Source organism: Paenibacillus sp. FSL R5-0928 (assembly GCF_037970385.1).
Taxonomy (GTDB): Bacteria; Bacillota; Bacilli; order Paenibacillales; family Paenibacillaceae; genus Paenibacillus_AQ; species Paenibacillus_AQ odorifer.
Genome location: NZ_CP150225.1, coordinates 5421118 through 5478788 on the forward strand (window position 1 = coordinate 5421118; position 57671 = coordinate 5478788).

46 protein-coding genes and 1 other RNA gene (2 of these 47 only partly in view) are annotated in these 57671 nt (G+C 46.8%); 5 read left to right on the forward strand and 42 right to left on the reverse strand.

All coding sequences use genetic code 11. The annotated features are described in order from the left end of the window. The 6 genes from thiI to MKZ16_RS24560 all read right to left on the reverse strand — a co-directional run. Positions 1 to 510, reverse strand: partial view of a tRNA uracil 4-sulfurtransferase ThiI gene (gene thiI, locus MKZ16_RS24535; protein ID WP_235219500.1) — the beginning only. The gene continues 771 nt to the left of window position 1, outside the view; 510 of the gene's 1281 nt are visible here — the first part of the coding sequence; it begins with the start codon at positions 508 to 510; the stop codon falls past the left edge of the window. 9 nt (positions 511 to 519) lie between these two features. Then, complete coding sequence (locus tag MKZ16_RS24540) at positions 520 to 1671, reverse strand: cysteine desulfurase family protein (RefSeq protein ID WP_076103777.1); 1152 nt, start codon at positions 1669 to 1671, stop codon at positions 520 to 522. A gap of 82 nt (positions 1672 to 1753) precedes the next feature. Then, positions 1754 to 2458 carry a lytic transglycosylase domain-containing protein gene (locus MKZ16_RS24545; RefSeq protein WP_076103776.1) on the reverse strand — a complete coding sequence of 235 codons (705 nt, stop codon included), beginning with the start codon at positions 2456 to 2458 and terminating at the stop codon, positions 1754 to 1756. A gap of 187 nt (positions 2459 to 2645) precedes the next feature. Further along, on the reverse strand, positions 2646 to 3056 hold the full coding sequence (locus MKZ16_RS24550) for a hypothetical protein (protein ID WP_038572882.1): 411 nt from the start codon (positions 3054 to 3056) through the stop codon (positions 2646 to 2648). A 12-nt stretch (positions 3057 to 3068) separates the two neighbouring features. Beyond that, positions 3069 to 3290, reverse strand: a complete 222-nt coding sequence (locus MKZ16_RS24555) for a DUF1540 domain-containing protein (protein ID WP_036683762.1) — start codon at positions 3288 to 3290, stop codon at positions 3069 to 3071. A 165-nt stretch (positions 3291 to 3455) separates the two neighbouring features. Then, the gene (locus MKZ16_RS24560) at positions 3456 to 3953 is read right to left on the reverse strand and encodes a YpuI family protein (protein WP_036683764.1); all 498 of its coding nucleotides are present in this window, start codon (positions 3951 to 3953) and stop codon (positions 3456 to 3458) included. Positions 3954 to 4269: 316 nt separating this feature from the next. Here MKZ16_RS24560 and MKZ16_RS24565 point away from each other — a divergent pair, with 316 nt between their 5' ends. After that, the gene (locus tag MKZ16_RS24565) at positions 4270 to 6204 is read left to right on the forward strand and encodes a S8 family peptidase (RefSeq protein WP_076103774.1); all 1935 of its coding nucleotides are present in this window, start codon (positions 4270 to 4272) and stop codon (positions 6202 to 6204) included. Positions 6205 to 6209: 5 nt separating this feature from the next. Here the strand turns inward: MKZ16_RS24565 and MKZ16_RS24570 are convergent, their stop codons facing one another. Then, positions 6210 to 7640, reverse strand: coding sequence for a PLP-dependent aminotransferase family protein (locus tag MKZ16_RS24570; protein WP_076103772.1), 1431 nt, complete (start codon positions 7638 to 7640; stop codon positions 6210 to 6212). 93 nt (positions 7641 to 7733) lie between these two features. On the opposite strand from MKZ16_RS24570, the gene MKZ16_RS24575 reads away from it, so the two are divergent. Further along, positions 7734 to 8954: a PLP-dependent aminotransferase family protein gene (locus MKZ16_RS24575; RefSeq protein WP_076103770.1), complete on the forward strand. Its 1221-nt coding sequence runs from the start codon at positions 7734 to 7736 to the stop codon at positions 8952 to 8954. 1234 nt (positions 8955 to 10188) lie between these two features. On the opposite strand, the gene rnpB is transcribed toward MKZ16_RS24575, so the two are convergent. The 30 genes from rnpB to MKZ16_RS24725 all read right to left on the reverse strand — a co-directional run bounded on the left by rnpB (position 10189) and on the right by MKZ16_RS24725 (position 48664). After that, an RNA gene (gene rnpB, locus MKZ16_RS24580) (RNase P RNA component class A) lies at positions 10189 to 10591 on the reverse strand. A 64-nt stretch (positions 10592 to 10655) separates the two neighbouring features. Further along, positions 10656 to 11771 (reverse strand): Nif3-like dinuclear metal center hexameric protein, encoded by a 1116-nt coding sequence (locus tag MKZ16_RS24585; protein ID WP_076103768.1) that lies wholly within the window; start codon positions 11769 to 11771, stop codon positions 10656 to 10658. Then, positions 11747 to 12517, reverse strand: coding sequence for a class I SAM-dependent methyltransferase (locus MKZ16_RS24590; RefSeq protein WP_076098591.1), 771 nt, complete (start codon positions 12515 to 12517; stop codon positions 11747 to 11749). Before MKZ16_RS24590 ends, MKZ16_RS24585 begins: the two co-directional genes overlap by 25 nt. Before the next feature lie 5 nt (positions 12518 to 12522). Beyond that, a complete protein-coding gene (locus tag MKZ16_RS24595; RefSeq protein ID WP_036683797.1) occupies positions 12523 to 13347 on the reverse strand; it encodes a hypothetical protein in 825 nt (274 codons plus the stop codon). A gap of 110 nt (positions 13348 to 13457) precedes the next feature. Further along, positions 13458 to 14591, reverse strand: coding sequence for an RNA polymerase sigma factor RpoD (gene rpoD, locus MKZ16_RS24600; protein ID WP_036683799.1), 1134 nt, complete (start codon positions 14589 to 14591; stop codon positions 13458 to 13460). 40 nt (positions 14592 to 14631) lie between these two features. Further along, positions 14632 to 16467 (reverse strand): DNA primase, encoded by a 1836-nt coding sequence (gene dnaG / locus MKZ16_RS24605; protein WP_339814826.1) that lies wholly within the window; start codon positions 16465 to 16467, stop codon positions 14632 to 14634. Positions 16468 to 16491: 24 nt separating this feature from the next. Beyond that, on the reverse strand, positions 16492 to 16971 hold the full coding sequence (locus MKZ16_RS24610; RefSeq protein WP_076103766.1) for a DUF188 domain-containing protein: 480 nt from the start codon (positions 16969 to 16971) through the stop codon (positions 16492 to 16494). 162 nt (positions 16972 to 17133) lie between these two features. Beyond that, positions 17134 to 19209, reverse strand: a complete 2076-nt coding sequence (glyS, locus tag MKZ16_RS24615; protein WP_076103764.1) for a glycine--tRNA ligase subunit beta — start codon at positions 19207 to 19209, stop codon at positions 17134 to 17136. Continuing rightward, the gene (gene glyQ, locus MKZ16_RS24620) at positions 19202 to 20089 is read right to left on the reverse strand and encodes a glycine--tRNA ligase subunit alpha (protein ID WP_036683820.1); all 888 of its coding nucleotides are present in this window, start codon (positions 20087 to 20089) and stop codon (positions 19202 to 19204) included. The genes glyS and glyQ overlap by 8 nt, the downstream gene beginning before the upstream one ends. A 420-nt stretch (positions 20090 to 20509) precedes the next feature. Next, entirely contained in the window at positions 20510 to 21265 is a 756-nt protein-coding gene (gene recO / locus MKZ16_RS24625; RefSeq protein WP_036683821.1) for a DNA repair protein RecO, read from the reverse strand. Between the two features lie 36 nt (positions 21266 to 21301). Beyond that, complete coding sequence (locus MKZ16_RS24630; RefSeq protein ID WP_076098533.1) at positions 21302 to 21445, reverse strand: YqzL family protein; 144 nt, start codon at positions 21443 to 21445, stop codon at positions 21302 to 21304. 113 nt (positions 21446 to 21558) lie between these two features. Continuing rightward, positions 21559 to 22452 (reverse strand): GTPase Era, encoded by an 894-nt coding sequence (era, locus tag MKZ16_RS24635; protein WP_036683823.1) that lies wholly within the window; start codon positions 22450 to 22452, stop codon positions 21559 to 21561. Positions 22453 to 23126: 674 nt separating this feature from the next. Further along, the gene (locus MKZ16_RS24640; RefSeq protein ID WP_036683825.1) at positions 23127 to 23546 is read right to left on the reverse strand and encodes a cytidine deaminase; all 420 of its coding nucleotides are present in this window, start codon (positions 23544 to 23546) and stop codon (positions 23127 to 23129) included. Positions 23547 to 23851: 305 nt separating this feature from the next. Continuing rightward, positions 23852 to 24247: a diacylglycerol kinase family protein gene (locus MKZ16_RS24645; protein ID WP_036683827.1), complete on the reverse strand. Its 396-nt coding sequence runs from the start codon at positions 24245 to 24247 to the stop codon at positions 23852 to 23854. After that, a complete protein-coding gene (gene ybeY / locus MKZ16_RS24650; protein ID WP_076103762.1) occupies positions 24247 to 24744 on the reverse strand; it encodes an rRNA maturation RNase YbeY in 498 nt (165 codons plus the stop codon). The genes MKZ16_RS24645 and ybeY overlap by 1 nt, the downstream gene beginning before the upstream one ends. Next, positions 24741 to 26996, reverse strand: a complete 2256-nt coding sequence (locus MKZ16_RS24655; RefSeq protein ID WP_036683831.1) for an HDIG domain-containing metalloprotein — start codon at positions 26994 to 26996, stop codon at positions 24741 to 24743. Before MKZ16_RS24655 ends, ybeY begins: the two co-directional genes overlap by 4 nt. Positions 26997 to 27010: 14 nt before the next feature. Continuing rightward, positions 27011 to 27982, reverse strand: coding sequence for a PhoH family protein (locus tag MKZ16_RS24660; protein ID WP_036683834.1), 972 nt, complete (start codon positions 27980 to 27982; stop codon positions 27011 to 27013). Positions 27983 to 27997: 15 nt separating this feature from the next. Continuing rightward, complete coding sequence (gene yqfD / locus MKZ16_RS24665) at positions 27998 to 29179, reverse strand: sporulation protein YqfD (RefSeq protein WP_036683842.1); 1182 nt, start codon at positions 29177 to 29179, stop codon at positions 27998 to 28000. Continuing rightward, positions 29176 to 29469, reverse strand: coding sequence for a sporulation protein YqfC (yqfC, locus tag MKZ16_RS24670; protein ID WP_076098530.1), 294 nt, complete (start codon positions 29467 to 29469; stop codon positions 29176 to 29178). Before yqfC ends, yqfD begins: the two co-directional genes overlap by 4 nt. A gap of 172 nt (positions 29470 to 29641) precedes the next feature. Next, positions 29642 to 30220 carry a hypothetical protein gene (locus MKZ16_RS24675; RefSeq protein WP_076098529.1) on the reverse strand — a complete coding sequence of 193 codons (579 nt, stop codon included), beginning with the start codon at positions 30218 to 30220 and terminating at the stop codon, positions 29642 to 29644. Positions 30221 to 30238: 18 nt separating this feature from the next. Beyond that, entirely contained in the window at positions 30239 to 31243 is a 1005-nt protein-coding gene (floA, locus tag MKZ16_RS24680; RefSeq protein ID WP_036683849.1) for a flotillin-like protein FloA, read from the reverse strand. A 55-nt stretch (positions 31244 to 31298) separates the two neighbouring features. After that, positions 31299 to 32684, reverse strand: a complete 1386-nt coding sequence (locus MKZ16_RS24685) for an NfeD family protein (protein WP_076103760.1) — start codon at positions 32682 to 32684, stop codon at positions 31299 to 31301. A 118-nt stretch (positions 32685 to 32802) separates the two neighbouring features. Beyond that, complete coding sequence (locus MKZ16_RS24690) at positions 32803 to 33246, reverse strand: GatB/YqeY domain-containing protein (protein ID WP_036683862.1); 444 nt, start codon at positions 33244 to 33246, stop codon at positions 32803 to 32805. Between the two features lie 15 nt (positions 33247 to 33261). Beyond that, the gene (gene rpsU / locus MKZ16_RS24695) at positions 33262 to 33435 is read right to left on the reverse strand and encodes a 30S ribosomal protein S21 (RefSeq protein ID WP_036657994.1); all 174 of its coding nucleotides are present in this window, start codon (positions 33433 to 33435) and stop codon (positions 33262 to 33264) included. Positions 33436 to 33574: 139 nt separating this feature from the next. Beyond that, on the reverse strand, positions 33575 to 33934 hold the full coding sequence (locus tag MKZ16_RS24700; RefSeq protein ID WP_036683863.1) for a histidine triad nucleotide-binding protein: 360 nt from the start codon (positions 33932 to 33934) through the stop codon (positions 33575 to 33577). 354 nt (positions 33935 to 34288) lie between these two features. Beyond that, on the reverse strand, positions 34289 to 37705 hold the full coding sequence (locus MKZ16_RS24705) for an AAA family ATPase (RefSeq protein WP_339814830.1): 3417 nt from the start codon (positions 37703 to 37705) through the stop codon (positions 34289 to 34291). Position 37706: 1 nt separating this feature from the next. Further along, entirely contained in the window at positions 37707 to 38888 is a 1182-nt protein-coding gene (locus MKZ16_RS24710) for an exonuclease SbcCD subunit D (protein ID WP_076103757.1), read from the reverse strand. A 40-nt stretch (positions 38889 to 38928) separates the two neighbouring features. Then, the gene (addA, locus tag MKZ16_RS24715) at positions 38929 to 42972 is read right to left on the reverse strand and encodes a helicase-exonuclease AddAB subunit AddA (protein ID WP_076103817.1); all 4044 of its coding nucleotides are present in this window, start codon (positions 42970 to 42972) and stop codon (positions 38929 to 38931) included. Positions 42973 to 42974: 2 nt separating this feature from the next. Beyond that, positions 42975 to 46487 (reverse strand): helicase-exonuclease AddAB subunit AddB, encoded by a 3513-nt coding sequence (addB, locus tag MKZ16_RS24720; protein ID WP_076103755.1) that lies wholly within the window; start codon positions 46485 to 46487, stop codon positions 42975 to 42977. A 752-nt stretch (positions 46488 to 47239) separates the two neighbouring features. Further along, entirely contained in the window at positions 47240 to 48664 is a 1425-nt protein-coding gene (locus MKZ16_RS24725) for a class I SAM-dependent rRNA methyltransferase (protein ID WP_076103753.1), read from the reverse strand. A 99-nt stretch (positions 48665 to 48763) separates the two neighbouring features. Here MKZ16_RS24725 and MKZ16_RS24730 point away from each other — a divergent pair, with 99 nt between their 5' ends. After that, on the forward strand, positions 48764 to 49750 hold the full coding sequence (locus tag MKZ16_RS24730; protein ID WP_038572907.1) for a Na/Pi symporter: 987 nt from the start codon (positions 48764 to 48766) through the stop codon (positions 49748 to 49750). 54 nt (positions 49751 to 49804) lie between these two features. Here the strand turns inward: MKZ16_RS24730 and MKZ16_RS24735 are convergent, their stop codons facing one another. From MKZ16_RS24735 to MKZ16_RS24750, 4 genes are all read right to left on the reverse strand, one after another. Beyond that, positions 49805 to 50635 carry an energy-coupling factor transporter transmembrane component T gene (locus MKZ16_RS24735; RefSeq protein WP_038572909.1) on the reverse strand — a complete coding sequence of 277 codons (831 nt, stop codon included), beginning with the start codon at positions 50633 to 50635 and terminating at the stop codon, positions 49805 to 49807. Beyond that, positions 50632 to 52338 (reverse strand): ABC transporter ATP-binding protein, encoded by a 1707-nt coding sequence (locus MKZ16_RS24740; protein WP_038572911.1) that lies wholly within the window; start codon positions 52336 to 52338, stop codon positions 50632 to 50634. The genes MKZ16_RS24735 and MKZ16_RS24740 overlap by 4 nt, the downstream gene beginning before the upstream one ends. Before the next feature lie 82 nt (positions 52339 to 52420). Continuing rightward, the gene (locus tag MKZ16_RS24745) at positions 52421 to 52981 is read right to left on the reverse strand and encodes an ECF-type riboflavin transporter substrate-binding protein (protein WP_036683889.1); all 561 of its coding nucleotides are present in this window, start codon (positions 52979 to 52981) and stop codon (positions 52421 to 52423) included. A 151-nt stretch (positions 52982 to 53132) separates the two neighbouring features. Continuing rightward, complete coding sequence (locus MKZ16_RS24750) at positions 53133 to 55340, reverse strand: hypothetical protein (RefSeq protein ID WP_249267745.1); 2208 nt, start codon at positions 55338 to 55340, stop codon at positions 53133 to 53135. A gap of 227 nt (positions 55341 to 55567) precedes the next feature. Between MKZ16_RS24750 and MKZ16_RS24755 the strand changes: the two genes are divergently transcribed. Continuing rightward, positions 55568 to 56302, forward strand: a complete 735-nt coding sequence (locus MKZ16_RS24755) for an AzlC family ABC transporter permease (RefSeq protein WP_036683898.1) — start codon at positions 55568 to 55570, stop codon at positions 56300 to 56302. After that, positions 56293 to 56619 carry an AzlD domain-containing protein gene (locus tag MKZ16_RS24760; RefSeq protein WP_036683900.1) on the forward strand — a complete coding sequence of 109 codons (327 nt, stop codon included), beginning with the start codon at positions 56293 to 56295 and terminating at the stop codon, positions 56617 to 56619. Before MKZ16_RS24755 ends, MKZ16_RS24760 begins: the two co-directional genes overlap by 10 nt. A 340-nt stretch (positions 56620 to 56959) precedes the next feature. On the opposite strand, the gene mtaB is transcribed toward MKZ16_RS24760, so the two are convergent. Next, a protein-coding gene (gene mtaB / locus MKZ16_RS24765; RefSeq protein ID WP_038572916.1) for a tRNA (N(6)-L-threonylcarbamoyladenosine(37)-C(2))-methylthiotransferase MtaB crosses the window boundary here: on the reverse strand, positions 56960 to 57671 show its 3' portion. The gene runs 632 nt beyond the window's last position; the window shows 712 of its 1344 coding nt (coding positions 633-1344); its start codon lies off the right edge, out of view; its stop codon occupies positions 56960 to 56962.

Here is a 57671-nt window from a genome sequence, read left to right on the forward strand (position 1 = left end):
ACGAATTTCGACCCTCAGCTCTAATTCAGGCGATTTAACGTCTACGGTGAGGCCAGGATATCCTTGCAATAGTGGTGTCGCGATCAGTTTATTCATCTCAATGGAGCCGTAAGGGAACTCTTTCCATACCCGCCGAGCATTAACCTTAAATCTGGTGCCCGGAGCAGGCGCGATTATCTCCAAAAATTGACGGCTTACCGCTACAATATCCTCAAGCTCTGACTTAGAAACCTTCACTGGACTGACAGAAGCAATGCCAAAGACATTCTTCAGTGCTTGTACCAATTCAATCGCAGATTCCCCGTTCAGTTCCACGTAAATTCTTCCGAATTCCTTGCTCAGAACTACGTTTGGATAAGGCTTAATCAATTCCTTCACATGACGCAGTACGGTTTTTTCAAATCGGGTACGATTTTTGCCCTTTAAAGTAAACTCCCCAAAACGCAGGAGCAGCATATCAGCGTATTCTATACTATGGGCTCTGCCTTCTGCAGATTCCTTGTTCATCATGCTCATTTGTTACTTCATTCCTCCTTCAGCAATCTTTAAAGCTTGTACCGCAGTGGTTAATGCTTGCTCAAGCGCAGAGACATCCTCATTTGTATGACTGTCGCCAAGGCTAATACGAATCCCACCTAAAGCACTGGAGACATCTTTACCCATAGACAATAACACACGACTAGGCTCAGCCAGTCGTGAGGAGCAGGCCGAGCGGGTGGAGACTACCATCCCCAGTTCCTCCAGCTTGCGGGCGAATACCTCTCCCTTCATGCCAGGGTAAGAGAAATGCACAATATGGGGAGCTCCATCCTCTCTGCTGTTTATAACAAATTCAGGAACGGTGCGCAAGAAGCGTAATAATCGATCTCGGAGTGGAACCAACTGGGCAACGAAGGTTTCGCGCTGCTCACCACTCATGCGGATAGCTTTGGAGGATGCGACAATCGCAGGTACATTTTCAGTTCCAGCGCGTTGTCCTTCTTCATGAGAGCCCCCTGTAAGCAATGGGAATAGCTTAATTCCATCTTTGATATACAGTAATCCCACTCCACGTGGGCCTCGAAGCTTATGAGGAGACAGGCTATAAAGATCCACCTGCCAATCCTTTAGATCAACTGCAAGCTTACCATATCCCTGAACACCATCTACATGAAATAAGGTTCGCGGATTCACAGCTTTAATCAGCTTACCCATCTCTTTAAGCGGTTGTATCGTTCCAATCTCGTTATTGACATGCATCACACTAACAAGCACTGTGTCGCGCCGGACAGCAGCAGCTACGCGCTCAGGATCAACAACGCCAGTGCTATCGGGTGCTACAAAAGTAACCTCCCAGCCCATTCGCTGCAATTGCAGGAAACTCTCATATACAGAGGGATGCTCTATTTCTGTAGTTACCAAATGGCGGCCTCTAGACTGATATTGCAGAGCAGCGCCTTTTATCGCCAAATTATTGCTTTCCGTTGCACCAGAAGTAAATAGAATCTCCTGCGGTTGTACAGATAAAGCAGCAGCGCATACTTCACGCGACCGTCTGATCAGCTTACCCGCTTCACTGCCCGCACGGTGCAAAGAGGAAGGGTTCGCATAATGCAGCTTCATAATTTGTTCCATCGTCTGCACCACTTCTTCATAGGGCGGTGTAGCGGCGGCATAATCCCAGTAAAGCATATGTCAAATGTCTCCTTTACTTCGTTGAGTGAACTTATTATCGAAAAAGGATCAAACGGTGTTTCCCGTTTGATCCTTTTTATTATACCGCGTATTGAGCGCGAGCGCGTTCTATTTTGAAGATATAAGACTGTGTCTCTTTTGGAAGCAGACTAAGTTTCTCCAATAATTCCTGATCATTGGTTACTCCAAGATCTGTTACCCGTCCCGGCCCTGCGTTGTACGCTGCAAGTGCCATCTTTTCCTCTCCGCCAAAGCGTTTCAGTTGATAAGATAAATAACGTACGCCGCCATCAATGTTTTGCGCCGGATCGAACGAATCAGTAACCCCTAAGCCGCTCGCGGTGCCATCCATAAGCTGCATTAAACCTTTAGCCCCTGCCGAAGAGACCACATTAGGATTAAACGAAGATTCAGTATCAATCACTGCTTTGATCAGATCAATCGGCACGCCATATTTAGCACTCGCCTTCTGGATGAGATCATCATAGCTTGTAGGTGTGGAACCCGTTATTTCCCCGGAAATTATGTTATTGAAGGTTTCTGTTGTCCCACCTATCTGCTGCCATAACAAGCTGCTGACAGAAGTTGCATCCGGGAGAGAGGTCAAATAGCTTGAACTTTCACTACTCGTTGACATTGCCTGAAGCATTGTCGCAAATCCAGAAGCTGAAACTCCCGTTGACCGTTCATTTCCATTCGCGGAGCTAGTTTTTTCGTTTGTAGCCTTAAGGTTGATCCATTTAAGCTGCCCTAACCCGTCGGTTACAGCGGGATTGATCTGCATGCTGGCGCACTCCTTTTTTTGTCCTACTCGAATCATATATAAGGTTTCGCGTTGAAATTTCGATGAATTACGGCTTAATCTTACATTTTATCTGAGATTATTGCTATATGTTGGAATGAAAAAACAGACTTCAGACCCTGATATTTAGGTCTAAAAGCCTGTTTAGATCAAATCCATTCAGTTCTTTTTAGCGCGCAAAGGGAATCATCACGAAGTAGCTTAGTGTCGCAACAATCCCTAAACCCATTGCCCATGCCCCAAGCGTTTTTTGCTCTTTGACATAGGAATAATAACCAACTACGGCAGCGATGGGTCCGAGAATAAAGGACCAGATGAACAATGAGGCGATTCCCATCCCCAGTCCAACATACCCCATTACCCGGCTTCCACTATATTCCGCTTCACTGTCCTTGCGCTCTTCCACTATACGCGGGGCATCCCGTACCTGCATTGGAACCGGATTTACCTCAGCAGCGTATTCTTCGCGATGCTCTCTGTCCCGACGAGGATAGTCCACTCTCCGCGGACGAAGAATGACTTTTCTCGGACCGGATTGTTCCCGTGATGAGCTTGATTCATTATCCTTTTCTGTGTCCATTCTGGCGGCCTCCTAAGCGTTCGGCTTAAACGTCAGACAACATGTTGCAGATGATGTACTGGCATGATCGCGGTGACCTTCATTCGTCATTTCTTCAGCATATTCTTCCTTATAACCATTGCCTACGTGCTTATCGATCTCAATGACAATTTCTTCAGCCCGGCATAAATTATGCTCGCCCCAATAATGACAATTGCTCACGCTACATTTTACTAATGGTTTTTCACTCGACATAATTATCACCTCGGCTTCATTATGTCCGCTCCATTTACCCGCTATTCGACAGAGTGGTTTCCAGTTGATGTATCGAGACAGGCTTTCAATCCACGCAAAAAAGGACCAGCTCATCGTCATTACAAAATGACAAAGTGCTGATCCCTTTAGATCACTATTTAGAAGTTAAACCTGATTTTGCATACGTTTCTCGGTCAAATAGTCGTTCTCATAATAAATGAGATCATCGCGAAGATCTTCATACGTTTTGGTGATTTCTAGGATGATATCACGTGCGGGACGTACTGGCTTTTTGCGGAAACGGATTGCATCCTGACCAGTATACGCGTAACGGCCATCTTCAGAATAGCTTTCATTTTTCGGATAAAAGAAGTTGTTCACGCCATAGTGATATACATTATAAAGCGCTTTCTGTGCAAAAGATTCATCGAATGTCGCACGACGCAGCGCAACGCCTAATTTCTCATATGACATTTCTGAGAACACTAATAGATGACGAAGATCGGACAGAAAACCTTGGTAAAATTGTACAGTTTCCTCATCTCCCTCAACTACAAGCTGAGGCAATGCATGCTCATTTAGAAATACTTCCATTTTGTCGATTACCACTTTAAGTTTATCTCTCGTCGATTCACATAATTTCTGCACATTGGCTGCTGACATAGCGGTTGCTCCTCCTTATTATTCCCTGCTCTTGTAGTCAATAAAGTTAATCCTCTGAAAGAAACCGCCCTAAGGACGTATCTCTTTATTCTTGCAATATCAGGATGTGAACACAGAGAAGTCTAACCTTCTGAACAATTATTAAGAACAACATCTAATGAGGTATCTCTTACAAAATCAAGAAGACAATTCGAGATACTTATTCTCTCTGATATTATCATAAAAAACGTTAGGAAGGTATCCTTTTCTAAGATGCATAAAAGATACGCTCTCTTCTAAACCTATAGACATTACATTGCATAGAGGAGCGGAAATCATGTCACGAAAAAATCTAACAGTTGCAGGTTTGGTTACAGCAGCTTTTACAGTTGGGTTACTTACCTTTGCCCTGCGGCCTGCCACTAATGGGACGACCAGAGATGCCGCTAAAGTCGCTGTTCAGAATCCGGTTCCAACTTCAGCTTTGCATTCACCTCCAAATCCCTCTCAGGAAAAAACATTAAAGAAAACCTCCTTAGGCCAGGATGTGGAGGCGACAGATCATCTGAATAGAGTCGATGTCAGTAGACATTTAACTAAACTCCTGTCTGAAACAGACGGGATGTCTTCGATTCATGATAAATCAGTGTATGCGAAACGATTGCAGCAAGACCACGGGTTTATCTCCATGCTGATGTGGATCGATTTTCGCACACAAAAGACTGAGACCTTTAAGTCATCTTTTCCAAAAGGAACCGAACAGGAGAACAAGCAGCTTCAAAAATATCTCAATACGGCAAAATCAGCAATCCACGGTCATCAATCCTATGAATCTCCAACGTTTACAATCGGTAAAGAAAAATATTACTTTATCGCTCAGCGGAACAAAGAAAAAAATGTAGGGATTATTGCACTTATCAACCAAAAGGTGCTTGGGCGTGTGGCAGACCATCAGCTGAAGAACCTGCGTCTCATTCCGTATCCTAAGGAAGGCAAATACCATGTTGAATCAGTCCATACCGATAACTTAAAGGACATTACGGTCAAGACAGGCCATGATAACGAAAATGCCAGCCATTTTTATGAGAATGAAATTGTAGTCCGTTTTCAGGGAAATGCTCCGACTCAAGGACAGCTCCAGACGATAGTCGCCGATATCCACTGCAAGCAGCCACGCAAGCTGGGATATGCCTATATCTTTCGCTCTGAGAAGATGACCTACTATCAGCTCAAATCCTATTTCACCAACAAATGGCATCCCGAATATACGGAACCTCACTATATGTATTTAACCAATGATACCATCACTAAAAACGCTGAAGGAACTGTCACTCCTAACGACATGTTATTCTCCACTTACCAATGGAACCTCCCGGCGATTGAAACCGAGCTAGGGTGGAATCTTTCCAAAGGCAGCAAAGAAGTGGTTGTGGCCGTGGTGGATACGGGAGTACAGATTAATCATCCTGATTTACAAGGTAAGCTTTTAACTGGTTATAATGCCATTACCAATGGTTCCACACCCGAGGATGATGTAGGTCACGGTACACATGTATCTGGAATCATTGGCGCACTTGTTAACAACGGGGAAGGTGTAGCTGGCATCAGCTGGTACAATAAGATCCTCCCTGTAAAAGCGCTAGATAACTCAGGTGCCGGAACGACTTATTCCGTAGCAGAAGGTATCATATGGGCAGCTGACAATGGTGCAAAGGTTATTAACTTAAGTTTAGGGAATTATGCCGACTCTCAGTTCCTTCATGATGCGATTAAATACGCCTATGACCGGGACATCGTGCTTGTGTCTGCAGCAGGCAATGATAATACAGAGCGGCCTGGATACCCTGCAGCTTATCCCGAAGTGATTGCAGTGGCTGCTACAAATGCTTCAGGGGAAAAAGCCTCCTTCTCCAACTACGGCGATTATATTGATGTCGCTGCACCCGGAGAAAGCATCGCAAGCACCTATCCGGACAGTCAATATGCCGCTTTATCCGGCACGTCAATGGCCAGTCCCCATGTCGCTGCGCTGGCGGGTCTGGTACGTTCACTAAATCCTAATCTGACGAATAAGGAAGTTATGGACCTTATGACCAAAAACGCTGTGGATCTGGGAACTTCCGGCCATGATAAATATTTTGGCTGGGGTCAGGTCGATATTTATAAAACGCTACAAGCGGCAAGCGGCAATCAAGTCCCATTGCAGCTTTTCCCTCAACATGTACGCCAGCAAATGAATCAATTAAAACAAAGAACAAATAACACCCCTTAACCGTGTCATTGCAAAAACCGGCCAAGTAAGTGAAGAAACCGCTGCAACCCTTCCTCCATCTCCGGTTCCTTCATTTGAGAATAGCAAAGACGGATGTGGCGGGAAGGCGTTTCCGCAGAGTAACAGACATCACCGGGTAAAAAAGAAATGCTCTCCTGTTCCGCCAAGTCATGCAGGCTTGCGATATCAGGAGAAGGGGGCAGCTCCAGCCAGAGATTAAGTCCTCCCTCTGGTAGCATATAGTTCACTCCAGGCGGCGCGTACAGCTTCAGAAGCTTCGCCGCCTTTTCCATACGACCACGCAGTGTAATTCGTAGCTGTGCTGCGTAGGCGTCGTATTTTTCAGCGATGAAGGGTAATACAGCCTTCTGTGTCAGCAAGGGACTTCCTAGGTCACTCGCAGATTTAGCGGCGATCAGCCGGGACAGAATATTTCCTTCTGCTGCTACACAGGCGATTCGGCAACCAGGAGCAAGTACTTTGCTAAAGCTTTTCATATAGACTACATGTCCATCGGGATCCATTGATTTAATCGCCCTAGGTGGAGGTGCATGGAAATATAAATCACTAAATGGGTCATCCTCAACAATGAGGCAACGGTAGCTGCGCGCTAATTCCAGCAGTCGTTGCCTTCTTGTGATGCTCATAGTTACGCCGCTTGGATTTTGAAAAGTAGGGATGGTATAAATTAGCTTTGGGGGTCTTTGATCACACATTTTTGTAAGAACATCCACCCGCATCCCTTCACTATCCGTAGGTACAAAAATCATCTCTGCACCTCGTCCCGCAAATACATCAATAGCACCAGTATAGCTAGGCGCCTCAAGATAGACTGTATCTCCAGGACCAACAAATGTACGAGCCACCAGATCAATGCCTTGCTGGGTCCCGCTGGTTATCATCAAATCGGAAGAAGTTAGCGAAATCCCACGCGATTTCAAATGTTCTCTCATGACATTCCGCAGCTCAAGATCTCCCTGAAAATTCCCGTAGGTTGCCATAAGCTCCGGTTGCTCTTTGACCAAGGATGCGTAGGTATCACCAATATCTTGAAGTGGCAGCAGCTCACTGTGGATGGCGGCTAAATGAAAGGGATATTTCACTTCCGAAACATCAAAATTCCGCCAAAGCTGAGCCCGCGGCAAATAATCATCATATAAATCCTGCCAGCAACCCTCTTCTTGACGTCTATTATGGGTTGGATCGGCTACAAAGCAGCCTTTACCCTGTCTGCAGTAAATAAGTCCTCGTTTCTCAAGCATATCGTAAGCCTTGCTTACTGTAACCTGACTCACGTTCAATGTTATAGCTAGACTTCTAACGGAGGGCAGCAGGACACCTTGCTGAAGCAGTCCTGATGAGATCCGCTGACTGAGGGTTTCACTGATTTGATGGGGCAGAGTTTTACTGCCGCTGCGATTCAAATCGATATGCATGAACCCTTCACCTCCACTGTTATATTCAACGCTTTACTGTTATACAGCACTCCTATTATGATAGCATCAAATCGAAAGGTGGAGAACTAATTTATGGATATCAAATACTCAACGGCAGCCAATCATCTAGGGTCATCAGCAGTTCGGGAGATTCTAAAAGTTACACAGGGCAATGACATCATTTCACTTGCAGGCGGGCTGCCTGGGGAGGATTTGTTTCCCTTGGAGGCCGTACGTGATGCCTATAATCGCGTGCTCTCCAGCGACACCTCAGCGCTTCAATATGGGCTTACTGAGGGTTTTACTCCACTACGTGACAAAATCGCTGAAAGGCTTACCCGTCAAGGTATCCCGGTTACAGCCTCTGAGATGGTATTGACTACAGGCTCACAGCAAGCTATAGATCTGTTATGCAAAATATTGCTGGATCCCGGCGATGCAGTTTTTGTGGAAGCGCCCACCTATTTGGCAGCACTACAGGTACTCGGTTCTTACCGGGCTGCTATTCATTCGATACCAAATGATGAACATGGCATTCTGCCGGATCAGTTGGAAGAGCAGATTCGGATACATCGGCCAAAACTGCTATACGCAGTTCCGACCTTCAACAATCCGTCTGGAGCAACCTGGAGTAAAGAACGCCGCGAGAAGGTGGTTGAAATCTGCCGCCGTTACGGTGTTCTTATTCTAGAGGACAATCCCTATGGAGAAATAACCTTTGATGAAGATAAAACTCTATATCCACCCTCATTAGCCTCCATCGATAGAAGCTTCGGCGGGGATCATTGTGTAGTCTACACAGGGACCTTCTCCAAAATCGTCGCCCCTGCCCTGCGCACCGGCTGGATTATCGGCGATTCTGAACTAATCAAGACCATCGCCAAGGCAAAGCAAGCAGCCGATCTGCATTCCAGCACCATCGACCAGCGTGCTTTAGATGAGCTGCTGTTGCATTTTGATATTGAACAGCATATCCGCCTCATCTCAAAAGAGTATCATTCGCGTATGAAGCTCCTGTCCGCGGAGCTCAGATCACATAACTGGGAAGGAGCACATTTCCTCGAGCCAAGAGGCGGCATGTTCCTATGGCTTACCCTTTCTGAAGAGATTAACACTAAAGAATTACTCCCGCTGGCAGTGGAAAACGGAGTAGCGTTCGTACCCGGAGAGGTATTCTATTCAGCGGAGCCTCACAAAAACAAAATGCGCCTTAACTTCACGCATACGCCACCCGAACTAGTTCCTGCTGCTGTTCAACGTCTAGAGAAAGCATTGGTTCAATGGCAGCAAAATCAAAACATCGTTCGGTCGTGAATAACTGCTCATAATCAATAGCCACGATAGCTAATTAAAACGGCTTCTCCATCCTTTATTGGACGGAGAAGCCATTTTTTGTGAGCAGATTTCTGCGTCTTCACTTTTGCGCATTTGCAGAATGTTACCTTTACGCATTTCTGCAAATCAAATTTTCGCATTTCTACTTTTAGCGTTTTTGCAAATCTCATTTCGCAATTCCACATTTGTGTGTCTACACAGCTCATTTCTGATTTCCACATTTCAGCGTCTCTGTACAGCTCATTTCGTATTTTCACATTCGGCGTTTCTGCACAGCTCGTTTTGCATTTTCACATTCGCGTTTCTGCACATCTCATTTCGCATTTTCACATTCGCGTTTCTACCCTTTGCACATCATATATCCAATTCCCCACATTTCGCTTTCCGCATCACCAATTATCCTCTAGTTACTCAACACATCTACCACTCAATTAACCCCGATTTCACAGCGAAGTTACAGCCAGAGGTTACAATTGATATTTTGCTACTAACTCCAATCTTCCCGCAGAAGATTAGCCAAGCTCCGCATTGTTACAGTTTGCTAGCTACTAATCTAATTCTGGCTTCAAAGTAACTATGGAGTTCTGGAGTTCTGGAGTTCTGGAGTTCTGGAGTTCTGGAGTTCTGGAGTTCTGGAGTTCTGAGTTCTGGAGTTCTGAGTTCGGGAGTTCGGGAGGTTCGTATCGGACCCCAGCGCTCTTATTTGCATCAATTCCGCTCATTTGGTTTGCTATCGGACTCCATAGTCACTATTGGATTCAAAACGCCCGATATCCACCCTGTTTATGCCGAATAACGGCTCTCCAGTCCGAAACTCCTCCAAAAAGGCATAAAATACACAAATAGCTGCATCTCGGTCCGTTAGCATATCAGCTCATCAGCCCATCAGCCCATCAACCCATCAGCCATCAGCCATCAGCCATCAGCCATCAGCTCATCAACCACCAGTCATCAGCCCATCAGCTCATCAACCACCAGCCACCAGCCATCAACAATCAGCTCATCAACCACCAGTCATCAGCCCATCTGCCGCTAGCAATTCTTTTAAAAAATCCAATTTCTGCATATCACGTTACTAAACACCTGCATTTTCACGCATTCACTGCTTTATATATTTGCCTTATCCGCATTTGTCTGCAACAAAAAAGGCGGCGTAGCCGGGTTACCGGGATACGTCGCCGTTTGTATGGTGTTGTTATTATAACGTTGCAGTTAGGAAAGTTTGCCGTAAGCCGGGTTCTGTGCTCGTCGTGGTTCGATCGGGAACTACCCTCCCACCATAAGCGACAATCATCTATCTAGGCCATACATTACTGCACAGCTCCAGCGACCAACCTAGACGCGCCTCAGGCTAAGGCTGCTTATTCAGCTGCGTCTCATTAGGTCTTGCTCCAGATGGGGTTTACCAGGAACGAAGTCACCAGCGTTCCTCGGGGTCTCTTACACCTCGGTTCCATCCTTGCCTGTGCCGCCCTAAGGCGGCCATCGGCGGTCCATTTCTGTGGCACTATCCTTCAGCTCGCGCCGACTGGACGTTATCCAGCATCCTGCCTTATGGAGCCCGGACTTTCCTCCCGTGACGTCTTCACGTCACCGGCGATTGTCTGTCAAACTTTCCGAACAACATTATATATTATACAGACATCACATGTCTGGCACAAGCATTATTAAATGGCAATTTTATAGGAACTTAAATGGCTCCGTATTCACCTGCGAAGCATGTACAGCTGTATCATACTTATGCTCGGCCAGTTTTCCAGCCATCCACTCCGCTACTTTCTCTTTCATGATCTTCTCCGCATTATGTCCCGGATCAATCAGAGTGATTCCGGCGAGCGCAGCATCCTGTACTGTATGATAATCCAGATCCCCAGTAACCAGAACATCCGCACCGCGGAAAATAGCACTGTTATAATACTTTCCACCCGAGCCACCGAGAACAGCGGCTTTACGAATTGGACGGTCCAAATCACCAACAACCCGTACATGGTCTACCTTCAGACCTTTTTTTACCGTCTCCACGAATTGTCCAAGGGTTGTAGGCTCTTTGAGCTTTCCTACCCGCCCAAGTCCTAAGCTGCGGCCTTTAAGATCCATTGAATACAAATCATAGGCAACCTCTTCATAAGGATGGGCCTTAAGCATAGCCTGCACCACTTCATTGCGGATGGAGTGCGGGACGATCGTCTCAATACGAATTTCCTCGGCACGTTCCATCTTACCTTTTTCCCCGATATAAGGATCCGTGCCTTCTCCTGGAATAAAAGTACCGTATCCCTCGATATTGAAGCTGCAATGACTATAGTTGCCAATTGCCCCTGCTCCAGCATTCAGGATAGCATCCAGAACCTTCTGATGATGATCCTTCGGCACAAATACTACCAGCTTTGATAATTGCTCTGAATGAATGTCTTTGATGGGTACTCCGTTTTCTATGCCAAGAGCTTCCGCCATCCAATCATTCATTCCACCTTCGGTAACATCCAGATTCGTGTGGCTGATGTACACCGCAATGTCATTCTTGATTAATTTTTCATACATTTTGCCCGCCGGTGTGTCTGTCTGGATTCCTTGCAATGGACGGAAAATAATCGCATGATGCGCAATAATCAAATTGCAGCCTAGACGAATCGCTTCTTCAACTACCTCATCATTCACATCTAAAGCAACTAATACATTAGTTATTTCTTTTCGCAGCGTGCCCAGTTGAAGGCCGATTTTGTCCCAATCCTCAGCTAAATGCTTAGGAGCCAGTTGCTCCATATACTGAATTACTGTTTGTCCCTTGGCAAACATTGTAGCACCTCCGTAATTTCCCTGATCTGACCTTGAATCTGTTTCCGTTTATTCTCAGCAGATTCTAGTTCTGAACGTGACAACGATGTTAAAATGCCTTCCAATTTCTGAATCTCACCCTGCCACTTAGCAAAAAACACAGCATTTGGTGCTTGAAGCAACCATGGTCCCATTTGCAGCAAGGCCTCTTGCCCAAGGACCTTAGCGGAATCCCCCAAGGTTAATTCACGATATACACTTTCATTTGTAATTCCAGCGTCCGTATTTTCTGGTACAGCCGTCAATACTTCATATAGCTTCCCGTCTTCTTCCAAAATTCTCTCAGCTACGAGTACCCATTTATTATTTAATAACCAGCGGCGCAAAATATCCTCGCCTACATTCGGCTGAAGCAAAAGGGTTGTAACATCTTTTAGCTTACCTTGGCTTTGACCCCGGTCCAGAATCGCGGCAATTAATGCGCCTCCCATGCCAGCAATCGTGATACAATTGACTTCACCAGGTTCCAGAACCTCAAGGCCGTCTCCTCGGCGCACCGAGATCACCTTCCCTAGTCCAGCCTCTGCAACGCCCTTACAAGCAGCATCAAAGGGACCCGGGTTTACTTCACCTGCAATTGCAAACACAGCCTTACCGCTTTCGACAGCGGCCACAGGAAGCAAGGCATGATCGGAACCGATATCTGCTAATCTGCTTCCTTGCGGAATTTGCTCCAGCAATTGCTGAAGCCGATCTGATAATTTCACATTGTTCATGTTGCCACCCACGTTATCCATTTTTTTCGAAACCCAAACAACAAAGCTAACCCTGCTGCAATCTTTAGGATCAGCATCAATGAAATCCACTGCGGATAATCCTGTCTTAATAAAAGAGCGTCAAGCTCTGGCATGATCCAAAGCGATACTCCCACTGCAAAATAAACACTGGCAACACCCCTTACCTTATGATGCAAAAGCCAGCTTAACCATACCATCAGCACACACAATGGCAGCCATAGGAACTCCAGTTCAAATATAGAGGCTTCCGGGCTTCTTCCACCGAAGAACCCTGCATACAGTAATGCCCAAAAAGCAAAACCACAGTACTGCAACAAACCTATCCGGAGTAAAAATCCCAAAATACACCATAACAAGCCGCAGCACCCAATTAGAATAGGCCTCCAGAGCTGAGGATCCAGATCATGCAAATCAATCAGCCATAGCCCAAAACCAAGCGTTAAAACACTGCCCAGCCCCGCTAGGATAAGACTGATAACATTGTTCCGGTCCTTATAAACGGCGGAGTATCCATAACAAATAATTAATACAGATAGTGCGGTTGCAAGTTGCAAAGGCCAAGGAAAAACGCTAAAATAAAGACTAATCAAGAAAATCAAGGAAATAATTCCAAAAGAAAACAGCCAAATTTTGATGCTTCCCTGCTGTAAATTTCTCAGCGAAATTGGATTGTTATCCTTATTCGCATCCTCATCGTCATACAGATTGGTTAAGAAATCGCAATACTGCTCTGGCAGCAACCGGCTTTTTCTCCAATACTGAATCTCTTTTATAATGATGTCGCGTTTTTCCAAATTCACTGGTTCATCCTTCTTTCCAGATACACAAGGTCAACACATTTTTTACCAGCGTAAATTCAAATAAAAGAACCTCCTGCCACTGAGCAGCAGAAGGTCCAGTTCATGAAATACTATTCAAGGAAATCCTTAAGCCGTTTACTGCGGCTAGGGTGACGAAGTTTGCGCAATGCTTTGGCTTCGATCTGGCGAATCCGTTCCCGGGTAACACCAAACACCTTGCCGACTTCTTCAAGCGTTCTTGTCCGTCCATCATCAAGGCCAAAACGCAGGCGAAGTACATTCTCTTCACGCTCCGTGAGCGTGTCCAGCACATCCTCCAGTTGTTCCTTCAGGAGTTCATAAGCCGCTGCATCCGCAGGAGCCAATGCTTCCTGATCCTCAATGAAATCTCCTAGATGAGAGTCATCTTCTTCACCAATTGGTGTTTCCAAGGATACAGGTTCTTGGGCAATCTTCATGATCTCTCTAACTTTCTCAACCGTCAGTTCCATCTCAGCCGCAATTTCCTCTGGGGAAGGTTCACGTCCCAGTTCTTGCAGCAATTGGCGAGAAACCCGAATCAGCTTGTTGATCGTTTCCACCATGTGTACAGGAATACGAATGGTACGCGCCTGATCCGCAATCGCACGAGTGATGGCCTGGCGAATCCACCAAGTAGCATACGTACTAAATTTGAATCCCTTATTATGGTCAAATTTCTCTACTGCTTTGATCAGACCCATATTACCTTCCTGAATCAGATCCAGGAACAGCATACCGCGTCCGACATAACGTTTCGCAATACTTACTACGAGACGCAGGTTCGCTTCTGCAAGACGGCGTTTAGCTTCTTCATCGCCATTCTTAATCCGCATAGCAAGCTCAACTTCATCGTCAGCCGACAACAAAGGAACGCGTCCGATTTCTTTTAGATACATACGGACAGGGTCATTAATCTTGATCCCTGGTGGCAGTGACAGATCGTCATCAAAGCTGAAATCATCGCTGTCTTTATCCTCATTATCCTCACTTGGTCGGAGGCTGTTAACCTCTTCATCGTTCTCGTTTACAACCTCAATTCCCAAATCACTGAGTTGCTCGTAGAACTCCTCCATTTGCTCGGGGTCTTGATCAAACGGCGATAATTTCTCCATAATATCTTTGTAATTTAATGATGATCTTTTCTTACCTTGCTCAATGAGCTGATCCTTCACCTGATCCAAAGTAAATTCTGCTTCCAATTCAGTATGCTGATCGTTCGCCATAATTCGACTCCCTCCTCCCTAGGTACATCCTGTCAACATGTCATTGTCTCTCTAGGGCTATAATCTCACTTGCTATTTGTGCCGCACGCAAAAAGTCACCTGACTTTTCAGCCTGAATCATCTCTTCACGCTTCTGTTCCATTTTGCGTTGCAGTGGGTATTTCCGCACTTCACGAATACAATCATCTAGAACCTGCATATTCCAGTCCGGAGGGGTATCCATCATGGATATTGATGTCGCAGTTTTCTCCAGACGATCATCCTGAAGTGATGATAGAAACCGACTAATGCCGGGTGGTTTGCCTTGCGCGTAATAGGCATATAGATAAGCAGCAATTGCCGCATGATCAACGATGTTGAAATCTTCTCCGAGGCGTTCGCCCACATACGTGGCGGCTTCCGGGTCCTGGATCATAAAGGACAATAGACGCCGTTCCGCGACATGATAAGCGGGTAGTAAGGTCGGTGTCTGCACCTGCCCTTTTTTATGCCTACCATTATTCCACCTTTTGTCGTTATTATCCCCTTCAGGGATGTTTTTTTGCATCGATGCCCTAAGTAAATTACAATCCTGCTTCAAACTATCATATGAAAGTTCGAGTTCAGCAGCGATTTCCTTCAGATAAACCTCTCGCTCTGTTGAGGAATGCAGTGAAGCAATAACTTCTAAGGCTTCCTTGACATAGGCGATTTTGCCATCTTCCTCTAGGAGTATATGGTTTTTTTTCAGATATATAAGCTTAAATTTTATGGATGAAACTGCTGAATCAATAACCTGATCTTTAAATCTTTCTCCTCCATGCTTGGAGATAAATTCATCCGGGTCCACCCCGCTTGGCAGTAAGGCGATCTTTACACGCAGGCCGCTGCCTTCAAGCATCGGAATGGCCTTCATGGCTGCTGCTTGTCCCGCCCGGTCACCGTCGTAAGACAGTATAATTTCATCAGCCAGGCTCTTCATAAGTGCCACATGACCCTCCGTCAAGGACGTTCCCATCGTTGCTACGCCGTTATGCACACCCGCTTCCCAGGATGAGATGACATCTCCGTATCCTTCAAACAGGACGATTTGTCGAGTTTTGCGAATGGATGCTTTGGACTGGTGCAAATTGTACAATATCCGGCTTTTGTTAAACAATCTACTCTCCGGAGAATTTAAATACTTAGGTTGACCCTCTCCAAGTATTCTTCCGGCGAATGCGATTACCTTGCCTGTACGGTTGGCAATCGGAAAAATAATCCGGCCACGGAAACGATCCAAATAGCCTTTGCCCTCACCGCGGGCTGACAGAAGTCCGCCTTTCTCCATTTCCGCAAGGTCAAAATTTCGCTTCTCCAAAAACTGCAGCAAAGTATCCCAGCGGTCCGGAGCATATCCGATCTGAAACTGGTCAATCATTTTATCACTGAAGTTCCGGCCTCTTAAATAGTCCATAGCGGCTTTGCCGTGTTCCGTATTCTTCAGCAAGTAATGATAGAACTTTGCCGACCATTCATAAGCTTGAATCAACCGGTCGCGTTCCGGATCAGGGGGAGACATCATACCTCCCTTACCTTCTGGAACGGGAATATCACTTTCTTCAGCCATTATTCTGACAGCTTCGGGGAAGGTTAATCCTTCGATTTCCATCCTAAATTTGATGGCATTTCCACCCATACCGCAGCCAAAGCAATGAAATACTCCCCGGTCGGGGGTAACAGTAAAGGAAGGGGTTTTCTCCGAATGGAACGGGCAGAGGCCCCATAAATATTTCCCCTGCTTGGACAAATGAACAACCTTAACGACTGTATCGACTATATCATGACGCGCAAGCACGCTTTCGATAACCTCTTCCGGAATATTGCCGTGTCCGCTAGCCACTTCAACCACCTTCATCTCTTAACAAATAAATATAATTCGCTATTGCTCCACATTCTCCTGCAAAAGTATTAAAAGTTTTGTCAGTTTATGTTGAAAATAAGTTTTTTCTTCTGCCGTTATGGGTTTTGGACCCTTGGAATAATGTCCCCGTCTTCGTTCCACGGCCCTGGCATGTCTTCCCTCCAACATAAAATCCATCTTGAAATTGTCGTATTCCTGACCACGAAATGAAAGCACACTGCATCGTTTACCTAGTGCAAGTGCCGCAAGACCATAATCTTGAGTCAATACCACATCTCCTGCAGTAATATGATTGGCAATATATAGATCGGCACTCTGATCTCCTCGATCCACCTGCACAACCGTTACACCCTCTTCAGCTTTCAGTGCATGGTCATAAGAAGATACCATAAGTACCGGAACACCAAAGGTGCGACCTACCTCAGCGATCTCTTTTTTGACCGGACAAGCATCCCCATCCACCACTATCGTTCTAGACTGGGACTTCTCCATGATCATCACCAATTTCCCGTGTAATATATATACGCCCTCTCCGCAAGAAATCCTTCTTTCTAAGCATAAATACGGAACGGATGTCAAATGACGCATTGGCACCGTTCCGTATATTTATACCCCAAACCAACATTCTATACCATAAGATTCAAATTTTCTTGATTAAAATTACCAGACAAGCTTCGCGAAATCAGCGAACGACTTGGAGTCAGCATCAATACCAGCAAGCAGAGCCAAACGGTTAGCACGCACTTGCTCGTCCTCAGCCATAACCATAACGGAATCAAAAAATGTTGTAACGGCGTCTTTTAGACCCGAAAGAATCCGAAGTGCTTCTTCGGCATTTTTTGCCGCCATAGCTTTCAGGTAAGGTGTGTGAAGCTCCTGCCATGTATTGAAAAGCTGCAATTCAGCATCTTCTTTAAGTAAAGCAGAATCAATCACTTCACCGGTTGCTTTACTTGCCAAATTACTGACACGAGTAAGCGAATCTACGGTAATCTTGAAATCTGCTTGGTCGGACACAGCAGCCATAAGAGCACGACTTCTGCCCACAACATCTACCACGTCGTCAAAACCAGCCGCTGTTACAGCGTCCACAACATCATAGCGTACATTGTCAGATAAAAGACGTTTTACACGCAGACCGAAGAACTCGTACAGGTTTATACGTAGTTCATCTCCAGAATGTTTCGTATTTCCTGAGTTTTCATGAATTTCAATCGCCGCTTCAAAAATTTCGCGCAGCGTAATTGGCAATTTATGCTCAAGCACAATTTGGACAATTCCTGCAGCCTGACGGCGCAGCGCATATGGATCCTGAGATCCTGTCGGGATGATGCCGATGGAGAAGCAGCCAACAATCGTATCGATTTTGTCCGCTATGCTGACAACTGAACCGGCTTCTGTTGAAGGTACAGCATCTCCTGCAAATCGTGGCTGATAATGCTCGAAGATCGCTTTTGCCACAGTTTCAGGCTCGCCTGCTTTACGTGCATAATCTTCACCCATTGTTCCTTGCAGCTCAGGAAATTCATAAACCATTTGAGTTACAAGATCAAATTTACAAATATCCGCAGTGCGACTTACTTCGGACACAGCAGTAGCTGACAGTCCAAGCTTCACAGCCAGACGATCAGAGATTTGGCGAATACGGCGCACCTTATCCCCTACGCTTCCCAAATCTTCATGGTAAACAATGTTCTCAAGCTTGGCTAACGCATCGTCAATCTTCATCTTTTGATCTTCTTGATAGAAGAATTTGGCATCTGATAGACGAGCACGAAGCACTTTTTCATTTCCCTTAGCGATAACATCCAATGATTCTGCATTCCCGTTACGTACCGTTACGAAGAATGGCAGCAGTTTGCCAGCTGCATCAAAAACAGGGAAATAACGCTGATGCTCACGCATCGAGGTAATCAGCACATCCTGAGGAATCTCTAAGAAAGATGGATCAAAGGTTCCAAAGAGCACGGTTGGTGTTTCTACCAAGAACAGTACTTCTTCCAAAAGATCTTCTTTAATCGCAATTGTCCAGCTTTTCTCTTCAGCCAATTTGTTGATTTGATCCAGGATGAGCGTTTCCCGTTCCTTCACATCCACAAGTACATGCTGCGCACGCATGCTCTCCACATATTGTGCAGGCTCCGAAATTACAGTCTCTGTACCGAGAAAACGATGTCCACGGCTCACATTACCCGCTTTTACGTCCGTAATTTCCAAATCAATGATCTCTTTACCAAAAAGAGCAACCATCCAGCGAATCGGACGAACGAATTTAAAATCGTAAGCTCCCCAGCGCATATTCTTCGGGAAAGTCATCGCATTTACAATACCCAGAAGTCCTTCTGTGAGCAAAGAAGCAGTCTCTACACCCGCACTATTTTTTGTGGCATAAATATATTCCACGCCAGCTAGCTCTTTAAATGTAAATTGCTCTGGAGATACACCCTGACTGCGGGCAAATCCTAGTGCAGCTTTACTCCAGTCGCCGTTAGCATCCAGCGCGATTTTGCGTGAAGGTCCTTTGACCTCTTCACTAATATCCTCTTGCTTCTCAGCCGCGTCCTTAACAAATACAGCGAGACGACGCGGGGTAGCATATGCAGTAACTCCAGCATGGTTTATACGTGCAGAATCCAACCACTTGGACATTCTATCTTGCAGCTGTTCCATCGCAGCACGGATAAAACGTGCAGGAATTTCCTCCAGACCGATCTCAAACAGGATATCTTTAGACACGGTCAGCACCTTCTTTCTTCAGCAGCGGGAAGCCAAGCTTCTCGCGTTCCTCAAGATATGTTGCCGCTACGGAGCGGGCAAGATTACGCACTCGGGTAATAAATCCAGTCCGTTCAGTTACACTAATTGCTCCACGTGCATCGAGTAGATTAAAGCTATGTGAGCATTTCAACACATAATCGTAGGCTGGAAACACAAGATGTTTCTCCATCGCTCTACGCGCTTCCTCTTCATACATGTTGAACAGCGAGAATAACATTTTTACATCCGATACTTCAAAAGTGTAGGTAGAATGCTCAAACTCCGGCTGATGAAAAACATCACCATAAGTCATACCGCTTACCCATTCAAGATCGAACACATTTTCTTTATCCTGAATGTAAGAGGCTAAGCGCTCCATACCGTAAGTGATTTCTACAGCAACAGGATTCGCTTCGATGCCACCTACCTGCTGGAAGTAAGTAAACTGAGTGATCTCCATACCGTCCAGCCATACTTCCCATCCCAGACCTGCACAGCCCAGCGACGGATTCTCCCAGTTATCCTCTACAAAACGGATGTCATGCAAGAGCGGATCAATACCGAGTGCTTTCAAGCTATCCAAATAGATCTCTTGAATGTTATCTGGTGAGGGTTTGATGATTACTTGGAACTGGTGATGCTGATACAGACGGTTCGGGTTCTCTCCATAACGACCATCGGAGGGACGACGTGAAGGCTCTACGTAAGCCACTCTCCAAGGCTCAGGACCTAGCGAGCGTAAAAAAGTCATAGGGTTCATCGTGCCGGCGCCTTTTTCTGTGTCATAAGGCTGTACGATGATACAGTTCTGTTCAGCCCAGAACTGCTGCAGTGTCAAAATCATCTGCTGGAAGTTCATAATACCGTCTCCTTCGCTTTACAAGTTTTTTACAACAGCTTGCCTAAAACTTTCTACCATGGAGGCGGCACTTTTAGCTCCTGACAGCAACAAAAAGCCCCCGCCCCCATGCCTGATTAACAGACATAGGGACGAGAGCTTAACTTATTCTCCCGCGGTTCCACCCTACTTGATTTCATACCTTGTATGAGCAAGTTTGCTGCCAAGACAAGAACGAAATCCACTTTCACTCGCCGCATCCGTACTCCCGGGTGCCATGTTCATGAACGTTGTCCCGCCAGGCTTCCACTGCCCCCAGCTCGCTGAATAACGACAATACAGTCCACTACTTTCCCGATCAATGCACGCCTCTCCCCAATTGGAGCATAACGACGATCATATAATAAACTGATCCTATAGTAACGGAAAAATCAGTTTTCGTCAAATCTTGTACTTGTCGAGCTGGTCTAGGAAACTTTGTGACTTCAGCTTTAATCCGAGTTGCACATCCATAAAGGCCCGCATAATTTTTTTCAGCTCATCCCGGCTGCTTTCCTTTACATCCACATTGCCTAGTCTAGTTAGGTCAAGTCTGGCGAATAATCGCAGCAGCTTCAACGCACGAGCAGAGACCTCCATGGCTGGAGGGTCATTATGTTTACAACTGCGGCACAGTGCTCCACCAAGGCGAGGGCTGACCAGCAGTTGATCATCCGGCTTCTCGGCACCACAAATTACACAAGAATCGAATTCAGGACCATAACCGGCTGCCTGTAAGATTTTCATTTCAAAGACATTTATGATAACGCCGGGTTCCTTGTCCTCTTCAAGTGCATTAAGACAGGCCGTAAGCTGGCGAAACCAGAAGCTTCCCGTTTCCTCATCATGCAGAACACGATCAAGCAGTTCACACGCATAAGACGCATAAGCAGCTTTGATCAAATCCTCACGGAGCGGATGGTGAGACTTCGTAATTTCGCCAGAATTCAGTGTCCCAAGTCCTCCGTTATTTCTAAAAAAAACAAATTCCCCAACGGTGAACAGTTGGATCAATGCAGCATGGCGGCTCTTGACCTTCTTTGCGCCACGCACCAGAACCCCTACTTTTCCCGCGTTCTCGGTGCAAAGCGTAATAATTGCGTTCCCCTCGCCGTAGTCCATGCTGCGGATGACGATCCCTTCCACCCTGTGTAGCATGCCTCTTCCCCCAACCATTCGGCAAGCAACCAGTCCTTATTGCGCTTCTTCATCACAGGCCTTCTCTTCCTCCACTAGCTGTAATCCACTATCTTCAAGCGGATGGCCAGCTTCCTTATACAGCAGGTAAGCATCGACGTCTCCTGTCATTGCAAAATACTTCCACGAAAAGTTTCGCATTCGTATTCATCCTTTCTTGGGAAAGACGATGTCTCTTATCAAGAATTAGGATGGTGCGATGGAGCAGGTTCTATCCTTGCAATTCCTACCAAACGAGGAATAACGGAATTAACTTAAAGGTCTTTATGGAAGCCCAAATCCCGCAGAACGCGGTCCTGATTGCGCCAATCTTTTTTCACTTTTACCCATAGCTCCAGAAAAATCTTCGAACCCAGCAGGTTCTCAATATCTGTCCGAGCCCGTCTGCCGACCTCTTTCAGCATTGCCCCTTGCTTGCCGATAATAATTCCCTTTTGGGAATCACGCTCAACAAAAATAACAGCTGAAACATGTACTACTCCATTAGGCTCAACCTTCATATCTTCGATGGCTACAGCAATAGAGTGCGGCACTTCTTCACGAGTCAAATGCAGAATTTTCTCCCGGATTAATTCCGCGCAGACAAATTGCTCGGGGTGATCCGTGATTTGATCTTCCGGATAATACTGAGGGCCTTCCGGCAAGTACTTGGCAACCTGCTCTAACAGCGTGTTAACATTGCTGCCCATCTTCGCAGAAATCGGAATAATTTCGGCAAAATCATGCAGCTTGTTATATTGGGCCATAAGCGGGAGCAAAGCTTCCGGCTCTATTTTATCGATCTTGTTGAGCACCAGAATCACCGGTGTCTTCAGACCATTTAATTGCTCGGCAATGTAACGGTCTCCACCGCCCAAGCCCTCTGACGCATCCACAAGGAATAACACAGCTTCTACTTCACCCAGTGTACTCATTGCAGTCTGGTTCATGTAGTCGCCTAGCTTGGACTGTCTTTTATGAATCCCCGGTGTGTCCAGGAATACGATTTGTGAAGTGTTTGTTGTGTAAACACCATGAATTTTGTTTCTGGTTGTCTGTGGCTTATCCGACATGATGGCAATCTTCTGGCCAATGACCTGATTCATGAGTGTTGATTTACCTACGTTTGGTCTGCCGATAATTGCGACAAAGCCTGATTTGAATTTCATATTATCTTCCTTCCATACTTACCTTCTAGTTCAATCTTTTTCAATCATTCAATCTTTTTTTAAAAGCTTTTTCGCTCCCCCTGAATCTCCCTCAGCCAAGGGGGACCCCAAGGGCCGCGACCCTCTGGACACCCGAAAATAGGCGTACCCGCAACGTTCGACGGGATTAGAGGGACGGTTGTGCATGAGCGCTTTTGTCCCCTGTTGGGGACACGCTTCACTGTCGCTTATTAACACGGTTCGCATTAAGCTCACCATGGAGAAAAATTACTGAGATGCAGCTTACAAGCAGGGTTTCAAGTTACGATGGGCAAAGAATCGCTGGCGGCTTTTGCCGCGGCGCTTACCTCGTAATATTACTCTAATAACACATAGTTTGCACCAGTTTAGCCTAACTTGGTAGAACTAGAACACTTTTAATTGTATTTTGTACAACTAATTTTAGTTTGAGTTTATGTTTTGGTGCTTTAGTTGTATTCTGTGCAATTAAATCCTGTCTTAAGAGCCTAATATGGACTTTATCATAAATTTAATTGTACTATCTGCAACTAAATTCATTTTTGTGGGAAAGAGTAGCAATTTAACTGTACATTGTGCAATTAAAGTAGCAACCTTCGTCTAACTATGCCTAATTTGCCTTTATACGGGCACAGGCATTAAATCAAAACCTCATTTTATTCTGAAGCTTGTCCTTGCTTTAGATCTACGGGACCAAAAGCGCCTGGAAGCAATTCTCCCACCGTAGTCTCAACGATATCACCCTTCATGTTTCCAAGAATAACCTTCATATCTGGTGAACACAACTCAATCATTACTTGCCGGCACACACCGCAAGGTGAAACGGGGCCGTCAGAGTCAGCTACTACGGCAATTGCTTTAAAAGAACCAACAGCATGTCCATCCGCAATCGCACGGAATAATGCTGTCCGTTCCGCACAGTTGGTTGGGCCAAAAGCAGCATTTTCCACATTACAGCCGTGGTGAATATGACCATCCTGATCAAGAAGGGCAGCTCCCACTCCGAATCGGGAATATGGAATGTAAGCTTTAGCTCGTGCTTTAATCGCCTCTTGCATAAGAAGAGTAGAATCCATATTTTGTCCTCCTAAAGTTTTGTGAGTATTGACTTCGTTGATTTTTCTTCGCACAAAACTCACTTCGTAAGCATACGCTCTGTTTTGTTTATCGTAACTTCCTGTTATCACTTCAACAAAACTCACTTCGTAAACATCTAATTAGTTTCGTTTATCGTTATTTTCTCAGCATGCACTAAATTTTATCAGCGTACTTCATGAGATATATTCGGGTACATAACTCACTTCAAAATTATTCAGTAACGAAAGAGGCGGAATCGCAAAACGCGGGTCCGCCTCTCCCCTGAATTGATTTTGTATCCTGATTATGACATAAGTCCGCTAATCCAGTCCATCACAGGCTGGTAAAAAACATAGATCCCGACTAAGACAGCAAACACCGCCGTGAGAAGCACAGCTCCTGCGGCGGTATCTTTTGCTCTCTTAGCCAGTGGATGAATCTCTGGCGAGATCAGATCAACCGTCGCTTCAATTGCCGTATTGAGCAGTTCGGCAGTTAGGACAAGCGTGATCGAGAACAGCAGCAACATCCAACTGGCCAGCGGAAGTCTGAACACGGCAGCGGCAACTAGCACAACCACCGCTAAACAGCAATGCACCTTCATGTTAAGCTCGGATTTGAATGCCGACACTAAGCCTTGCGATGCAAACCGAAAAGAGTGCCAGAACTTCTTGTGCCCTACCGCCGTGTTCTTCACCATTAGCGCGTCAACCCAACCTGAGATAGTACTTTTTCTTGCTTGGACATCATTTCTGCTTCTGAGGTTTCATCCTGATGATCATATCCTAACAAATGCAGAAATCCGTGAACAAAAAGAAAACCAAGCTCTCGTTCCAGTGAATGACCGTATTCCAGCGCCTGCTCCTGCGCACGAGTTACGGAAATGATTATATCCCCAAGTACGTCTGGAACATCTTCCAGCGCCTCGCCTTCCTCTACCTCGTATATAATGTCCAGCTCGTCCTCTCCGCTTTCATTCATAGCAAAAGAAAGCACGTCCGTCGGACGGTCAATTCCCCGATATTCTAAATTCAACTCATGTATACGAGCGTTATCGACAAAAGTAAGAGCTACCTCGCCCCGATCGATCCCTTCCGCTTCACCTGCTTTTTGCAAAATACTCTCCAGCAGCGTAATGAGATCGTCCTTTATCTCGTATTCTTCTTGCTCGTTATCCCAAACGATCTCCAAACTCATGGGTTAGGTGCCCCTTCCTCTTTTTTCGGCTTACGCACATCTTCTGGGTATTCGATCCGTGAATGGAAAATTCCCATAACCGTCTCCTTCAGAGTCCGTGCAATAATATCCAATTCTTTAATCGTCAAATCACATTCGTCAAACTGATGATCATCCAGTCGACTTTTAATAATCTTCTCAATCATCGTTTCCACCTGCAGAACAGTTGGCTTACGCAATGATCTCACTGCAGCCTCGACACTGTCGGCAATCCCCACAACGGCTGCTTCCTTCGACTGGGCTTTCGGTCCAGGATAACGGAAATCTTCCTCGGTAAAATCAGCCTCGACACCTTTTTCTTCAGCCAGCTTCAGTGCCTTATGGTAAAAATAATGCAGGAACGTTGTTCCATGATGCTGCTCAGCAATGTCACGGATTGGTTTTGGCAGCTTATATTCTCGTTGCATTTCCACCCCGTCACGGGCGTGGGCAACGATGATAGATTTACTAAGCTTCGGTTCAATAGAGTCATGTGGATTTTCCATATTATTCTGATTCTCGATAAAATAAAACGGACGTTTTGTTTTGCCGATATCATGATAATACGATCCTACCCGGCATAATAAGCCATCTGCTCCAATTGCTTCCGCGGCAGCCTCCGACAGGTTACCTACCATTACACTGTGGTGATAGGTTCCCGGGGTTTCGGTAAGCAGCTTGCGCAGCAGCGGGTGGTTTGGATTAGACAATTCTACCAGCTTCAATGCTGATAGAATACCAAAGGTTGCTTCGAAGAAAGGCATTAGCCCAATCACAAGCACAGCCGTCAATAGACCCCCTGCAAAAGCAAAACCAACCGAATACAAGGTACCTACCTCTTTCCATGCCCCTCCGCCTAACAGTATCTGCATAAAAACTGTCAGACAGCCAAAAAGCGATACCATAATCCCGCCTTTAAGGAGCGTGGAGCGTTGACCCGCACGGTGAGTCGCAAAGATAGCCACGTAAGAAACCACGATGGCAAAGAAACCAAAGTTAAAATCAAAGATTGAGTTCTGCTGCACATTCAAAATAACACTCGCCAGTACACTGAATAGAATGGAGCAGAAATAGGCCAAAGGCATGTCCAGAAGCATTGCAATTAACATTGCGCCTATCGCCACTGGTGCCAGGAATCCGATATAAGATCGAACATCGGTCTGCAAAACAGCGGCCAGCCGCATAGAGATAATAGTTATAACAAATACAAGCACCAGCATCAATAGCTGAGAATTGTTGTACTTAAAGCCTGAGGTACCGCCAGAATAACGAATGAACGCAAGCAAACCGACGGAGAGCATCGCAGAGAGAATCAATAGGCCTAATTGGGGCCAGTAATTCACCTCATTGCTTAGTAGGCCATTCTCATCCAAAAGAGTGTAGAGCTCTGGAGTAATTAACTGCCCCTTAGCAACAAGCGTGTCCCCTTGCTCGATGAATACATCAGGTGTGTTCTCCCGAGCTTGTACCTTCGCTTCCTTGGTGGCATCCTCATCGTAGAACTTGTTACTTGTGATCACAAGACGTACAAGCTCCTGAACAACCTCACGCGCTGTACGCTGGCTTAGAGAACTAATACTGACCTGTTCCGCTACCTTGGCGCGAGCAGTCTGCGCATCCGTAATCTGATCATTCATCAGCCTAGTTACAATATCTCGGGCGACAGGCTTCATCTCGATAATGTCCTGAGAGGTCAGGCGCGGAATCTTAATGTAAGTCTCTTCCGGAATGACATAGGTCTGCTCTTTGATGACAGATTGCATTTCATCCAGAAGGTGATCTGAATAAGTAGCGCTGCCTCGATTGGAAGCTACGAAATTCAAGATGAAGTCGCTGGCTCTCTGCGGAATCTCATCACGATAAATCCCCGTCTTATCGCTTTGCGAAATCAGATCATCCTGATTGAGGCGATCTATCCGGTCCAGCAGTGAGGTCACAAGGTTGTCCGCCCTCATCGGGATAATTTTGTACTTGGGAGATACGCTTTCAGCCGCTTCCTCAGCCGCCTTTAACGTAGCTTTGGTGTCCTTAATTTGTTTCGGTGCCGTTATTTCCTTTGCACTGTAAGTATTCTCTTTAATATCATATTTCTTAGGTAGCAATTCTGGCGACAAGCTGAAGTAGAACACTAGTCCGAGTAACAGGAAAAGAGCATAGCGTGTCACTGCGCTATACTTCCATCCGTTGTTCGTATATACAAATCCGCTTAATTTAGATGGTTGCTTTGAAGCCATGAAGACAATCCCCTTTATTGGAGGTTTTCGGCAGAGCGGTCATAGGCAACGATAATTTTCTGCACCAGGGAATGCCGTACAACATCCTGTTCCGCGAAGTAGACAAAGCCAAGTTCTTCTATGCCGGATAAAATCGCTTTGGCTTCAATCAAACCGGATTTCTTGCCGCGGGGCAGGTCAATCTGGGTAACGTCACCTGTAATCACCATTTTGGACCCGAAGCCGAGTCGAGTCAGGAACATTTTCATTTGCTCAGGTGTGGTATTCTGTGCTTCATCCAGGATGATAAATGAATCATCCAGTGTACGTCCGCGCATATAAGCCAGCGGAGCAATCTCAATCAATCCCCGTTCAAGCGCCTTAGCCACCTGATCGGGTCCCATAACGTCGTATAACGCATCATAAAGCGGACGCAGATATGGATCTACCTTTTCTTGCAAATCCCCTGGAAGGAATCCTAGACTCTCTCCTGCTTCTACTGCGGGACGCGTAAGAACAATACGCTTAACCGAACCCTCTTTCAGTGCCGTAACTGCAAGCACCACTGCCAAGTAGGTCTTCCCCGTTCCTGCAGGACCGATTCCGAATACAATATCACGCTTCTTGATCGTTGTCACATAATGCTTCTGGCCGACCGTTTTGACACGGATAGGCTTTCCGCGAAAAGTTGTAGTAATTTCTCCTTTGAACAAATCGAGCAATTGATCAGCACGAAAATCTTTCGCCAGTTCCACAGCGTACTGCACATCACGTTCAGTAAGTATGTAACCGCTACGAATGAGGGACAGTAGCACATTAAACAATTGCCCCAGCATGTCTACTTCCCGCTCAGCTCCACGAATCGTTAGCTCAGCTTCACGCGAATCAATAATGGCGGGAATTTCACTCTCGATGATTTTTAAGAATCCATCCTGCGGGCCAAACAGCGATTGCGCTTCTCCCGCATTTTGCAAAGATATACGAATGCTTGCAGTCTGTTCTGACAAGTAGCCTCATTCTCCTCAATTGTTTACTATTGGCAGTTCTTCGGAAATTTTTTCTTCTACTTCAAAGATCACTTTCATATAAACTTTACCATTCTCTTTCTTCTCATGCAAAACTTTTTGACTTTTGATGACGCTATCAACACCATATCGAGCTAAAATATCATTCTTAGCCCGCTCAATTCCCCTCGCAACTCCGGCTTCTGGAGTTATCGTATCCTTTGTTTCATTGATCTCCATTTCTTTCTCAGTCATCAGGCCCAGCGGCAGCTCAATAGAGCGCCAAGACAGCGGATCATGCTCTGTGAGCGTCTTTGAATTCTCAAAGGCGGATTTGCCATAACCCCACAGCTGAATAGCCCATTTCCCCAACACAAGATAAGTGCGATCCTTACGCTCCCCAGTGTAGGTGCTATTTGTTGTTTTAAGAGGGACCTCGATATTGTACTCATGCCAAACCAAGCCCTTAACCTCACCCTTGGCTACCACATACTCTACATTTTCTTCGTCTCCAAGAGCACCGGAAATCAGGATATCTCCTTTTTTCACACGCGAATTACGCGCAACTACCGGTCTGCCCTGTTCCGCATATATTTCTGTTACCACCGCATCTGTTCGGCTAATTAAATGGCGCTGGCTAAGCAAAGGTTTGATGTCGGGCTGTTTAGCCTCTACAACCTGAATTTTGATGCTCGTCCCCGTCCGTTGCAGCCCTATCCAAGAAACACCCGGTAAATGGGCCAGCAGCCCCTTAGAGAGCTTGTCCGGCTCCTCCAGACGCCATATCCACTGAAAAGGGTACACCCCCTCCTGGCGAGCAGCAGCCAATATATCCTCAGAGGCAATCTTTTCATTTCCTTCGACTCTAATACTCCATACCATCGTAGATAACATAAAAAGTGTAATTCCAAACATTAAAATACCTATGCCAAAAAATTTCCTTTTCCACAGCCGTGCCATAAGAAATGGAAGTCCGCTTCTACCGGTAACGTGCATACGACAGCCTGTCTTTTTTAAAATCGGCCGGAGGACATAAAAATCATCCAGAAGCAGCTTAAGGGAAGCGCCGCCCTCAGCGGGCCTCACATCCCAAATCATGATTCCTGCTTCAGAAATGAAATTAATAAATCGCTCCACCTGAGGTCCCGTCACATGCAGTGTAACGAACCCCCGCAGTGATGACAGAGGTGGCTCCTTCATGATCTCTCCTCGCTTTCGTTATATCTGATCTCCCCGATAACGCCTTCTACAGCCAATTCCTGGCCTAGAATATTTCGGATGACAAGTCCCTCGCCTTTGATTTCAAGCGATCCTTTAGCTAACGCGAGCTTAAGCTGACCAGAGGAAAAATGCAGCACGCCGCGATGGTTCTCAATATGCAGTTCCTTATTGCCGATCAGGGTGATCCGGGGCATTTCCTGTAATAAGTCCTGTGGTAGATCCAGTACCCCGTTTGTCCATCCCCGCAGCCTGCGGCCAATACGGGTCATAAGTAGACGTTCCCCCTTCCTGCCTTCTGTACACCTTATGCGGCAACGCTTTTTTTTATGAGAAGAAGTAACAAAGGAGGACCCTTCTAGTGTGAAAAAAGCAAAAAAAGCCCCGGCAACCTATCGTAAAGATAGGAAACCGAGGCTTTATTGTTACTATGATCCGTAAATATTATCTTCGGGTGGAATGCGGCTGGCGAGAACGCGGTGGTCCCAGAATCTCTGCCCAGACTACACCATTGCGCAGGTCGTCACGACTCCCTGTTCCATGTGTCTGGTCTGCCGCAGAGGGTGAGTTTGTGTTCTTAGTCTTATTTGATCTTTTGGAATCTGCACCCGCTATCCCGTCAAAAGCAGATTGAAGGCGCCGCACCTCTTCTTGCATTCTTTGTGTGCGTAATTCAACTCCGTCATCGGCATGCTCCAAAGACATTCCTTCTCCAGTAGAATAATCTGGAGTTGGTATATACGCAGGTTCTGGAAAGGCAGGAGAGGCATCATACTCCCGGTTATCCTCTGACATCGACTGCCGGGAAGAGGTGTTAACAGGAGCAGGAAATCCACTGCCAGACTCCGCTTGGCGCCCTCCATCGATATCCGGGCGCTTTACCCGGCGGAGCGGAGAATCCTCTCCGCCCCCAAAAGTGGGCATCCCCCCGCGAGGAGCTCCTTTGGGCTTGTTTTTAGTTGCTTTATTCACATTGGATACGATCGCGAATATAATAACCGCAATAATATAGATCCAGCTCATGGAGATTCACATCCCCTTTTATTTATTATTGTTAGGACGGTTATTGTCGTCCTGATCATTCATTTTGCCGAGAGATCCCCGCATTTGGGTATCTGCCTCGATGTTTTTGATATTCATATAATCCATCACGCCGATTTGGCCATTTCTGAGCGCCTCAGCCATCGCCATAGGCACCTGAGATTCAGCTTCTACAACAAGAGCCTTCATCTCTACTACGCGCGCCTTCATCTCTTGCTCGTGAGCGACAGCCATCGCTCTGCGTTCTTCCGCCTTGGCTTGGGCAATACGTTTGTCCGCTTCTGCTTGCTCAGTTTGTAGATAAGCACCGATGTTCTTGCCTACATCGATATCCGCAATATCAATGGAGAGGATCTCAAAAGCAGTACCTGAATCCAGACCTTTGGACAATACCGTCCGCGAAATCAAATCCGGGTTCTCAAGGACATCTTTGTGGGAATCACTCGAACCTACTGTCGTTACAATCCCTTCACCAACACGGGCAATAATCGTTTCTTCACCCGCACCACCCACGAGACGGTCGATATTGGCACGAACGGTTACGCGCGCTTTTACCTTAACTTCAATCCCGTTCTTAGCAACAGCCGCAACAACCGGTGTCTCAATTACACGAGGGTTAACGCTCATTTGCACAGCCTGCAGCACATCACGTCCTGCAAGATCAATGGCTGCTGCGCGAGTAAATTCCAGAGGAATATCTGCACGTTGTGCTGCAATAAGCGCATTAACCACCCGGTCTACGTTACCACCTGCGAGATAGTGACTCTCCAGTTGATTAATGTTCAGTCCAAGACCTGCCTTGGTCGCTTTAATCATTGGGTTAACGATACGACTTGGGGTTACACGACGCAGTCTCATCGCCACCAGTGTAATAATACTGATTCTAACGCCCGACGCTAATGCAGAAATCCAGAGCATAACCGGGAAGAAACTTAAAAACACGCTTAATACAATAATCACCACTACCGCGATAAACAGAATAGGAATCAAAGATGCTTCACCCATACTATATAACCTCCGTAAATTTATTCTAGAACTGTTATTGGTTCCAGTGTTTACCTTATTCCTTGATTTCTTTCACAACAATCCGTCCGCCCTCTACTTTAATAATAGAGACCGGTGCATTAGCACTAATAAAACTACCTTCTGTAACAACATCCACACGTTCGCCGCCTATCATAGCCGTTCCTGATGGACGAAGCGGAGTAATACTGGTTCCTGTAGCGCCTAATAAGCTAAGCTTCTCTTCTACGGGCACAAATCCCTGATCTTTAGTAAGGCTTTCCTTCAAAATAAATCTGTTCCAGATCCCTCGTTCTTTAAAAATGACCGCAACAATTACTACAACTATAGTCGCAGCTACGAAAGAGATACCTAGACTGAGAAGTGCATGCTTATAGCTGTAAGCAGCTCGTACGACACCCGCTACAAGGCTAACAGAGCCGAGCAGCCCCAATATTCCGAAGCTAGGCACAAAGAGCTCCAGCACAAGCATGACAAGCCCAATGATAAACAAGAGCCAAGTTTCCGCTCCGGCGAATCCTGCAACATAGTTGCCGAAGAAATATAACACAAAAGCCAATGTCCCGATAATTCCTGGCGCACCAAAGCCTGGAACAATCAGTTCAATTACAACGCCTGTAATCCCAATGAACAGCAGAATCGTCATAATAATCGGATTGGTCAGAAATTGCGACATTTTTTCCGCACCGGTATGCTCTACGCGAAAGATGTCGTCTGTAGTATATCCAAGCCAATGAATTGCTTCTTCAGAGGTATCTGTAATTTGATCAGCGTAACCAGCTTTTAAAGCTTCTTCACTAGACAAGGCAATGATTTCTCCCTGTATCTTAGTCACACCAAGCTCTGGCTTATCCACGACCAAATTACTATCCACCATACCAGCGGCAATGTCTGGATCACGCTCATTCAGAGCAGCAGCACCGATCATTTTAGATCTCCAGTAGGATATCATTTTGGCATCATCGACTTTTTGACCATTCATGTCTACCAAGGAAGCGGAGCCGATCATACTGCCCGGCTTCATGATTATTGCACCTGTATTAAGTGCTATGTAACTGCCTGCAGAAGCGGCATCACCTTTAATATAGGCAGCTGTTGGTATTTCACTCTCTCTTACCATCGTCCCAATCTCTTCTGCCGATTTCACCAGCCCTCCAGGTTTATCGACCTCTAGTAGAATAAGGACTGCTCCATAATTAGCGGCTTCTTCAAATCCTCTTTCCAAAAAGCTTTGCAAACCCCGTTCAATCTTTTGATCTACCGGAATAATAAACACGGGACCTTGTTTCAGCTCACTGTTCGTAACCCCCGGTGTTTTCGGGGCTGCCCCGTCAGCGCTTACATTCGTTGCAAAGGGTGTCAGGAGGAGTAACAGCAGGACCACAGGAATGCTAGCTAACAGTATTTTCCGTAATCTTCTCAATGATTTTACCTCCCTTCTTTAGCTTGACCCAGAACTCATAACCCTTAATACGCTGAAATTGGATTTACGTTTCATTACATAGAAAAGCACCCCTTTTGCAAGGGGTGCTAGTGCTATATTATTGCAGAAATTGCAGAACCGCCTGGTTCACGAGTTTACCATCAGCGCGACCTTTGACCTTAGGCATCAGTGCGCTCATGACCTTCCCCATTTCGCTCTTCGAAGAAGCACCGGTTTCCTGGATGGTCTGCTGTACAATTACTTTAATTTCTTCTTCGGAAAGTTGCTCGGGAAGATATTTAATAATAATCTCGATTTCTGCTTTTGTACTCGCGGCAAGCTCGTCGCGACCCGCTGATTCAAATTCTTGGAGGGCATCTTTGCGCTGTTTGATTTCACGACTAAGGATATCAAGCACTTCGTTGTCGTCCAATGTTCTCTTCAGATCTATTTCAAGATACTTTATTGTAGAACGAACCATTCGAATCGTGGAGAGCGTGAACTTGTCCTTACTCTTCATCGCTTGCTTCATATCTTCGTTCAATCTCTCGCTAAGATTCATGCGTGGGTAATCCTCCTAAAACTTTCTCTTACGAGCAGCCTCAGACTTCAGCTTTTTCTTAACGCTCGGCTTTTCGTAATGTTTGCGTTTCTTCACCTCAGCCAAGACACCATCTTTTGCGATGGAACGTTTAAAGCGACGAAGTGCAGCATCAATTGTCTCGTTTTTGCGAACTTTCGTTTCAGACACAGGTTTCCCCTCCCTCCGACCATACCGTCCAAGAGCATAACACGGTTTATCAAACTCCATTATAGGTCAAACGGAAATAACGTGTCAACCTTCGTGCTATTCTTTTTTCTGGCAAGTTCTTCAACATTAAATGATTATGCTATGCGTGGGAAGCTGAGTTTCCAGTGAGCGCACCCAGCTTGGCTCCACCCAGCAGGTGATAATGAAGATGAGGCACAGCTTGTCCACTATCAGGCCCGCAATTATTGATTAAACGATAACCAGACTCAGCAATCCCAAGGTCTTTGGCGATCTGTTGGGCTACACTGTGGATTTCAGCAATTAGCGGAAGATCCTCAGGTGTAACATCATTCATTGAAGCAATGAACTTCTTGGGAATGATCAACACATGTACCGGTGCAGCCGGCTCGATGTCGTAAAATGCAAGAATACGTTCATTCTCAAATACTTTTTTGGAAGGAATAGTACCCTCAATAATTTTGCTAAACACGGTCTCCATAGAGTGCTTGCCTCCTAAAAATTGGTGAAATTCCACTTCATCATAAGATAATCATACAGGATAATCATCAATTACGAAAGCAGCAAGCAAACTCAGTATAATCAGCACCAAACTGTATCTGTTACAGAATGAACCATTAAATAAATATATCAACACCGTTAGGCCTAAAAAAGACAAAAAAAAGAGAAACACCCTTCACAGCTTATAAAGCTGATTCGGCGGCGGACGTATGAAAAGGAGTTCATTCCCTGCCATACGTCCGCCGAGGTGTTTCTAAAGTAATGTCGGCTTAGCTGTATTATAACAGCGCGTTGATACTGTATCTGTGATAAGAATCACACACATTGTAGATCTTCACATTTTTTCCAAAAGGATCCGAGATCCCCCTCCACCCTGTTCAGCAGGTACTACTACCAGCTTGCGTGGCAGTCGTGCCCGAAGCTCTGGAACATGGCTGATAATGCCGACAGACAGTTGGTCGTTATGCAGTCTTTCCAGTGAGGTAATTACCGTATCGAGCAATTCCGGATCCAGCGTACCAAAACCTTCGTCCAAAAAGAAAAATTGCAATGGATACTGCCCCCGCAGCTGAATCTGTGCCGAAAGAGCAAGTGCAAGTGACAAGGAAGTTAAGAACGTCTCTCCGCCGGAAAGCGTGGAGACCGGTCTTCTTACACCACCGTTTCCATCATCACGGATTACAAAGCCACCGCCCGAATCAACCTCCAGCGCATAACGCTGTTTGCTCAGGAAACGAAGCCGCTGAGAAGCAGACTGGCACACCTGCATCAATTGTTCCTCCGCAATATACTCAACAAAAGCATTTCCACGTAAAACCGTCTGCAATTTGGACAAATGATCCTGTAGGGAAGCATGTTCTAGCCGCTGGGCTTCAAGCTCCATCCAGCGAATATGCCGATGCCGCAGATCCTCTAGATCTCGCTCTGCACGCGCTCTTGCTTGCAGAGACATTTCATCCTCTGACTTACACGCGCTTAAGCTCTCCTGGCTAACTTGCCATTCCTCTTCACTTAAGCTGGCTCCATCAAGCTTCTCTTCAATATTGCGCAGCTGCAATGAGACTTCAGCTTCTTCAGCACGATGGGCACGTACCCGAGAAGATGAAATTTCCCGCTCTTCAGGTGCGAGAGCTGCTCCTTCAACCTCAGCGGCCGAACTAAACGGTGAAGAGGTTAAGCTTTGCTCCCACAGATGGCTTGAAGTCACATAATGCTCTCGAGCAGATTCTGCAGCCTGGCGGGTAATCGCTGCCTCCTTGATCTCATGCTGCGCTTTTTCCGCTGCCGTGAGATGTAATCGTTGGCTGGTCTCCACAGCTGCTAACAATTCCTGCAGACGACGCTCACACTCTGCTAGAAGTGGGGCAGCAGCGCGGCCATTAGTCCACTCTAGAAGACGCCGTTCTTTTTCACGCTGCAATTCTTCTTTGCCTTCCATCTGTGTATTCCACTGAGTAAGCTCTTTATCGAGTCCGGTGATAGTTTCCTGAAGATTCTGTACCGAAGCGCTTTTCTCATCCAGAAACTTGACACTGATTTCCAGTCGGGATCTAATTTCCTCAGCTTGAGCATCCTTGGCTAACAGCTCACGATAAGCTTTTTCTACCTCTTCCGGTGCCAAATCAGGGAACTGCTGTACCCAGTTCTGCCGCAAAGCGGTTAGTTGGCCACTCAGTTCCTTGGCTTTGGCGGTAAGACCTTCTACCCAGCTTCGCTCACCTTCGGCACCTGCTGCTTCTTTGAGGCATAGCTGCTGAACTTCCTGCATCGATTGCTGCCACTGTATCGCTGTACGGCGCAGTTCTCCAGACTGGCTTTTTAATGCTAAAAATGCAGCATCAAGTTCTGCCAAAGCTTTTTCATCTGGGATGGACATATCGGTAGAGGAAACCTCTGTAGTACTGACTTCTGAACCTGCCGCTGCAGGATGATTTACCGTATCAAAAGCTCCATCACCAAACACCTGCTCCAGCCAAACCAGGTCCTGCTCCCTTAAACCACGGAACATATGGCGTGCTTCCAAAGCACGTCTGGACAACACCCGAGCCTGTTGAAGCTTTGACTCCAGTTCCTGTTGCTCTAGGTTATCCTGCAATACAGCAGGGGCCGGGTGGTGTTCGCTGCCACATACAGGGCAAGGTTGTCCTGCTTCCAATTCTTTAGCCAATCCAAGCGACAGTCTGTGCAACTCATGCCCCTTGAGGGCTGCTTCCAAAGAACTGATATGTTGCTCCAGGCTTTCTGCTGCGGTGCGCGCAGCTTCTTCTGTCGCCAGCAGCTTCTCTTGATGCAGCGCCGCCTCGCGGATCAGCTGCCCGCGAGAAGCTTCCTGCTGCTCGCGGCGGCCCTCGGCCTCCGCGAGTCGCGCCTGCGCAGCCGCGAGTGCAGCGGCACGCTCGCGGCGCTCCTTCTCCGCCTTATCCCACTGGGATTCGGCGGAGTGCAGCCCTTGCAGTCTCTGCATCGCTTCTTGCAGAGACTGCCGCTCCTGGGAGCGGACACCGAGCGGCTGCAAGCTCTGCTGCAGCTCTTGCTGGCGCTTTTGGCCCTTGGCCAAAAGCTCACGCTCCCGGGCCATGCCCTCCCGCAGCTCCGCCAGCTTGCGGGAGGCCTCTTCGCGGCGCTCGCGCAGAGCCGCGAGTTCGCGCCGCAGGGCGCCGCGCTCGGACTCGAGCTCGAGCGCGCGGCGGTAGGTGTCGGCCCCCTGCCGGAGGGCCGGCTCTTCCGCCGCAAGCGCGGCCTGCGCAGCAGCCGCGGCCGCAGCGGCACGCGCCGCCTCCTGCTCGGCAGCGGCGGCCAGCACCTCTTGACCCTCCGCGCGGGTCAATCGGCTCTTGAAGGCTTCTTCCGCGCTTCGCCATGCTTTCAGCGCGGGAAGCCTAGCCTCGGCCTCGTCAGCTTGGCCGAGCTTCCGTTCAAGGAGGAGAATCTCCTCCTCCTTGGAAAGCAGTCCCTGCCGCTGCAATTCGCGGCGGGTCCGTTCCTCTTGCAGCTCGCGAATGCGCGTGAAACGCTCCGCGACCTGCAGCGCCGCCTCCAGCTTGCGGCGGCATTCCGCAGCATGTTGGGCTGCTTGTTCGAGGCGCTCTGCCGCTGCCTCTACATCCTCTTTGCCTGCGCTGCCAAGCCCCTGCTGCTCCGCTTCGAGCGCGCGGAGCGCAGCCTCATTCTCCTTCACCCGCCGGCTAAGCTTCAACGCAAGCTGATCGCCATACTGTTCCAAATGGAACAGGCGCTGCAGCATTTGTCGGCGGTCTACGCCCCGAAGCGATAAGAATTCGGCGAATTTCCCCTGCGGCAATACAACTGCTCGCGTGAAGTCATCCATTTTGAGTCCAATATGCTCTTCCACACAACGTGTAACATCTGCGAGTTTATCCGCCATAACGTTATCCCCGTCAGGTGTGACTTCAATGAAACGGCTAATGGTGTTGCTGACTGTTTGCTCACCAGTCCGCTTGAACTTACGTTCAACACGATAACGATGTACCCCAGCGGAAGAAGTGAGCTCAAAGGTAAACGCCACGCTGAGTGAATCCTCAGAGTGATTCATAATCCCCTGTGTCCCGTTAACGGCGCGCTCTACTTTCCCGTACATCGCCAAAGTAATAGCATCCAGCAAACTGGACTTGCCGCTGCCCGTAGGTCCAAAAATCCCAAACAGCCCGGTCTCACACAGACTTTCAAAATCTATTTCCTGCATTTCTCTATAACTCTGCAATCCTGCTACTTTTAATAAAATAGGCTTCACCTTAGTTCTCCTCTCCTTCCTCCGGCTGCTGCCGTTCTTCTTCGGTTAGCTGTAAGAACAGCTCAATCAAACGATCCTCCGGCTCCGCCCCGCCCGTCTGGCGCTGATAGAATTTACGGAACAATTCCTGTACAGGCATACGTGAACGGGAAATCTGTTCAAGCTCCAGCTCCATTTGCGGATAAATCGGACGAATATGAATGATCCCCTCACGTGATTTACGCAGGCGCTGAATATCATTCATCGACATAGCTTCACTGAGCCGAATCTCCAAATCTATAAAAGCAGAAGCATCTCTACCTTCATCCAACCAGTTATATACCTCTTGCAATCCACCCGTAGAGCTCCATCTTACAAGTGGGCGTCCACAGCGAAGATAGATTTCTTCGAAGGTCGGCTCACCGCCCGGCGCAATATCAATCAGCGTCACCGACTTGGCTTGTCCTGCTTCAGAAAAGCTATATGCCAACGGGGATCCGCTATAACGGATCATCCCTTCCCCTTTAACACGCTGAGCGCGATGAAGATGGCCTAGGGCAGTATATTGCGCTCCACAGGATAAAGCAGAAGGGTCTACAGTGTAAGCCCCGCCCACCTGAATCGGGCGTTCCGAATCACTCTCTACACCACCCAGCACATAAATATGGCTCATCGCCAAATTTACGGTTTGTCGGGTAAATTCCCTTCCCAACAATTGCATAAGTTTGCCTACCCGTGCGCTGTAAGCTAATCGAAGCTCCTCTTCCCCGCTGTCCCCAGCAAGCAACTCACCGAGACGTGCCTCAGAGGGATAGGGAAGGGCTGCGATTTTGGCAATCTCACCCGTGCGCGCAGCATGAACTGTCACTGGCTCTGAGGTTGGAAGTCCTACCAAGGTAATCCCCTGCCTTAATACAAGCGGGGAGACTGAAGATACGCGCTCCGGTTGGTCATGATTGCCGGCAATCACCACAAGGGGCCTGCCCCCTGAAGATAGCCTGGCAGCAGCCTCATAGAATAATTGCTCCGAAGCCGCTGGTGGATTAACGGAATCGTACACATCTCCCGCCATCATAATCAAATCCACCTTATGAAAATCGGCGATCTCCACCAATTCATCTATGAACTGCTCTTGCTCCTTCTGGCGGCTTCTTCCCTCCAGCGTACGGCCCAAGTGCCAATCCCCCGTATGCAATATCCGCATCTTCGTCCTCTTTCCCCGCTCCTATGCGGCAATGAATAATTTATAATTTCACAGCATGATCGCCGTCAAAAAAGTACAGCCAAATCTCGCTGATCGGTTCTCCCAAAATATCATGTAATGCCTTGCTGTATAACTCTAGCTGAAAACGATATTTTTCCTTAAGTGCTTCTAGGCCGCCCTGATGTTCTAATACAGAGTCCGTCTTATAGTCTAGCAGAATAATCCGGTCCTCTTCTCGGAACAGGCAGTCAATGACCCCTTGAATTAGCACAGCCTCACTAAAGCCTTCCTTATTGTTCTCAGGGGTAAGCTCCGAGACGGCTTCATTCATATAATCGAGCCCTCGATAAGCCTCACCTGCGGGAACCATATAACTGAATGGCATTTCTCTAAGCTTCCAAGAAGAAGCTATTAATCTACGTCCAAGTTCATTAGTATAAAAAGCTTCTATCTGATCGGGAGCTACAGCCTCCACCTGCTCAGCAGTTAGAATAGCCACTCTCTGAAGTCGGGCTAAGGTTTCTTCCACAACCATAGGATCAACTGAACCCTCCAGCGGAATATGCTGCATGACTGTATGGTATGCTGTCCCGCGTTCCGCTGGGGTCAGACTGCGTTTTTCCATAAATTTCGGACGCCGCAAATGAAGACTGTCCGCACCTGCAACACTTGGACGTTTATCGTTTTCTATTGAGGTTGTAGAATTGCCTTCTTCCAGCAGATCAAAAGAGGGCTGCTCCTGTAATGACAACAACGCTTTTAACTCCGTAACAGAAGTTTTAGCCGGAATACCTGAGGCTGCCGCATACGGATAATTCCATTCCAGTCTTCTAGCAATTTCATCGCTAGTCTCTGTTTCATATATATTTACAGATTCACCCTTATGCAGTGCTTCGAGTACAGCTTGCCGTTCCTCTACCTTATCTTCAGTCTGATCCGTTGGCAGGAACGCCCCAGAATTAAGTTCGGAAGCATTTTGCACACTGATGCTCCAGTTGGACACATCATTGTGCAGCACCGTGGAGACGGTACCTTCTGAACCGCCCAGCTTACGAAGAATCGCCGCAGCAGGGTGCCGGATCAATGCCGGTCCAACCCAATCCAAATAGCTGCGCCCTCGGGCCAGCAGATGGTCTGCAAGCAGCAGCTCATCCCGGTTCTGTACGCTGCTCCAGCTAGCGATTTTGCGTGGCAAATCTCTTACGGTGCCCACTAGAATCATTTTATCTCTCGGACGAGTTAACGCCACATATAATACACGCATTTCCTCAGCTAATAACTCAAGCCGTGTACGCCGGTTAATAGCCAGATAAGGAAGTGTTGGGTAACTAACTCGCGTTTCCCGTTCCACAAAACGTGGCCCAAAGCCAAGCTCTTTGTGCATAAGAAATGGCGAATGCAAATCTTGTCGATTGAACTGTTTTGCCATCCCGGCTACAAAAACAACAGGGAACTCCAGACCTTTGGATTTATGGATGGTCATGATTCTGACGCCATTGCCTTCTTCACCGCCACCGCCAGCTACACCCAGATCTCCGCCATTCTCACGAAGCCGTGAAATGAACACCAGAAAACGGAACAATCCGCGTGCTGCGGTGTCATTCTCAAATTGCACAGCCCGATCATACAAAGCTTTAAGATTGTTCTGGCGCTGCGAGCCTCCAGGCAGTCCTCCAACCCATTCCAGATAGCCGCTCTCCCCATAGATACGCCAGATCAGCTCACTGAGACTACCTTGTCTAGCCGCATTTCTCCAGCTTTCCAGCTGTTCTAGGAAATGTTTAAGCTTGCGCTTCAGTTCTGGACTGATCTGCGGCAGATCTTTATCAGGTAAAACATTATTTTCAACGGTGCTTGCGGATTCAATCACATGAGCCGAGAAGAGGTCATACTCTTCTTCAGCCTCTTTTGCATCTTGCATATCCACCGCCATCTGTACTGCTTGAAAAAAAGGACCCTGACTACACATACGCACCGTAGCCAATTCTTCTTCCGTTAATCCGACCACAGGTGAACGAAGTACGCCAGCCAGCGGAATGTCCTGCTGAGGATTATCAACTATTTTTAAGAGGGAAAGTGCAATTTCCACTTCTGTAGCTTCAAAATAACCTTTATTCAGATCACCATAAGCAGGGATTCCTTCCATCCGAAGCTCTTCGATGATTAGAGGGGTCCAGATTCTTGCCGAGCGAAGCAGGATCACGATATCACCGTAAATAACCGGGCGCATAATCTTGAGTCCTTTATCGTAGATAAGCAGTGGCGATCCACCGGTCATCCCCGTCATTTGTGAAATACGCCGGGCAATTGCCCGCGCTTCCAGCTGCGCCGTCTCGCTCTCAATGGCTTCACTCTCCTGAAGTGGCGCCTCACCGTCTTCAGAGGTCTCTTCTGACTTCCCTGCTGCCGAACCACGATCAATCAATAATAACTCCGGTGCAAAAAAGATATCAGGCCCCTTCTCTGCTGCACCTGGGAAATTCGCTCCGTAAACAAGCTCAGCGCGTTCATCATAATTAATCTCCGCTACCGTCTCATTCATAATCTGCCGGAAGATCATATTGACGGCATTTACAACCTCCATGCGACTGCGAAAATTACGGGCCAGATCGATGACCGAACCGCTAGATGATTCATTAGTAATTTCAGATAGATCATCGATTTGGTGTGAGCCAAAGCTGCGGTATTTATCCAGGAATAGCCCCGGCTCCGCCAGACGGAATCGATAGATACTTTGCTTCATATCTCCGACCATAAACCGGTTACCGGGTGTTTCACGGGATATTAGCCGCACAATCTCCTCTTGCACACTATTCGTATCCTGATACTCATCCAGCAGAACCTCATCGAATTGAGCACGGTATTCCATAGCTGCATCAGAAGGCAGGGAATGACCGGGCGTAGAGTCCGGATGGCGTAGAATTTGCAGACAATAATGCTCCAAATCACTGAAGTCGACTAGACCTCTTCCTGCTTTTTCAATTCTATAACGTTCACCGAATGCTATCACTGTCTCTGCAAGCTCTGCCATCAGTGGAGCCGCTTCGTTCAGCTCTTTCAAAAAAACCTCAGGCGGACGGCCAAACAATGCTTTCTGAAGATCTAAAATACTCTTCTTCACACTGTCGCGCAGTTCCTTCACCATCTCCTGCAGTCCAGGATCTGTCGAATCCTTCTTACAAGCCTTTAATTTCCCAAAATATACTTCCATGAAAATATCATATAATTCTGCCCAAGGTCGTTCGTTTACGGCATCCTGCAGTGCATTTACCATCTCAAGATCAGCGGTTAAATTCTCAGCATAGGGTGCCGGACCGCCCGGCTGCAGTGCAATCTCCCGGCCTTGAATCAGCTGACTGGCTGCGCCCGCAAGTGTCAGCTTCGCTTCTTCAAGAATGCTCAGCACCCATGGCGTTCCACCCAGACTTTCGGTGTCTGGCAATGAGAAATCAGCTGCAGTATCACGGAGCCATTGCGCAGGCCAAGGATGGCTGCGGGCATAATCATGCAATCGCTGTATGAGCGCATGCACTGCATCATCACTGCGTTCACCACTGAACCAATCAGCGAGCTGCACAAATATACTATCCTCGCCATCCGCACCTGCTTCACCGTACTTTTCCTCCAGCAACTCTTCGAGCAGCTCCTGCCGCATCATCTCCGCTTCATGCTCATTTAATATGCGAAAACCCGGATCAATCGGAATCATTTGATAATAACGCCGGATCACTTCCAGACAGAAGGAGTGCAACGTTGTAATCGAAGCTTTGCCCAGCAGGGATAGCTGACGGCGCAAATGGTCGTTCTCCCCATTCTCCTCCAGCTCCCGATCAAGGGCTTCCCTGATCCGCTGCCGCATTTCGGCAGCCGCAGCTTTGGTAAACGTAGCTACTAATAGCCTGTCTACACTGAGGCCGTTCTCTTCCTTACTGATTTTTCGAATAATCCGTTCTACCAGCACCGCCGTCTTACCGGAACCTGCTGCCGCAGCAACGAGGATGTCATCACCGCTCTCCGCAATGGCGCGCCACTGGTCATCACTCCATATACTTCCTTCCGGTTTCGCTTCTATTTCAACCTTCATACTCAAGGTGTAGTTCCTCCTTTGCGGGACAGCAGATCCCATATAACGTCCTTCCCTGGCTTACCCAGATTGTTATAGCTGTTGCCTTCCACAGCTTCATCGAACTGGCAGACAGGTCTAAAGGAACAGAATGTGCAGGCGGTCTCCTGCCCAATTCGGTACGGCTCAATCGCCACATCACCTTCTGTAATCCGTGTCCCGATATCCGAGATTGTCCCTCTAACGGAGGATAATAGATGACCCCACTGCTCTGGTGTAGCTACTGAAGCACTGCTATAAAAGCTGCCGTCAGCTTTTACTGCTACAGGCACGATAGAAGAATACCCTTTGTCTAAAGTGGTATCCATCAGGGAGACAACCTCACGATCTGCTGTAAGCAGTCCTTTCATCTTGAAGCGTTTCAACAGCTCTTGCTCAGCCTGTTCCTTGTTCATCCCATTGGATGAGGTCAACAACGGATCATGCACATGGAAATAAAGTGTGCCGGCTGGAAGTGCCGGCTGCCCCAGCCATTGCTCCGAATATGTTAGCAGCACATCCAAATAAGTCAGCATTTGCAGCGATAATCCATAATACACCTCATGCAGCTTGAGATCCTTTTGGCTCGATTTATAATCAATTACCCGCAGAAGAATTCCGTTCTCTCCACGGGCCATATCTACACGGTCAATCCGGCCAACAACCTCCATCACGCAGCCATTTGGCAGCGTAATCCTTAAAGGCGGCAACTCCTTATCCGGTCCAAAGTCCAGCTCCAGCCCTACTGGCTCAAAGCTGCCCCGGCGGGCATGCTCGCCCAGAATCACAGAAGCACGTCCAACAATATTCTTAAGTTTACGGGAGATGTACCCGTAACGTTTGGAGCTCATTAGGATTTCACCCTGCAACATCGGAGATAGCCGCTCTACTGTCTCACTGGCCTCACGCCGACATTCATCCGGAGACAAGCTGCCCCAGCCCCGTCCCTCTTGTTTCAGTCTTATCGCCATATCACTTAACGCAGCATGGAACAGCTGTCCAATATCAGGTGCTTGCAGCTTATATAGCTGACGCTCCTTCAGTCTTAGTCCGTAGGACGCAAAATGGGAAAATGAGCACGCAACAAATTTCTCCATCCGGGACACACTGCCCCGCAGTGTTGAGCCACCATACAATCTGAGGCTTGTGCCACGCTTTAGCTTCGTTCCCTCATTACGATAGAACAGTGAGCTTAGCAAACGTTCCAGTTGAAATTTACGATCTTCGTTCTTAGTAAACCAGTTATACACATCCCACCATAGCTCCGGAATTTCTGTCCCCTGGCGCCACTGCCGCAGCTGCATAATCAATGCGCGAAGACTCTGTTCTGGTTGACCAATGAAACCGAGATGAATAGAATTTCCGACTTCTGCCGGTAGTCCCGCAGGGGGAAGTGCTGACAAGCTATGCTCTTGAACCCTTGGGAACATTCTATGCAAATGCCGGATAACCTCAGAGGGAAGGAGAGCTTTGCCCTCATCATCTGCTGTAGCGTAGCTAATCCAGAGCTTTCGGCTTCCTGTCGTTAGCGCATTATAGATCAGAAACCGCTCGTCCAGCAGTTTACGAGAAGCGCCGGGAGCAAGCTCCATTCCAGCATTCTCTAGTACGGAGCGTTCACCTTCCGAGAGAATTCCATCTTCCTTAAACTGCGCAGGCACAACACCTTCATTAAATCCAAGCAAAAAAGCGTATTTAACCCCCGTTGGGCGAGTCCGATCCATATTGCCGACCAATACTTGATCCAGTGCGGGCGGAACTAGTCCCATTTTAAGCTCAGCAAGTCCTGTCTCTAGAACTCCGGTGAACACTTCAAACTCAAGTCTTTCATTGCCCATCATTTCTACTATCTGATCTAGCAGATCAAGTACCGCACCCCACAACTGGCTATGTTCCCTAGCCTTCTCGGGTTGGCCCTTCTCCATAGACTTAACACTGAGTTTCTCCAGCTTTCGTGCAACATCCGTCTCTTCAAGCAGCTTGTACATTGCCGTACATAGTTCAAGGCCGCTACGGCTTTTCTGGATTCGTTTCTCAAAAGCAAATAATGGTCCTGTTATACTAGCACGGCATCGTTCCATAGTAGCAAGCAGTTCATCATCCATCTGTCTGCCGCCTTCCAGCGACAAGCTAGGAATACCTTTCCATGAGCGGCCATCCGTCCAGCGATACCCTTGAATCCCACAAGCCAGCACATAGTTTTCTAAAGCATCCATATCCTCACGTGTAATACTACCGTCTAGCGGAAGCAAAAGCTCCGTCTTTACGCAACGGAATACATCCTCGTAACGCCAGCGACGACGCACTACATCCAGCGCGGAACGTATAAATTCCACTAGCGGATGATGCAGCTCATTTACCTTCTGGTCCAGAAAAAATGGCACTCCGTAATCTTGGAACAACGGTTGGATCAGCTGCTCGTAATCGCCAATATTGCGCATCAATACAGCCATTTCGCCATATTTTGCACCTTCATCACGCGCCAGTCTAGTCATTTCGCGCAGTGCTCCCTCAACCTCTGCTCTGTGCGAAACTGCGGCGCCTATGGATATAGCCTCTCTTGCCAGTTCATCCGCACCTATCCAGGCCTTCCGGCGATCATATCCCCGTTCAAGGTGAGCAAGTACTGGACTTTCTTCAAAACGCGGAAGAACCGTTGGCTCCAGCAGCTCGTCCCACACATCAATGCCCAGCTCTTCAGCTATTCCACGCAGTTTAATGTAAGTAACCGCAGTGGGGTGAAACAATTCAAGCTCATTCAACTGATCTCCATATGGGTAAGGACGATCAATTGTAAGCGAAACGGTCAGCTTCGAAGCTTGCTGCATCAATTCTCGAAGCACTACGAATTCCTGCGGAGTAAATCCATGGAATCCATCTACCCAAATCTCCGCCCCGCGAATGTAGGAGGAATCAGGAATATGCTCAGCCAGTTCTGCTAAACGATCCTCTTCATCGATATAGAGACGTGACATTTCCTTCTCTAAATCGCTGAATACCAGCTGCAAATCATCCAGCTTACCCTCAAGAATAGGACTTCTTGCAATAGCTCCTCGCATAGCGGACAACTGCTCTTCTAAATCAGTGGAACCCAAACAGCAACGCTTCATCTCCGTGTGCAGTTGGTTCAGACGTTCCACAAAACCCGGTCTGTCTGCTGAGGCACCGAACAATTTCAGTTCCTCTTTGCGACGACTGATGATTTTGTAAATTAACATTTTCTTACCTTCATCACTGATTGGCAGACTTGCACTGCCACCAGTTTCCTGCTTCACACGATAGGCAAGCCGCGAAAAACTCAGTGTCTGCGCCCGAAGGCTTCCCTTCACATTCCCTACGGTCAAAAGCCCCCGTTCTGCTCCAAAAGAACCTTGCTCTGGCACAAGAATAATAATCGGCGCACCAAGCGGTTCCTTCTCTAAGGAAGAAGAGATAGATTCCCATATTTTTGTTGTCTTGCCACTGCCCGAGCGGCCTAGTAAAAAGGTTACCGACATAAATGATAGACTCCTTCCGTAACGGAGAAAATATATAAATTACAAGGTGAAATATCCACCTATTGATTACACTCCAATTAAAAAAGTTCAGTGATTCCTCGTCCCTTCAGTATATCATAACCACACTAATCGGAACATGTGTTTGCTAGTATTTTCTAATGTTTTACAAAGGATAACAGCTACGAGTACAAATAAAAAAAAGCAAACCTCCGGATTTTGGCGGCTTGCTTTTTAGAGTGTTTAGTTTGTTTTTAATGCCAGATGTGCAACGTTAGATTAGAGCTGCCAATGTCGGAGCATAGGGTCAATGTTAGACTGTTCGGTGTTCAGCGTTCAGCATCCAGCGTTCGGCATTCAGCGTCCAGCGTCCAGCGTCCAGCGTCCAGCGTCCAGCGTTCGGCATTCGGCATTCGGCATTCGGTATTCTGCGTTCAAATTGCACATTTTCGGCTAGGCTTGTTTCATTAATTACTTACAGACCCAGGAGCCGTTATTCGTGGATTCAGTGCTGTTTTGGCAACTTTTCGGACCCCATTGACGCTATTCTTCGAAAATGTGTTGCATTACGGGTGTTTTAAGAGCAATAGCGCCTTTGGGGTCCGTAAGAATTCAATAATAGGCTGTTTACGCTAAATAGAGTCATCTGAGTCCGTTGGCAACTACTTGCCTTACAGTCGACTCACGGCCACCCTACGTCCAGCCCTTTTATCCTATTTGTTACTTGGCAATGTAAACCTTTTTGACCTTCAGGCTTATTTTTTACTCCGCACTTCAAAAATCGCAAACTTCAGATAGTGTCCTTCATTAACGCCAAGTATTTGTGGGTGGTCTTTGCCTGCGGCCCGCCATTCCACAAGTCTCAACACCTTGCCAGCATCTTTAGCTGCATCGGCAATCGTTTCGAGGAACAGATCTGGCTGCATATGGTAAGAACAGCTTGCGGTAACCAAATAGCCGCCTTCGTTCACCAGCTTCATCCCGTGCAGATTGATATCCTTGTAACCACGGCAAGCGCCAGCTACTGCACTTTTGGTTTTGGCAAACGCCGGAGGGTCCAGGATGACTACATCCCAAGTTCTTCCTCCACCTGCCGTCATCGGCTTGGATGTGTCGGTTTTGGCTGTTTTGCCTCCGGATTTAGGATTTGCAGCAGTTGCTGCCGTCTCTGTTCCACTTGCAACTGTCGCCCGTTCAGAACGTTCCTCTAGTCCTTTAACCTGATTCCGTAAATATGCAAAAGCATCATCCACTACGAATTCAACACGATCGCTAAAGCCGTTCAGCTCCACATTCACTTTGGCACTCTCAATGGCATGCGCTGAAACATCGAGGCAGGTTACTTTTTTCGCGCCATACTTGCAGGCATGCAGCGTGAAGCTGCCCGTATGTGAGAAGCATTCCAGCACTGTCGCACCGTCCCAATAAGGGAACGTTACATGTTTACCGCTCTTATTAACTGGCAAGGTCTGTAGCGAACCCTCCTCAGTTTCGATTTCCTGCAGCGTAATGCCGCTTCGTCCCCCCCAGCCTTTCATGAGCGGAGCAATAGAAGCTCTATTCTCACGTTGGTCAAAGAAGTAGCCAGTCTTCTGGCCTTCTTCAATATCAACGACCAGCTTCAGGCCATTCTCACTCACAGTTACATGCCGTGGACACCCCCCATACAGCAAACCCGTTGTCTGCTCCATACCTTCAAGCTCGCGCACACTAACATCACTGCGCTCATAGATTCCGCGCGGTGCCATAACCTGCACCAATGCTTCGACGATTTCTGCACGCCGCTTGTCCATTCCGAGCGTAAGCAGCTGCACAACCAAAATATCTCCGAATCGATCTACAATAAGCCCCGGCAAAAAGTCCGCTTCACCATAAACCAAGCGATAAGCATCCGCACCCGGAAGGAACCGATTTCTGTGTTGCAGACAATTCGCAAAACGTTCTGCAAAAAAGGCTGTATCCATGATCGCAAGGGGTCCCTGTGATACAATTCTTACCCGAATCTGTGACGCTGGATTGTAATATCCCACGGCCAAAAATCGGCCCTGATGATTAAGGACATCTACTAATCCCCCCGCTTCCGGATTTCCTTCTACCGATGCGACTTCACCTGCATAGACCCATGGATGGCCCTGTTCCAGTCTTTTTTTGCGATTGCGTTCTAAAATAACCGATGGCAATGACTTCAACTCCCTGTTTTTCTAAAAATGTTTTTATACATGTCCCATGCAATACATTCATATATTGGTGTACAACCCTCGTCCAAAGGAGTATGCCCTATGTTCAGTGATTTGCTGTTCCCTATCATATATGGTCTTGTTATCTTTCTAGCCGGCATGAAGCTGATGGAAACGGCGTTGTCCAAGCTAGCAGGCCCTCTATTAACTACAAGTCTAAATAGAGCTACCTCAACACCTATTAAAGGAATGATTGCCAGCAGCCTGTTGTCCGCCTTACTCCAGAGCAGTACTGCTGTAACGGTGTTGACTATCGGCATGGTCAATGCCGGCCTGCTCACCTATGCCCGCACACTTGGCATTATCTTGGGCAGCAACATCGGCACCACATTAACTACAGAATTGATCGGACTTCAGATCAATACCATGGCCACGCCCTTGCTGGCAGCCTCGCTCAGTCTGTGGGCAGCGGCAGTTATTGCAGGCGAACTGCCGCCTACATCGCGAGTGGCAGAGCTCTGCCACAAAATATCCCCGCCACTGCAATTTATCAGTCTGGCTGTATCAGGCTTCGCCCTCGTCCTATGGGGGATCGCTGTCATGCAGTCTATCGGCGGAACACTTCAGGAAAGTGGCTTATTCCTCTGGTTCCTAAACCATGCCGCTACAAGTGCCCTATGGGGGCTCGCCGCTGGAGCGTGCCTAACAGCCCTGCTCCATAGCAGCGCTGCTGTCATAGCTATGGCTATGAGCATTGCCGCCTCGGGTGCCATGCCGCCTGAGCTAGGTATAGCCATTGTGCTGGGCGCCAACGTAGGCACCTGTGTCACAGCGGTCATCGCTTCCATCGGCGGCACGCCATCCGGCGTCTTCGTCGCTTGGTCCCATGTTGCGCTTAATGTAGGCGGTGCACTACTATTCTTGCCCATGATCGGGCTGCTACAAGCAAGTGCAGCATGGATTGGTGGAGGCCCTGCTTCACAAATCGCCCACGCCCAGACCATTTTCAACGTAGTCTGCTCACTTCTAGCACTGCCATTATGTTACCTGCCTATATGGACAAAACTGGAAAAACGTCTTCAGTCTTAGCTTAAAGGTACCGTTTTTTTATACCCCAGCTTTCCACAACTGTACTATTATACTTCAATCGAAAATATTATAAAACCGCGAACCGTCGTAAAAAGTGATCACCGTCGAGAAAATTCCAATCAGCGCAAACAAAGCCAATGCAAAATAATCGTCTCTCGTGAACGGGCGACTGCTATACCAAGTTCGTTTTGTCTCAGTGCCAAAGCCGCGCAGCTCCATAGCGGTACTGATATTTTCAATTCGCTCGATACTAGTCAAAATTAGGGGCATCAGAATCGAAATGATATTTTTTAGCCGCTTAGGCAGCTTTTCTTTTCTAGAAATATCTATTCCCCTTGCTTGAGCAGAAAACGATATATTCTCATAATCTCGTTGAATATCCGGAATGTACCGCAAAGCCAGCGATACAGAATATGCAATTTTATAGTTCACTCCAACTCTGTTTAAGGATGCTGCAAATTCACTGGGATGGGTCGTTAGAAGAAACAATAGTGCCATTGGAATGACCACTGCATATTTGAGGGCAATATTGAATTGATAGAATAGCTGCTCCCAAGTTACCGTATACCGGCCTGCAATGTGCATAATATCATGACGTGTACCGTAAACACGTACGCCCTCCAAAGGAGAAAAGATAAAGATAGCTATATGATTAAGCAAAAAGAAAATCAAGATGAAATATAATACGAAAGCATAATCCTGAAATTGGACTTTGGAAATTCTAAAGGCAAGCAAACTAAATAACAGCATCACAATTAGACATCTTGTATCATATGTAATCATCCCCGTCACAGACCACACTACAAATAAAATCAACTTAGTAGCGCCGGTAAGACGGTGAATAGGTGAATCCTGCTTCGTAAAAGTTAACATTTTGGCCTTCATCCGCCTCGGCTCCTCCTATCATACGCAATGAACCTTCTAACGAACTCCTCAGGTTGTTTCAGTTCAGCTTTTACAGCTAGGGCAAAAAGCGAGGTTTCTTTCAAGTTCGCTTTTTTTACCACATCAGTATTCGTTAATATTCGCTCAGGGCTATCATCCGCAAGCTTCACGCCATCAGCTAACACTATAGCTCTATCGGCATATTCCAGCATCAAGTGCATATCATGCGTGATCATAATGACCGTCATCCCCTGCCCCCGCAGCGTCAAGAGAAATTCCATCATTTCGTTATAATGCCTGTAATCCTGAGCAGCAGTCGGCTCATCCAAAATGATCACTTCCGGCTCCAGTACCAGAATAGCGGCAATCGTAACCCGTTTCTTCTGGCCATAACTAAGCGCCGAGATAGGCCAGCTGCGAAAAACATAAAGTCCGCACACCTTCAAGACTTGATGGACACGTTCACGAACGAGCTCCTCAGAGCAACCTCGGAGTCTAAGTCCTAGAGCGACCTCGTCATATAAAAGTGTCTTAGAAATCATATGATTGGGATTTTGCATAACAAAACCAATCCGCTCTGCCCGCTCCTTAATCGTGTCCTGAGCAATATCGCGCCCATGCATCCGTATCGATCCGGAAGTAGGTTTATAGAAGCCACAAATAAGCTTGGAAACTGTAGATTTTCCAGCTCCATTTCGCCCCGCTATACAGACCATCTCTCCTTTATGAACACAGAGATTGAGCTTATCTAGCACCTGCTGATTTTTTTCGTATCCAAAAGAAATATCGCTAAGCTCGAGGATGGGTGGGCTATCCAGCTTATCCTGCCGTGCCTGATTGCACTCATACCAGATCTTAAGTTTATTAGAACACGCCTCCAACTGTATATCGTTCATATGCTGCGGATTCATATTTGCTGTAATCGAACATCCGGCATACTTTAAAGCCGTTAAATAGAGAGGTTCCCGAATGCCAACTTCTGAAAGTAGGGTTGTGCTCAACAGTTCTGCAGCCGGCATATCCGCCACAATACATCCTTCATGGATCACAATAATACGATCCACTGCCCGATGCAGCACCTCTTCAAGACGATGCTCGATCATAATAACGGTTTTACCTGTCTCTTTATGCACTCGATCAATAAGCTCAATCGCTTTTATACCGGTATAAGGATCTAAGCTTGCCAGCGGTTCATCAAAGAGCAGGATGTCCACATCACCTACCAGAACACCTGCCAAGGTCGTTTTTTGCTTTTGTCCACCCGATAACTCTTGAGGAGAAGAAGCCAGAAATTCGTGGATATCCACCGCTCTTGCGGCAGCCGCCACTTTACTCTTCATTTCTGTCTGCTGAACCACATGGTTCTCTAGACTGAAGGCGATATCCTCACCAACCGTTAATCCTACAAATTGTCCATCCGGGTCCTGCAATACAGTACCCACCTGATTGGACAGCTCTGCAATACTCAGATCCTTCTGCTCCTGGCCCATAATCCGTAATGAACCTGATATTTCCCCACTGTAAGCAAAAGGAATGAGACCATTAATACAATGAGCAAGTGTACTTTTCCCAGAACCTGAAGGCCCCACGATAAGCACCTTTTCCCCTTCAACAATCGTTAAGTTGATCCCCTGCAGTGTGGGTTCCTGCTGTGCCCGATATTGAAAGCTGAAATCCTTAAATTCAATCATTACTTTTTTCATCCGAGACCTTCCTCTGGGTTAATGTGAAGAGAAAAAAGCCGGTGATTTCCACCGGCTTTTTTAGCTTGGATTTGTATTCCACTCAAGCTTCTCTAGTTAAGCTGCCCTGTTTCGTTCTTGTCTTAGCATACGCAATGGCTAGTAAAGATCCGATCACTGCCACCGAAGCTATATTTAATGCACCTGCGGTCAGTCCTTGCGTAAATACTTTATTTACGGGTTCTGCATAGATCAGAATATCCAACACCGGGGCTACAAGGAACCATGCTACAGCATTCGCTGCAATCTGAGCCAGATTAAAGCGTATTATTTCCTTTCGTCCGAATTCCCCGTCATGAATAGCGATTCTAGCTACTAACAAGCCAATAACCAGCCCTACAATGCCAGATGATATGACCCAACTGAACCATGGCGATCCATAAGATATCGTATCCTTCAGGGTATGCCCGATCAGGCCTATAAATAATCCGGCAAACGGACCGTACAATAGGGAGAACAATGCCAGTAATGCGTATGTAGTCTCGATGTTAGTGTTTGGAATACCCGAAGGAATCGAGCCGAATCTCCCCAATATAACGAATAAAGCAGAACCAATACCAATCGCTACAATCGTCTTGATCGACAACACCTTTTGTTTTGCCATGTTCTCATCTCCCCCAACGCATCTATTATGTTTTATGTGATTATACATCGGAATAGTCGGAATTACTATAGAATCCAAATAAAAAAATCTGCAAAGCAACATAATGTTGGCTTTGCAGATTCATAGTTGATTATTCAGATCCTATTTTCTATTACTTCACTGTCACTGATACCGTAACTGTCTTGCCGCCTAGCTTTCCTTTAATGGATGTCGTTCCTTTACTCACAGCTACAATCTGACCGCTAGCAGATACTCTCGCTACAGAAGGCTTGGAGCTGGTCCATACCGCACTTCCAGTAACAACAGCAGTCTTACCAGTATCATACTGTGCAGTCACGACTACATTCTGAACGGCTCCCGGAGCCATTTTCAGTCTGCTTTCATTAACGGTTAGCTTTGTCAGTTTAGGAACTACAGTAATTTTGACACTAGCAGCAATCCCTTGGTAAGATCCTGTCAGCGTAGCAGTACCTTCTGTTACTGCTTTAACGGATGTAGCTTTAACCGTAGCAACCGCCTCATTCGAGGACTGCCAATTCATACTGCTGGAGACATTTCCTGTCTTACCATTAGAATAATAAGCCGTTACCTTTATCGCTTTAGAGCCTTTAATGTTCATTTCGATAGCAGTAGGTTCTACAACAAGCTTAGTAACCTTTTGTTCAATGGTAACTGGGATACTGATGGTTTTATTGGCGTAAGTTCCCTTTAAAGTAGCAGAACCCTTCACCAGTCCTTTGATTACCTTACCGGAAGTTGTTGTCTTGATAATTGCATTCGTACCGGTAAGCTCCCATTCCATAGTTCCAGTAGCATCAAGTTCACTGCCGTTTTCCATCACAGCTTTCACTTCAGGAACAGCCTTCTCTTCACCAGTAACAATCACCAGATTTTCTTCTGGTCCAAGCAAGACAAGGACTTTATCTTTCACTGTAACCTTTACTTCAACACTTTTTTCTCTTACAGCTGTTTTTGAAGTCGTTGGGTTTTCTGATTTTATTTTACCGATAACCTTCACAATACCTGCCGATTCAGCTACAATTTTACCGTCTTTAATGGTGGCAATCTCATCATCCGCAGAGGTCCACTCGATATCACTGCTAAGATCTAGCTTTGTTCCGTCAAGCTTTGTACCGTTTACTTTTGGAAGGCTTACGGTGTCATCTGTGTAAAGCTCCAGTTCCGTCTTGTCGGCTTCCAGTTCTGTAATCGTAGGATAAACTGTCAGCTTAAAGCTTTTATTAATTCCTCTGTACTCTGCTTTAATAACCGAAGTTCCCACTGCTTTAGCAGTCACTGCCGCGGTATCGCTACCAGGCGTAACGGTTGCCGCCAATTGGTTATCTGAAGTCCATACTGCGCTGCCTGAAATATTCGGAGTAGAATTCGCAGCATCGCGAACCTCAGCCTTAACGTTCAGGGTTTCACCCATAAACAGGAATTGATCTCCTGTAGGAGTAAGTAGTAGCGCTTCATAAGGAGCACGTACATATACGTCTACAGTTTGTGTAATCCCCAGATAGGATACTGTAATTACAGCTTTACCAGCAGACAACACTTTGATCTCGCCTTTGTCTACTGTAGCTACACTAGCACTAGAAGAGGACCATTCCGCTTTCGCTGAAATATCATTTGCGCTGGATTTTGTAGTTTCTTTAGTCTCTGCAACCAATTTCAAAGGTGCATCTCCAACTAGCATCTCTAGTTCTTTAACGATTTTGTCGTCATGTTTAAGCTCAATTTCAGAATAAGGCAATTTCACTACAGCCTTAAAGGTTGCTGTTAAGGTCTTGTATTTGGCAGTGATCGTTGCTGTACCTTCACCAGCCAAAGTGATCTTACCTTCTGCAATGGTCAATACGCTTGTGTTGGAGCTGCTCCAAGTAGTATCAGCCGTTACATCCTTAGCAGAAGTCGCTGTTTCTCCACCAATCGCATTGGCTTTGACCAGCAGTTTATCCTCATCATCACCCAATTTGTAGTTCCCTTCAGAACTATATTCGAGCTTCAGTTCTTTAACAGGATGTGCTACCTCAACTTCAATGGTAGCAAGTGCATGATTATAAGTCGCTGTAATAATAGCTTTTCCACTGTCTATCGGAGTCAGCAGGCCATTTACTACCTTTACAGCGTTTGTGTTAGAAGAATTCCATACCACTGCACCTGTCACATCTCTTTTAGATGAGGACCCTTCCACATTCGCATATACCTTAAGTTGCTTTGGCGTTTGTCCAACCGTAAGCTCTACTTTAGCTGAGCTTTCGAATTCAATCGAGTTGATATCGCCGGTCGCTGCAAAGACACTTACCGGAAAAACCGCAGTAGCTAACAATATCATGATGAGGAGCATTTTCGTCATTTTCCTGTACACAGTCATTTGTTCTCTCCCTTAGGCTATAATGTCGTTCGGTGGTTTATCCCCACACTCTTTTACTTATATCGACAATTGTACCCTAAGTGTTTACCCCCTGGCTCTATAAAGCGAAATTCGGGACTTTCAGACTAGATAATACGGTAAAGGTTGATCAAAATATTAGGAAGTAATATGCTAACTACTAAATTCTTTCTTGAAACAAGGGGGCTACGATGAGTGCAGAGAACGTCCAACTAGAAGCAATCCCGTCTCCTAAACAGGAAGATAGCTTCCTTAAAGGGGTAAAAGATTGTATTCCCACACTACTAGGCTACTTAAGCATCGGACTTGCAGCAGGCGTTGTTCAAAAGACAGCCGGACTCAGCATTGCTGAGATTGCCTTAATCAGCTTGATTCTTTACGCGGGCTCAGCTCAGTTTATAGCTGCTGGAATGATAGCCGTTAGCAGCTCGCCTGCGGCCATTATCATTACGATATTTATCGTGAATCTTCGCCATATTTTGCTTAGTGCAGCTCTTTCTCCTTATTTCCGCCATCTTTCCCCACTGAGAAATATGCTGGTTGGTTCTTTATTGACTGATGAGACCTTTGGAGTTGCCATCAATCAAGCTTTGAATAAGCAGCAAATCAGTGAAAAATGGATGCACGGTCTAAATCTCACAGCATATTTAAATTGGTTTCTTGCGAATGTAGCGGGAGCTTTTTTAGCCCAGTGGATCTCAGACCCTGATCAATTCGGTTTGCAGTTTGCCTTACCTGCGATGTTTATTGGTATTCTTGTAATTTCCATGATTGACCGTAATAAAATCAAACTAGATTTGGTTGTCGCAATCCTTGCCGTAATCATAGCAGTAGGAAGCTCTTTCCTATTCTCCAGTAGTGTTGGAGTGATTATCGCTACAGTTATTGCGTCAACGATAGGGATGGTGTTTGAAAAATGGAAGTGAGATGGGATGTATTTCTGATCATTCTAGGAGCAGCTTTTGTGACCTTTATTCCCAGGGTGGTTCCGCTTATGATCCTTAGCCGGTTTGAATTGCCAGAATGGGGAATGCGCTGGTTAAATTATGTTCCTATCTCTGTTATGGCGGCATTAATAGGTCAGGAGATATTTTTGAATGATGGAAAATTTTCGTCTTTAGCTAATAACATTGAGCTTTTTGCGGCATTGCCTACTTTTTTGGTTGCGATAAAAACCCGGAGCTTGCTAGGCACTGTACTGGCGGGGATTGTTTCAATCATGATCCTACGGATGTTTTTTTGATCCACTTCTACGCGTATGAAGTCGCTATCGGACCCAGTTGACCTTATTCACAGCTTTATCCCACTTTTGGAACACTAACGGACCCCATAGTCGCTATTGCCATGAAAAACACCTATTATGAACCACTTTCTGAGGAATAGCTGCACTGGAGTCCGAAACTAAGCATAAAAGGCAAAAAAATTGCAAATAACGCCATCTGGGTCCGAAAGCATCAGGAGATTGTTATGAATTGGTGGTCTAGGCAGCAGCAACTAAAAAACAGAGCAGCCCTTCCCCATTAACGGAAAAATGGCTGCTCTGTTGTCTTTTTACTAATATCTATTTAACGGATATTTATTGCTTAACGAACAGCCTGCTGAAGCCCAGTCTGACTAACCCCGATCAACTCACCGCGGCATTCGTTCACGCCAGCTTCCGTTATCTTCACCTGACAAAGTTCTCCTTGGAGTGAATCTTCACCATCGAAGAACACCTGCAAATAGTTGTCGCTAAATCCATGCTGGATATTGCGCCCCGGAGCCCCTTTTGCGGCTCTTTCCGGAATAACACTTAATGTCTGACCTACAAATTTGCGAGCATAGGCTATTTGCATTTCTTCTGAAAGATCAATCAGTTCCTGCACGCGTACATTTTTGATTTCTTCGTCGATCTGATTCTCCATCCGCGCTGCTGGAGTGCCCGTCCGCTTGGAGTAAGGGAATACGTGCATCTCGGAGTAATTAATAGCTTTCATGAAGTCGTAGCCGGCACGGAACATTTCATCGGTCTCCCCCGGGAATCCAACGATAACATCCGTAGTAATCCCGACATCTGGCATCGCCTGACGGATCAGCTGCATTTTGGCGTAATATTCTTCTGTCGTATATTTACGGCGCATTGCTTTCAGCACATCATTATGTCCGGCTTGCAGCGGGATATGCAGATGACGGCACATTTTAGAGGAACGGTTCAGCACCTCCAGCAGCTTCTCATCGATCTGGCTGGCTTCGATAGAACTGATACGTACCCGCTCCAGTCCATCCACCTTATCTAGATCCCACAGCAAATCGGCT

What these genes read in the sequence shown, in the direction of transcription:
- MKZ16_RS24540 (WP_076103777.1), bottom strand. Translation starts at nt 1,671, where the DNA reads ATGCTTTACTGGGATTATGCCGCCGCTACACCGCCCTATGAAGAAGTG.
- MKZ16_RS24545 (WP_076103776.1), bottom strand. Translation starts at nt 2,458, where the DNA reads ATGCAGATCAATCCCGCTGTAACCGACGGGTTAGGGCAGCTTAAATGG.
- MKZ16_RS24550 (WP_038572882.1), bottom strand. Translation starts at nt 3,056, where the DNA reads ATGGACACAGAAAAGGATAATGAATCAAGCTCATCACGGGAACAATCC.
- MKZ16_RS24555 (WP_036683762.1), bottom strand. Translation starts at nt 3,290, where the DNA reads ATGTCGAGTGAAAAACCATTAGTAAAATGTAGCGTGAGCAATTGTCAT.
- MKZ16_RS24560 (WP_036683764.1), bottom strand. Translation starts at nt 3,953, where the DNA reads ATGTCAGCAGCCAATGTGCAGAAATTATGTGAATCGACGAGAGATAAA.
- MKZ16_RS24565 (WP_076103774.1), top strand. Translation starts at nt 4,270, where the DNA reads ATGTCACGAAAAAATCTAACAGTTGCAGGTTTGGTTACAGCAGCTTTT.
- MKZ16_RS24570 (WP_076103772.1), bottom strand. Translation starts at nt 7,640, where the DNA reads ATGCATATCGATTTGAATCGCAGCGGCAGTAAAACTCTGCCCCATCAA.
- MKZ16_RS24575 (WP_076103770.1), top strand. Translation starts at nt 7,734, where the DNA reads ATGGATATCAAATACTCAACGGCAGCCAATCATCTAGGGTCATCAGCA.
- MKZ16_RS24585 (WP_076103768.1), bottom strand. Translation starts at nt 11,771, where the DNA reads ATGTTTGCCAAGGGACAAACAGTAATTCAGTATATGGAGCAACTGGCT.
- rpoD (WP_036683799.1), bottom strand. Translation starts at nt 14,591, where the DNA reads ATGGCGAACGATCAGCATACTGAATTGGAAGCAGAATTTACTTTGGAT.
- dnaG (WP_339814826.1), bottom strand. Translation starts at nt 16,467, where the DNA reads ATGAAGGTGGTTGAAGTGGCTAGCGGACACGGCAATATTCCGGAAGAG.
- MKZ16_RS24610 (WP_076103766.1), bottom strand. Translation starts at nt 16,971, where the DNA reads ATGATCATGGAGAAGTCCCAGTCTAGAACGATAGTGGTGGATGGGGAT.
- glyQ (WP_036683820.1), bottom strand. Translation starts at nt 20,089, where the DNA reads ATGAACTTCCAGCAGATGATTTTGACACTGCAGCAGTTCTGGGCTGAA.
- recO (WP_036683821.1), bottom strand. Translation starts at nt 21,265, where the DNA reads ATGCTACACAGGGTGGAAGGGATCGTCATCCGCAGCATGGACTACGGC.
- MKZ16_RS24630 (WP_076098533.1), bottom strand. Translation starts at nt 21,445, where the DNA reads ATGCGAAACTTTTCGTGGAAGTATTTTGCAATGACAGGAGACGTCGAT.
- era (WP_036683823.1), bottom strand. Translation starts at nt 22,452, where the DNA reads ATGAAATTCAAATCAGGCTTTGTCGCAATTATCGGCAGACCAAACGTA.
- MKZ16_RS24640 (WP_036683825.1), bottom strand. Translation starts at nt 23,546, where the DNA reads ATGGATTCTACTCTTCTTATGCAAGAGGCGATTAAAGCACGAGCTAAA.
- MKZ16_RS24645 (WP_036683827.1), bottom strand. Translation starts at nt 24,247, where the DNA reads ATGGTGAAGAACACGGCGGTAGGGCACAAGAAGTTCTGGCACTCTTTT.
- ybeY (WP_076103762.1), bottom strand. Translation starts at nt 24,744, where the DNA reads ATGAGTTTGGAGATCGTTTGGGATAACGAGCAAGAAGAATACGAGATA.
- MKZ16_RS24655 (WP_036683831.1), bottom strand. Translation starts at nt 26,996, where the DNA reads ATGGCTTCAAAGCAACCATCTAAATTAAGCGGATTTGTATATACGAAC.
- yqfD (WP_036683842.1), bottom strand. Translation starts at nt 29,179, where the DNA reads ATGAAGGAGCCACCTCTGTCATCACTGCGGGGGTTCGTTACACTGCAT.
- yqfC (WP_076098530.1), bottom strand. Translation starts at nt 29,469, where the DNA reads ATGACCCGTATTGGCCGCAGGCTGCGGGGATGGACAAACGGGGTACTG.
- MKZ16_RS24675 (WP_076098529.1), bottom strand. Translation starts at nt 30,220, where the DNA reads ATGAGCTGGATCTATATTATTGCGGTTATTATATTCGCGATCGTATCC.
- floA (WP_036683849.1), bottom strand. Translation starts at nt 31,243, where the DNA reads ATGGGTGAAGCATCTTTGATTCCTATTCTGTTTATCGCGGTAGTGGTG.
- MKZ16_RS24690 (WP_036683862.1), bottom strand. Translation starts at nt 33,246, where the DNA reads ATGAATCTTAGCGAGAGATTGAACGAAGATATGAAGCAAGCGATGAAG.
- MKZ16_RS24700 (WP_036683863.1), bottom strand. Translation starts at nt 33,934, where the DNA reads ATGGAGACCGTGTTTAGCAAAATTATTGAGGGTACTATTCCTTCCAAA.
- MKZ16_RS24710 (WP_076103757.1), bottom strand. Translation starts at nt 38,888, where the DNA reads ATGCGGATATTGCATACGGGGGATTGGCACTTGGGCCGTACGCTGGAG.
- addA (WP_076103817.1), bottom strand. Translation starts at nt 42,972, where the DNA reads ATGAAGGTTGAAATAGAAGCGAAACCGGAAGGAAGTATATGGAGTGAT.
- addB (WP_076103755.1), bottom strand. Translation starts at nt 46,487, where the DNA reads ATGTCGGTAACCTTTTTACTAGGCCGCTCGGGCAGTGGCAAGACAACA.
- MKZ16_RS24730 (WP_038572907.1), top strand. Translation starts at nt 48,764, where the DNA reads ATGTTCAGTGATTTGCTGTTCCCTATCATATATGGTCTTGTTATCTTT.
- MKZ16_RS24735 (WP_038572909.1), bottom strand. Translation starts at nt 50,635, where the DNA reads ATGAAGGCCAAAATGTTAACTTTTACGAAGCAGGATTCACCTATTCAC.
- MKZ16_RS24740 (WP_038572911.1), bottom strand. Translation starts at nt 52,338, where the DNA reads ATGAAAAAAGTAATGATTGAATTTAAGGATTTCAGCTTTCAATATCGG.
- MKZ16_RS24745 (WP_036683889.1), bottom strand. Translation starts at nt 52,981, where the DNA reads ATGGCAAAACAAAAGGTGTTGTCGATCAAGACGATTGTAGCGATTGGT.
- MKZ16_RS24750 (WP_249267745.1), bottom strand. Translation starts at nt 55,340, where the DNA reads ATGACGAAAATGCTCCTCATCATGATATTGTTAGCTACTGCGGTTTTT.
- MKZ16_RS24755 (WP_036683898.1), top strand. Translation starts at nt 55,568, where the DNA reads ATGAGTGCAGAGAACGTCCAACTAGAAGCAATCCCGTCTCCTAAACAG.
- MKZ16_RS24760 (WP_036683900.1), top strand. Translation starts at nt 56,293, where the DNA reads ATGGAAGTGAGATGGGATGTATTTCTGATCATTCTAGGAGCAGCTTTT.